This is a genomic window from Amedibacterium intestinale, from assembly GCF_010537335.1.
GTDB classification, from domain to species: Bacteria; Bacillota_I; Bacilli_A; order Erysipelotrichales; family Erysipelotrichaceae; genus Amedibacterium; species Amedibacterium intestinale.
This window is the reverse complement of sequence record NZ_AP019711.1, coordinates 2,076,170-2,133,840: the sequence shown is the minus strand read 5'-3', so window position 1 is coordinate 2,133,840 and position 57,671 is coordinate 2,076,170. Positions and strand designations below refer to the sequence as shown.

The 57,671-nt window shown below is 32.5% G+C and carries 57 protein-coding genes (2 of these 57 running past the window's edge); 13 read left to right on the top strand and 44 right to left on the bottom strand.

From position 1 onward, the window contains the following. The 8 genes from A9CBEGH2_RS10585 to A9CBEGH2_RS10550 all read right to left on the bottom strand — a co-directional run. Positions 1-427, bottom strand: partial view of an ATP-binding protein gene (locus A9CBEGH2_RS10585; RefSeq protein ID WP_118277509.1) — the 5' end (the start) only. It extends 869 nt beyond the left edge of the window; 427 of the gene's 1,296 nt are visible here — the first part of the coding sequence; it begins with the start codon at positions 425-427; its stop codon lies off the left edge, out of view. 334 nt (positions 428-761) lie between these two features. Beyond that, the gene (locus A9CBEGH2_RS10580) at positions 762-1,532 is read right to left on the bottom strand and encodes a Cof-type HAD-IIB family hydrolase (protein WP_118361837.1); all 771 of its coding nucleotides are present in this window, start codon (positions 1,530-1,532) and stop codon (positions 762-764) included. A 2-nt stretch (positions 1,533-1,534) separates the two neighbouring features. Next, complete coding sequence (locus tag A9CBEGH2_RS10575; protein WP_163104749.1) at positions 1,535-3,007, bottom strand: glycoside hydrolase family 1 protein; 1,473 nt, start codon at positions 3,005-3,007, stop codon at positions 1,535-1,537. A gap of 15 nt (positions 3,008-3,022) precedes the next feature. Then, on the bottom strand, positions 3,023-3,514 hold the full coding sequence (locus tag A9CBEGH2_RS10570; protein ID WP_118361841.1) for a PTS sugar transporter subunit IIA: 492 nt from the start codon (positions 3,512-3,514) through the stop codon (positions 3,023-3,025). Between the two features lie 34 nt (positions 3,515-3,548). Then, positions 3,549-4,913 carry a PTS transporter subunit EIIC gene (locus A9CBEGH2_RS10565; protein ID WP_163104747.1) on the bottom strand — a complete coding sequence of 455 codons (1,365 nt, stop codon included), beginning with the start codon at positions 4,911-4,913 and terminating at the stop codon, positions 3,549-3,551. A gap of 76 nt (positions 4,914-4,989) precedes the next feature. Next, on the bottom strand, positions 4,990-5,805 hold the full coding sequence (locus tag A9CBEGH2_RS10560) for a PRD domain-containing protein (protein WP_163104745.1): 816 nt from the start codon (positions 5,803-5,805) through the stop codon (positions 4,990-4,992). A gap of 341 nt (positions 5,806-6,146) precedes the next feature. After that, entirely contained in the window at positions 6,147-6,419 is a 273-nt protein-coding gene (locus A9CBEGH2_RS10555) for an RNA-binding S4 domain-containing protein (protein ID WP_118277512.1), read from the bottom strand. Positions 6,420-6,448: 29 nt separating this feature from the next. Then, positions 6,449-6,943 (bottom strand): AbrB/MazE/SpoVT family DNA-binding domain-containing protein, encoded by a 495-nt coding sequence (locus A9CBEGH2_RS10550; RefSeq protein WP_118277513.1) that lies wholly within the window; start codon positions 6,941-6,943, stop codon positions 6,449-6,451. A gap of 200 nt (positions 6,944-7,143) precedes the next feature. On the opposite strand from A9CBEGH2_RS10550, the gene A9CBEGH2_RS10545 reads away from it, so the two are divergent. Next, complete coding sequence (locus tag A9CBEGH2_RS10545) at positions 7,144-7,386, top strand: helix-turn-helix domain-containing protein (RefSeq protein ID WP_115715985.1); 243 nt, start codon at positions 7,144-7,146, stop codon at positions 7,384-7,386. A gap of 49 nt (positions 7,387-7,435) precedes the next feature. Here A9CBEGH2_RS10545 and A9CBEGH2_RS10540 read toward each other — a convergent pair whose 3' ends face one another. The 16 genes from A9CBEGH2_RS10540 to A9CBEGH2_RS10465 form a co-directional block, all read right to left on the bottom strand. Continuing rightward, on the bottom strand, positions 7,436-7,681 hold the full coding sequence (locus tag A9CBEGH2_RS10540; RefSeq protein WP_163104743.1) for a hypothetical protein: 246 nt from the start codon (positions 7,679-7,681) through the stop codon (positions 7,436-7,438). Positions 7,682-7,693: 12 nt separating this feature from the next. Further along, positions 7,694-7,891 (bottom strand): hypothetical protein, encoded by a 198-nt coding sequence (locus A9CBEGH2_RS10535; RefSeq protein WP_118277515.1) that lies wholly within the window; start codon positions 7,889-7,891, stop codon positions 7,694-7,696. A gap of 202 nt (positions 7,892-8,093) precedes the next feature. Beyond that, positions 8,094-9,416: a HAMP domain-containing sensor histidine kinase gene (locus tag A9CBEGH2_RS10530; protein WP_118277516.1), complete on the bottom strand. Its 1,323-nt coding sequence runs from the start codon at positions 9,414-9,416 to the stop codon at positions 8,094-8,096. Then, positions 9,406-10,125, bottom strand: a complete 720-nt coding sequence (locus tag A9CBEGH2_RS10525) for a response regulator transcription factor (protein ID WP_232057279.1) — start codon at positions 10,123-10,125, stop codon at positions 9,406-9,408. Before A9CBEGH2_RS10525 ends, A9CBEGH2_RS10530 begins: the two co-directional genes overlap by 11 nt. 84 nt (positions 10,126-10,209) lie before the next feature. Beyond that, positions 10,210-10,950 carry a sugar isomerase domain-containing protein gene (locus A9CBEGH2_RS10520; protein ID WP_115715990.1) on the bottom strand — a complete coding sequence of 247 codons (741 nt, stop codon included), beginning with the start codon at positions 10,948-10,950 and terminating at the stop codon, positions 10,210-10,212. A 71-nt stretch (positions 10,951-11,021) separates the two neighbouring features. After that, the gene (locus A9CBEGH2_RS10515; protein ID WP_118277518.1) at positions 11,022-11,888 is read right to left on the bottom strand and encodes a ketose-bisphosphate aldolase; all 867 of its coding nucleotides are present in this window, start codon (positions 11,886-11,888) and stop codon (positions 11,022-11,024) included. 19 nt (positions 11,889-11,907) lie between these two features. Further along, complete coding sequence (locus A9CBEGH2_RS10510; RefSeq protein ID WP_118277519.1) at positions 11,908-12,759, bottom strand: class II fructose-bisphosphate aldolase; 852 nt, start codon at positions 12,757-12,759, stop codon at positions 11,908-11,910. A 27-nt stretch (positions 12,760-12,786) separates the two neighbouring features. Further along, a complete protein-coding gene (locus A9CBEGH2_RS10505) occupies positions 12,787-13,878 on the bottom strand; it encodes a PTS fructose transporter subunit IIC (protein WP_118277520.1) in 1,092 nt (363 codons plus the stop codon). A gap of 17 nt (positions 13,879-13,895) precedes the next feature. Next, the gene (locus tag A9CBEGH2_RS10500) at positions 13,896-14,207 is read right to left on the bottom strand and encodes a PTS fructose transporter subunit IIB (protein WP_118277521.1); all 312 of its coding nucleotides are present in this window, start codon (positions 14,205-14,207) and stop codon (positions 13,896-13,898) included. 136 nt (positions 14,208-14,343) lie between these two features. Next, positions 14,344-14,793, bottom strand: coding sequence for a PTS sugar transporter subunit IIA (locus A9CBEGH2_RS10495; RefSeq protein ID WP_118277522.1), 450 nt, complete (start codon positions 14,791-14,793; stop codon positions 14,344-14,346). A 14-nt stretch (positions 14,794-14,807) separates the two neighbouring features. Continuing rightward, a complete protein-coding gene (locus A9CBEGH2_RS10490) occupies positions 14,808-16,775 on the bottom strand; it encodes a BglG family transcription antiterminator (protein ID WP_163104741.1) in 1,968 nt (655 codons plus the stop codon). A gap of 15 nt (positions 16,776-16,790) precedes the next feature. Continuing rightward, entirely contained in the window at positions 16,791-17,690 is a 900-nt protein-coding gene (locus A9CBEGH2_RS10485) for an ROK family protein (RefSeq protein ID WP_163052296.1), read from the bottom strand. Between the two features lie 267 nt (positions 17,691-17,957). Beyond that, the gene (dusB, locus tag A9CBEGH2_RS10480; RefSeq protein ID WP_118362092.1) at positions 17,958-18,947 is read right to left on the bottom strand and encodes a tRNA dihydrouridine synthase DusB; all 990 of its coding nucleotides are present in this window, start codon (positions 18,945-18,947) and stop codon (positions 17,958-17,960) included. Continuing rightward, a complete protein-coding gene (gene hslO, locus A9CBEGH2_RS10475) occupies positions 18,937-19,824 on the bottom strand; it encodes an Hsp33 family molecular chaperone HslO (RefSeq protein ID WP_115715992.1) in 888 nt (295 codons plus the stop codon). Before hslO ends, dusB begins: the two co-directional genes overlap by 11 nt. Positions 19,825-19,915: 91 nt before the next feature. Further along, a complete protein-coding gene (locus A9CBEGH2_RS10470; RefSeq protein ID WP_118277566.1) occupies positions 19,916-20,587 on the bottom strand; it encodes a tetratricopeptide repeat protein in 672 nt (223 codons plus the stop codon). Positions 20,588-20,647: 60 nt separating this feature from the next. Beyond that, on the bottom strand, positions 20,648-21,457 hold the full coding sequence (locus A9CBEGH2_RS10465; protein ID WP_115715994.1) for a GntR family transcriptional regulator: 810 nt from the start codon (positions 21,455-21,457) through the stop codon (positions 20,648-20,650). 230 nt (positions 21,458-21,687) lie between these two features. On the opposite strand from A9CBEGH2_RS10465, the gene A9CBEGH2_RS10460 reads away from it, so the two are divergent. Together A9CBEGH2_RS10460 and A9CBEGH2_RS10455 are read left to right on the top strand one after the other, a co-directional pair. Further along, positions 21,688-24,114 (top strand): glycyl radical protein, encoded by a 2,427-nt coding sequence (locus A9CBEGH2_RS10460; protein ID WP_163104738.1) that lies wholly within the window; start codon positions 21,688-21,690, stop codon positions 24,112-24,114. A gap of 4 nt (positions 24,115-24,118) precedes the next feature. Next, a complete protein-coding gene (locus A9CBEGH2_RS10455; protein WP_164503370.1) occupies positions 24,119-25,024 on the top strand; it encodes a glycyl-radical enzyme activating protein in 906 nt (301 codons plus the stop codon). Positions 25,025-25,275: 251 nt separating this feature from the next. On the opposite strand, the gene deoC is transcribed toward A9CBEGH2_RS10455, so the two are convergent. The 13 genes from deoC to A9CBEGH2_RS10390 all read right to left on the bottom strand — a co-directional run bounded on the left by deoC (position 25,276) and on the right by A9CBEGH2_RS10390 (position 38,986). After that, positions 25,276-25,989: a deoxyribose-phosphate aldolase gene (gene deoC / locus A9CBEGH2_RS10450; RefSeq protein ID WP_118277568.1), complete on the bottom strand. Its 714-nt coding sequence runs from the start codon at positions 25,987-25,989 to the stop codon at positions 25,276-25,278. Between the two features lie 379 nt (positions 25,990-26,368). Then, positions 26,369-27,244 carry a DUF4097 family beta strand repeat-containing protein gene (locus tag A9CBEGH2_RS10445; protein WP_158572267.1) on the bottom strand — a complete coding sequence of 292 codons (876 nt, stop codon included), beginning with the start codon at positions 27,242-27,244 and terminating at the stop codon, positions 26,369-26,371. After that, on the bottom strand, positions 27,231-27,830 hold the full coding sequence (locus A9CBEGH2_RS10440; RefSeq protein WP_163104736.1) for a DUF1700 domain-containing protein: 600 nt from the start codon (positions 27,828-27,830) through the stop codon (positions 27,231-27,233). Before A9CBEGH2_RS10440 ends, A9CBEGH2_RS10445 begins: the two co-directional genes overlap by 14 nt. Then, entirely contained in the window at positions 27,823-28,143 is a 321-nt protein-coding gene (locus tag A9CBEGH2_RS10435; protein ID WP_115715999.1) for a PadR family transcriptional regulator, read from the bottom strand. The genes A9CBEGH2_RS10440 and A9CBEGH2_RS10435 overlap by 8 nt, the downstream gene beginning before the upstream one ends. A gap of 213 nt (positions 28,144-28,356) precedes the next feature. Then, positions 28,357-29,700 carry an MATE family efflux transporter gene (locus tag A9CBEGH2_RS10430; protein ID WP_118362095.1) on the bottom strand — a complete coding sequence of 448 codons (1,344 nt, stop codon included), beginning with the start codon at positions 29,698-29,700 and terminating at the stop codon, positions 28,357-28,359. A gap of 218 nt (positions 29,701-29,918) precedes the next feature. Then, positions 29,919-30,845, bottom strand: coding sequence for a site-specific integrase (locus tag A9CBEGH2_RS10425; RefSeq protein WP_115716001.1), 927 nt, complete (start codon positions 30,843-30,845; stop codon positions 29,919-29,921). 62 nt (positions 30,846-30,907) lie between these two features. Further along, on the bottom strand, positions 30,908-33,880 hold the full coding sequence (locus A9CBEGH2_RS10420; RefSeq protein ID WP_163104734.1) for a type I restriction endonuclease subunit R: 2,973 nt from the start codon (positions 33,878-33,880) through the stop codon (positions 30,908-30,910). A 20-nt stretch (positions 33,881-33,900) separates the two neighbouring features. Then, positions 33,901-34,953 (bottom strand): restriction endonuclease subunit S, encoded by a 1,053-nt coding sequence (locus A9CBEGH2_RS10415; protein ID WP_232057339.1) that lies wholly within the window; start codon positions 34,951-34,953, stop codon positions 33,901-33,903. 99 nt (positions 34,954-35,052) lie between these two features. Beyond that, complete coding sequence (locus A9CBEGH2_RS10410; protein WP_118277573.1) at positions 35,053-35,556, bottom strand: riboflavin biosynthesis intermediates N-glycosidase; 504 nt, start codon at positions 35,554-35,556, stop codon at positions 35,053-35,055. Next, on the bottom strand, positions 35,549-35,968 hold the full coding sequence (locus A9CBEGH2_RS10405; protein ID WP_115716005.1) for a hypothetical protein: 420 nt from the start codon (positions 35,966-35,968) through the stop codon (positions 35,549-35,551). The genes A9CBEGH2_RS10410 and A9CBEGH2_RS10405 overlap by 8 nt, the downstream gene beginning before the upstream one ends. A 17-nt stretch (positions 35,969-35,985) precedes the next feature. Next, positions 35,986-36,624 carry a DUF3990 domain-containing protein gene (locus A9CBEGH2_RS10400; RefSeq protein ID WP_118277574.1) on the bottom strand — a complete coding sequence of 213 codons (639 nt, stop codon included), beginning with the start codon at positions 36,622-36,624 and terminating at the stop codon, positions 35,986-35,988. 134 nt (positions 36,625-36,758) lie between these two features. Beyond that, on the bottom strand, positions 36,759-37,382 hold the full coding sequence (locus A9CBEGH2_RS10395) for a restriction endonuclease subunit S (RefSeq protein WP_163104732.1): 624 nt from the start codon (positions 37,380-37,382) through the stop codon (positions 36,759-36,761). Then, the gene (locus tag A9CBEGH2_RS10390; protein WP_118277576.1) at positions 37,382-38,986 is read right to left on the bottom strand and encodes a type I restriction-modification system subunit M; all 1,605 of its coding nucleotides are present in this window, start codon (positions 38,984-38,986) and stop codon (positions 37,382-37,384) included. Before A9CBEGH2_RS10390 ends, A9CBEGH2_RS10395 begins: the two co-directional genes overlap by 1 nt. A 651-nt stretch (positions 38,987-39,637) precedes the next feature. On the opposite strand from A9CBEGH2_RS10390, the gene A9CBEGH2_RS10385 reads away from it, so the two are divergent. Continuing rightward, on the top strand, positions 39,638-40,273 hold the full coding sequence (locus tag A9CBEGH2_RS10385) for a hypothetical protein (RefSeq protein ID WP_118277577.1): 636 nt from the start codon (positions 39,638-39,640) through the stop codon (positions 40,271-40,273). Between the two features lie 98 nt (positions 40,274-40,371). Here A9CBEGH2_RS10385 and A9CBEGH2_RS10380 read toward each other — a convergent pair whose 3' ends face one another. Further along, positions 40,372-41,118 carry a polysaccharide deacetylase family protein gene (locus tag A9CBEGH2_RS10380; RefSeq protein ID WP_115716010.1) on the bottom strand — a complete coding sequence of 249 codons (747 nt, stop codon included), beginning with the start codon at positions 41,116-41,118 and terminating at the stop codon, positions 40,372-40,374. 98 nt (positions 41,119-41,216) lie between these two features. Here A9CBEGH2_RS10380 and A9CBEGH2_RS10375 point away from each other — a divergent pair, with 98 nt between their 5' ends. Continuing rightward, positions 41,217-41,978 carry a hypothetical protein gene (locus tag A9CBEGH2_RS10375; RefSeq protein WP_163104730.1) on the top strand — a complete coding sequence of 254 codons (762 nt, stop codon included), beginning with the start codon at positions 41,217-41,219 and terminating at the stop codon, positions 41,976-41,978. A 39-nt stretch (positions 41,979-42,017) separates the two neighbouring features. Further along, positions 42,018-43,178 (top strand): iron-containing alcohol dehydrogenase, encoded by a 1,161-nt coding sequence (locus A9CBEGH2_RS10370; protein ID WP_115716012.1) that lies wholly within the window; start codon positions 42,018-42,020, stop codon positions 43,176-43,178. Between the two features lie 187 nt (positions 43,179-43,365). On the opposite strand, the gene A9CBEGH2_RS10365 is transcribed toward A9CBEGH2_RS10370, so the two are convergent. Continuing rightward, positions 43,366-44,367, bottom strand: a complete 1,002-nt coding sequence (locus tag A9CBEGH2_RS10365; RefSeq protein WP_163052292.1) for an Rpn family recombination-promoting nuclease/putative transposase — start codon at positions 44,365-44,367, stop codon at positions 43,366-43,368. Positions 44,368-44,681: 314 nt separating this feature from the next. On the opposite strand from A9CBEGH2_RS10365, the gene A9CBEGH2_RS10360 reads away from it, so the two are divergent. From A9CBEGH2_RS10360 to A9CBEGH2_RS10335, 6 genes are all read left to right on the top strand, one after another. Beyond that, positions 44,682-45,527, top strand: a complete 846-nt coding sequence (locus tag A9CBEGH2_RS10360; RefSeq protein ID WP_115716014.1) for an HAD family hydrolase — start codon at positions 44,682-44,684, stop codon at positions 45,525-45,527. 160 nt (positions 45,528-45,687) lie between these two features. After that, on the top strand, positions 45,688-46,620 hold the full coding sequence (locus A9CBEGH2_RS10355) for an ABC transporter substrate-binding protein (RefSeq protein ID WP_115716015.1): 933 nt from the start codon (positions 45,688-45,690) through the stop codon (positions 46,618-46,620). A 1-nt stretch (position 46,621) separates the two neighbouring features. Beyond that, positions 46,622-47,605, top strand: a complete 984-nt coding sequence (locus A9CBEGH2_RS10350; RefSeq protein WP_115716016.1) for a FecCD family ABC transporter permease — start codon at positions 46,622-46,624, stop codon at positions 47,603-47,605. Beyond that, positions 47,605-48,606, top strand: a complete 1,002-nt coding sequence (locus tag A9CBEGH2_RS10345; protein ID WP_163104728.1) for a FecCD family ABC transporter permease — start codon at positions 47,605-47,607, stop codon at positions 48,604-48,606. The genes A9CBEGH2_RS10350 and A9CBEGH2_RS10345 overlap by 1 nt, the downstream gene beginning before the upstream one ends. 9 nt (positions 48,607-48,615) lie before the next feature. Further along, on the top strand, positions 48,616-49,404 hold the full coding sequence (locus A9CBEGH2_RS10340) for an ABC transporter ATP-binding protein (RefSeq protein WP_118278009.1): 789 nt from the start codon (positions 48,616-48,618) through the stop codon (positions 49,402-49,404). A 530-nt stretch (positions 49,405-49,934) separates the two neighbouring features. Beyond that, the gene (locus A9CBEGH2_RS10335; RefSeq protein ID WP_163104726.1) at positions 49,935-50,138 is read left to right on the top strand and encodes a hypothetical protein; all 204 of its coding nucleotides are present in this window, start codon (positions 49,935-49,937) and stop codon (positions 50,136-50,138) included. A gap of 441 nt (positions 50,139-50,579) precedes the next feature. On the opposite strand, the gene A9CBEGH2_RS10330 is transcribed toward A9CBEGH2_RS10335, so the two are convergent. From A9CBEGH2_RS10330 to A9CBEGH2_RS10310, 5 genes are all read right to left on the bottom strand, one after another. Then, the gene (locus tag A9CBEGH2_RS10330; protein ID WP_115716020.1) at positions 50,580-50,909 is read right to left on the bottom strand and encodes a hypothetical protein; all 330 of its coding nucleotides are present in this window, start codon (positions 50,907-50,909) and stop codon (positions 50,580-50,582) included. Between the two features lie 86 nt (positions 50,910-50,995). Next, positions 50,996-52,021: an Rpn family recombination-promoting nuclease/putative transposase gene (locus A9CBEGH2_RS10325; RefSeq protein WP_163052289.1), complete on the bottom strand. Its 1,026-nt coding sequence runs from the start codon at positions 52,019-52,021 to the stop codon at positions 50,996-50,998. Positions 52,022-52,323: 302 nt separating this feature from the next. Further along, positions 52,324-54,216, bottom strand: a complete 1,893-nt coding sequence (locus tag A9CBEGH2_RS10320) for an ABC transporter ATP-binding protein (RefSeq protein ID WP_163052288.1) — start codon at positions 54,214-54,216, stop codon at positions 52,324-52,326. Then, entirely contained in the window at positions 54,213-55,943 is a 1,731-nt protein-coding gene (locus tag A9CBEGH2_RS10315) for an ABC transporter ATP-binding protein (protein WP_163104724.1), read from the bottom strand. The genes A9CBEGH2_RS10320 and A9CBEGH2_RS10315 overlap by 4 nt, the downstream gene beginning before the upstream one ends. A 57-nt stretch (positions 55,944-56,000) precedes the next feature. Beyond that, positions 56,001-56,426, bottom strand: a complete 426-nt coding sequence (locus tag A9CBEGH2_RS10310) for a MarR family winged helix-turn-helix transcriptional regulator (protein ID WP_115716136.1) — start codon at positions 56,424-56,426, stop codon at positions 56,001-56,003. Between the two features lie 142 nt (positions 56,427-56,568). Between A9CBEGH2_RS10310 and A9CBEGH2_RS10305 the strand changes: the two genes are divergently transcribed. Further along, positions 56,569-57,671, top strand: the 5' portion of a protein-coding gene (locus A9CBEGH2_RS10305) for an ATP-dependent DNA helicase (protein WP_115716137.1). It continues 250 nt past the right edge of the window; 1,103 of the gene's 1,353 nt are visible here — the first part of the coding sequence; it begins with the start codon at positions 56,569-56,571; the stop codon falls past the right edge of the window.

Below are 57,671 nucleotides of genomic sequence, written 5' to 3'. Positions count from 1 at the left end.
TTTCTATTGATTCCACATAACCAACCGGATAAGAAGATGTATGTTTGATTGCGATTCCCAATAAACTTCCACTTACAATATAATCATATTTCGTTTCGCTTCCTAAAAACTTAATTGATGTAAGAGCCTGTGGACACGCCTGAACTTCATCGAATATGATCAGTGTTTTTCCTTCTTCAAAGTTGATTTGCGGATATGCAATTTCCAAATAAGAAATAATCTCTTTTGGATTTGCAGTTTTATCCATAAAGTTTTTTATATCCAAATCTCTTTCAAAATTAACATAAAGGTAAGACTTGTAATTTTCTTTCGCAAACTTTAAAATACTATACGTTTTCCCAACCTGACGTGCTCCTGATATAACAAGTGGTTTCTTCGTTACGCTTTTTTTCCATTTTTTTAGATTTTCTTCTACATTACGATACATTTAACCACCCCTAGCTTTATGTATATTATAGCACGCAAAATACACTTTATACATATTTTATGTACACAAAATATGTATTTTATATTTTTTTATGTACATAAAATATGCAGCTATATAAAAACAACTTTTTTAAACTAAAAACTCTATTACTACATTTATATGAAGTGAAGCCTAAGTTTGGAAACAACCAATGGGGTTTTCTTTATACAACAAAAGGATGTGAATTTAATTTCGTTCACATCCATATTTCACTCTTTGATTGATACTTGGAAATTTTATTTATTCAATAATAATTTAATTTGTTTAACTACTGAATCAGTAGAACATTCTCCAATTATATATTTAGCACTTTTTTTGCTTTTTCTGATGCATTAGATGGTGCAAATGAATGCTGGAAATAAGCTAACATATCGCTATCATTATCTCCATCTCCAAATGCGTAAATCTCATCTGCCTTCCAATTATTTATACTCATGAGTTTTAAAACAGCCTCTTTTTTAGTCACACCTTTTGCAGTGATTTCAAGCATACATGGTGAAAAAGAATTATTATGTAGTTGCTCAAACTGTGCAATATACTTATCTTTTTCATTATATTTTTCTTTATCTAATTCAAGAATATTCACCTTCACAATTTCATCTTTAATTTGATTAATATCCGCATTAAACACAAAGTGCGATAACATATACTCAAAATCTTCTTGGCTACGATTTACTATCATTTTTTTATACCAAAAATCCCACTTAGAATATCTTTTGATATATTCTTCTCTAGTAAAAGAAACGTAAGTTTTATCTTGTGTAATATATTCAACATTTTCATTTGAAAATTCATTGATAATACTGTTTAAGATTTCACTACCAATTGGCTGCTTAAAAATTACTTTCTTGTTTTTGTCTAGAATGATTGCACCATTCATAACAATCACATAGAAAGGTTGTTCGAAAAAATCCAAAACCTCTGTTCCATAAAGAGTTCTTCCAGTGGCAATAACGAATTCATTTCCTGAACTTTTTATCCTATGAACACAATCTAATACAGCATCATTATTCTTTAGTGCATTATCAATCAAAGTTCCATCTAAATCACTAACAAATATTTTCATGATTAAAGGTTTGTTCCATTTGATTCAATGACTTGTTTATAGTAATCAAAGCTGTCTTTTTTGATTCGGTTATATGTTCCATTTCCATAATCGTCTACATCAACATAAATGAAACCATAACGTTTGCTCATTTCTCGAGTTGATTCAGAGATGATATCAATACATCCCCACCAGGTATACCCCATCAGATCAACACCATCTAAGTTAATTGCATCACTCATTGCACAAACATGTTCTTTTAGGTAATCACATCTATAATCATCATGAACATGTCCATCTTCTGAAAGGACATCACGTTCTCCTAAACCATTTTCTACAATGAATAATGGTTTCCTATAACGGTCATATAGTTCAACTAAAGAGTAACGTAATCCTGAAGCATCCGTTTGCCAACCCCATGCACTACTTGGCAAATATGGATTCTTAACTCCATTGAATGTATTTCCTGGAGACAATTCCAATCCTTCAGTACTTGCTGCCCAACAAGAAGTCATGTAATAAGAGAAACTAACAAAATCAACAGTTCCTTGTTTTAAAATCATTTCATCATTTTCTTCAAAATGCACAGTAAATCCTTTATTATTTATTTCTTTTTGTAGGTATAGAGGATATTCACCAAATACCTGGATATCAACATAACGATAAACACTTCTCATTCTTTGTTGAGTTGCTAAATTATCTTCTGGCTTACATGTAAATGGATAGAAGCAAAGCTTTGTCATCATACATCCAATTTTTGCTTCTGGACAAATTTCATGTCCAATTTTAACTGCTAATGCACTTGCAACCATTTGATGATGCATAGCTTGATACATTGCTTGTTCAAATGGTATATCATCAAATTGATCTTCAATCAACCCTCCACTCGTTACAGGATGGCGTAACATTGCATCGACTTCATTGAATGTCAACCAGTACTTTACATATTGACCAAAATATTCAAAACAAGTTTTTGCATATTTTGCAAATAAATCCACACATTCTCTTCCATACCAACCACGATATTTATTAATTAAATGAACTGGTACATCATAATGAGAAAGTGTAACTAATGGTTCAATATTGTATTTTTTACATTCTTTAAATACATTGGTATAGAATTCTATTCCTTTTTGGTTAGGTTCATCATCTTCTGGATTTGGAAAAATCCTAGACCAACAGATTGACATACGATAAATTTTGAATCCCATTTCAGCAAATAAAGCAATATCTTCTTTATAGTGATGATAATGGTCAATTCCTCTACGTTTTGGATAATTAATATCTGTTTCAGTTTGAGCAATACGAAGATCTTCTGAAGTAAACGCAAATTGTTTGTGCATATCTTTGATATTACCAGCACGGAATTCTAAACAATCTTGGATCGTCATTCCTTTACCATCGTCGTTCCAAGCCCCTTCACATTGATTTGCCGCTGTCGCTCCTCCCCACAAAAAACCTTCTGGAAATTGTAATTTACTCTCATTTTTATACATTGATTTTCTCCTCCTCTATAAAATAATTTCTGATTTTTCTTTTTTCCCAAATGGGCAAAATAAATATTCTTTATCATTTACTGGCTCGGATATAACGACCATTGTCGTTATATCATAACCTGCAGATTTTACTGCATCAAAATCAACGTTAAGAATCTTTTGTCCAGCTTTAACTTGCGAACCCTGACTAACAAAAGTTTTAAACCCTTTACCATCTAAATCAACCGTATTGATTCCAACATGTACTAACACACCTGTTCCATCTTTCATACGAATTGCAAATGCATGACCTGTTGGAAACATAACTTCCAATGTTCCATTACAAGGCGCAACAATTTCATTTGAAGTCGGAATAAAACCTATGGTCTTTCCGAGCATCTCTTTTGAAAACATTTCATCCTTAATATTTTTGGCTTCAATCATTTCACCACTACATACCGCAACAAGATTATCATCTGATACGTTAGGTAATGTTTCTTTTTTCTTAAACAAGTCCATCAATCCCATAAGATTTCTCCTTTTTCAAAACAGTTACTTTACCTTATTCTTTATCTTCTTTTAATCCTAAAGTCATTACCATAGCAAATGCAACAGCAGCAGAAACAAGCATTCCTACAGCAACACACCAGAAATTATCAGTCATGAATACTGGTGTTGATAAGATACATGAGTTAACGAAAGCTAATGCACGTCCACCAAAAAGACCAACAATAGCGCCACCAACAGCACCGCCAACCACTGTTGCAAGCATAGCTGTTTTAAATTTCAAGAAAATACCATAGATACCTGGTTCTGTAATACCAATAAATGCTGAAATAGCAGTTGAAGCTCCAATTTGCTTGTTTTCTGATTTTTTAGCTTTAATCCAAACTGCTAAACAAGCACCAAATAAAGCTAATGTTCCCATTGTGTTCATTGGAAGCAACCAGTCATATCCCATTTCCGCAATATTTCCTAAAGCAATTGTACTTAATGATAAATGCATACCTGTCATAACAACAAATAAACGAGATCCACCGATAATTGCACCAGCAATAACTGGAGATAAGCCATATAAGAAGTTAAATAACCCAACTAATAATGTAGAAATATACATAGCAAGAGGTCCAATACAAATTAATGTCAATGGAGTCATTATCAATAAAACTAACATTGGAACAAATACGATTCTTAAACTCTTTGGAATCCATTTGTTAATGTATTTGTACACATAGCTTAAAATCCAAACAGTCATAATGATTGGAATTGTACTACCAAAATATCTAGGGAATGGAATAGGCAATCCAAATAAGCTCATTGCTGCTTCACCAGCTGCATTTCCTGCAGTCATTGTTGGGTAAAGCAATACTCCGGCAAGAGATAGTGCCATACCTGTATTTGTTTCAAAATGTTTTGCTGATGACCATGCTACCAAAAATGGCAAAAAGTAGAATGCACAATCCCCCGCCATAGTTAAAACAACGTTAAATGTAGAAGCTGGATCTACCCCACAATAAGAAGTAAGAATTGTTGAGATACCTTTGATCATACCAGCGCCAGCCAATGCAGGAATGACTGGCAACAATACAGCTGCTAGAGTTTGGAAAATCGTATTAATTCCAAATTTTTTCTTTGAATCATCTAAATTTTCTTCAATTTTAGTTTCTTCAGTAAGATTAGCTACTTTGCAAAAATCTTTATATACTTCATCAACATGCTGTCCAATAATAACTTGTAGTTGATTTGCATTCCATTGGAATCCAGTTACACCAGTTAATTTTCCAATATCTTCTGCTTTAACTAAACCTTTGTCTTTCACATTTAATCTTAAACGAGTAATACAGTGATAAGCTCGAGTGATGTTTTCTTTTCCACCGGCTAAATCAAGAATTTCTTTTGATAATTCTGTATAATCTTTCTTAACCATTTTCTCTTCCTCCTATTTGATTATATATTTTCAGATAACATTGCGCGCCTATTGTTATCGTAAAAATTAAAGTTAACTATTGCTTTTCTTCTCTACTACTTAATCTATTTATATGAAGAATCAAATACAGTAGCTCTTCATCATTTGGATTAATTTCGAGTGCTCTACATGCCTTTTTTGCACAATCATATGTCTTTGGATATTCTTTAACCAATTGATCAAAAATCTTTTTATTCTTTGTTTTTACTTCCGTATTATTCGCAATTCTATCTAACAAATAATACATATGAGAAACAAATCTTGAATAATTAAAACCTTCTCGATCAATTTTTAGACCATTATATTCTTCAATAATTTGAGTACATCTTTCTATTTTTTCTTGGTTCGATTCACCTGTACTTATGCAACTTTTTAATCCATAATCAACAACATGCAATGTAATTACAGCTGCTTCTTGTTTAGGTAATTCGACGTTTAATTTTTCTTTAATTAACTTTAAAGCGTATTCTCCAATTTGAATTTCCTTTGGATACATATGTTTAACTTCATGAATCAAAGGTAAATCCAAATGAATATTTTCTTGTAACCTTTTAATACTAAATGTAATGTGGTCAGCAAGTGTGAAAATCAAATTTTCATTAAAACTCCCTTTGAAATTTTTATTGGCATAATCAATAATTTGAGAACTAACATTGATTGCTTCTTCTGGAATTTGTGAGAGCATATCAATGTAAATAGGATTAATATTATAAAAGGTTCTTTCAACTTTTTGGATCGGAACTTCGTATGGAGGTTTCATAAAACCAATTCCTTTCCCAAAAGCCACAACTTCATTTCCCTTAGAATCTATACACAGCGATATATTATTATGAATATTTTTTACCACTTTCATAAATGCCCTCCTAAACAAAAAAACTCTTCAAACTCATCTACAACACAACAAAAAATGTGTTATAGGACAAGCCTCGAAGAGTAACTAACCTATTTACATTATAATTTATATCACAAAGATGTAACCGGTGTCAATATTTTTTTATTCCTTGTACTTTATTCTTATATGCTTGAAAATATCACTCTTAATTTAATACCTTGTATCCATTGTTTCTTTTTGCGAACTAATAAATCTTATTTCTCATTTTAACAATAAATTTATTGTATGTTGTAAAGTCTAATTTCTTTCTACTATTATAGTATGCCTAATGAAATAAAAAACTTATCATCACGACAAGCTTTTTATATGTCAATTTCTTTTTTAATAAAATTTTCTTCTATTACTTCAAACATCAATGCTGCATCATTTTTATTTACCTGTTTCTGCAGCATTAATACACGAACAGTAAGTTCACGATAACCAAATGCGACCTTAATTATATCTCCAACTTTTACTTCTGTAGAAGGCTTCGCAACCTTTCCATTTACAAAGACACGCTGATTATCCGCAAGTTCTTTTGATACTGTTCTTCTTTTTAAAATACGAGCTGTTTTCAAATACTTATCCAGACGCATAACTTCACCTCTACCACATAGTTTACCATTTATTGTAACTGTTGGCGAGATAAAAGTTGTGTAAATGCCTCAACTGCATATAATTCTTCTGTTGTTAATGTTTTCTTATCCAATAAAATCACAAATGCTCCATACCAGTCTCCACAGGAAGTAATTGGATAAATCAATCCTCCATATTTCTCTTGTGAGTCTTTATACACATGTTCATTTTCAAATGAAATCATACGATGTACATGACATTTCTGCATAAACATCTCTTTTAACTGAATTCCTTTTTGTTCCAGCAAACTATCCTGAATAAAGAAAACCGTATTCTGATACATAGCATGCAGCGTTTCACACATAATTTCAATTTCTTCTGCATGTGCTGATAAATGATCATGCTTTTGTATAATGATACGATCACTATCCGTATAAAATTCGATAGAATCTCCTTCCTTTAATCGATATTTTTTTCTTATTTCTTTTGGAATAACCAAACGTCCCAAATCATCTAGTCGTCTAACAATGCCTGTTGCTTTCACTTTACAAACACTCCTTTACTACCGTTAAGTATGAACAATAGAGGTGTTTTTTATACCATATCTTGACTATATTTCTATAAATTTCCTTTATGAAATGCACATAAATATACCTTATATAACCACTCTAACTATATATGATTAACCTTTAGAAGTCAAAATTTGTAGAATGAAAGCAAATTAGAAGTAGGAGTGGATGTATCATGACCATGGGCGAAGTATGCTGCCAAAGAATTCATGAACTTTGTGATGAAAGAAACATTTCTTTAAATAAACTAAGTATCATTTGCGGAATAACACAGTCAACTCTCAGCAATATCACTTCCGGAAGAAGCAAAAATCCAACTGTCGCAACCATAAAGAAAATATGCGATGGATTAGATATGACACTAGTAGAATTTTTTGATACAGATTTATTTAATACATTAGATCAGGAAATCAAATAAAAAAAGCAGGCATGAAAGTGGAAAAACTCCATAAAGCCTGCATTTTTATTTACTTTACAAACAACATATATATAAAGAACAAATATCCAAGAACTGCAATTCCCATAAACAAATAATATTCTGTTTGATTTCCTTTTCGTTTATATTCTATTGCGATAGCAAATACTTTTGTTATATCTGCAAATACAACAACAGGCAGCGCAATATGATCAGGTATGATATTACATAATCCTAATAAAGCAAATAGAAACAGAACCATTGTGGATATCATCGAAACACTGTATTTAAGCCTCATATTTTCTCCTCCTTATAAAAACCAGTTAATCGGATTTAAAATTTCATAAAAGAAATCTAAAAACAACTCTCTGAATTTATCTTTCCACTCTACTTTATGTCTATGAATATACAAAATGGTTTTGATAACAGAGATACCAACAATAAACAGAATATAAATGGTAATGGATACTGTTATAATTTCTATTATTTCCCCAATAATCTTTCCCATATACGCTCTCCTTGCATAATCAAAAATCTACTATATTTCAATGTTATCTTAACATAAAGCAGTTCATTGCAGAAAATTATGTTATATCCACGTTTATAACTTCCTGTTACTATCGTATACTATATCTCTAAAAAATGTATAAAGAAAGATAAAAGAAAAAAGACTTTCTATAAAATCCTATAGAAAATCTTTTCAAGTAGTATCATTCTAATTCCTGTATACACTTTAATCCTAATTCCAGTGTAAACATTTCTTTTTCATCCTCAACATGCAAATACCCATCATGAATTTTTACAATAGAACGACAGTTATTCATACCTATTTTAGATGAAGCTGCCTTTAAATTTCTTTTTTTCTTATAATTTGAAATTTTCACAATCAAAAAATTATCTTTCAAATAATATTCTACAAAGATTTCTTTTTGTAAATCTGCATATTTTTCAATATTAGAAAAAATATTATCAAACAATCTTTGAATCAATCCTGTATTTACCAAAAGCATAGAGGTAACATCCTGTATGTTTCTTACAACCTTTACACCATTTTCTTCAAAATCAATCAACTTATCTTCTACAAGCTGTGCAATCAATTCATTTCCTTCCACAGCTTCTTTTTGGATTTCATCTTTTTTTGATACAAGCAAAGAATGTTCAAAAAGCTGATTGGTAATCTCACGGATGCGTATAGATTTATCAAAAGAAGTTTTTATGTATTTTCTTGTTGTCTCATCTAATGTATTGTCTTTTAAAGCAAGTTCCAAATAGCCACTTAATGATGTTAAAGGTGTACGGATATCATGAGAAAGTGAAGTTATTAAATCGGTGTTTGTTTTATATACTTCTTTTTCTTTTTCCATTTTATCTACAAGCGATGCTTTCAGATGATTGATGGATTCCGCTACATATGTAATCTCATCATTTCCTTTTATACTAATAGCCTGTTCAAAAGCCCCGCTGCTAATTGTATCCAATTCCGTTTTTATTTTTTCTAAATATTTTATCTTTCGATTGATACTAAACATAACAATTATAAAAAATAGAAAGAAGGAAAGAAACAATAAGATATTAGATAAATATCCATATAGCTTGTATTCTGGAAAACATATCATAACTCCATCAAGAAGCTTATCTTGAAATTCCACCTGTACATAGTTTTCTTTTGAAACGCCTTCTATTTCCTCTATTAAATACCCCTCTTTTTCTACAACACCATACATGGAATCATAAATAAGCTTATCTTTTTCATATAGCTGCAGGATAATATTTGGATGTTTTACTGCCCACTCGTCCAGAGCTAAAAGCTGGTTAGATTTTAACGTATGTTCATTAACATACTCCTGTAATGATTTCATTTCAGTTTCTTTCAGTCTTTGTGTATAAGTATCGGATTCATAATACCTTTGTAAAGCTTCCAGCACTCCCATTGAAGCAAAATAGAAAAAAGCAAGGGATAACAGCATTGCGACGATTATCGTAATGGACAATTTATTTCGCAATCGAAATATTTTTCTATACTTAATTTGCAAGACAATATCCCCTTCCCCAAATATTCTTTATATATTTAGGGTGTTTTACATCATCCCCTAGTTTTTTACGAAGATTTTTTATATGTACCATTACTGTGCTGTTCATTAGATAATCGTATTCTTCATTCCAGACACTTTCATATATGTTTTGAATAGAAAATATCTTATTTGGGTGTTCAAGAAGCAATAACAAAATAGAGTATTCTATGTTTGTTAATATGATTTCTTCACCATCTTTAGAAACTCTGGAAGTTGCTTTATCTACAACAACATCTTTAAGAATTATTTTTTGATTTGACTGCATAACAGGTTCATGATATTCGGTATACCTTCGAACCAATGCTCCTACTCTGGCAAGCAGCTCCATACTGGAAAAAGGTTTTGCCAGATAATCATCTCCACCCATAGATAAGCCTATATATTTATCATATTCTGTTGCCTTTGCGGTTAAAAACAAGATAGGAATATGATATTGCTTACGTATATCTATACATGTGGCAATACCATCTTTTTTCGGCATCATAACATCCAAAATCATACATTGAAAACTACTGTCAATAAGTGAAATAGCATCTTCTCCATTTGATGCTTCCACTATTTCATATCCATCTTTTTCAAGCAGCAATCGTAAAACATCACGAATATCTGCATCATCATCTACAATTAATATTTTTCCTTTTGCCATATATTCATCGAGTATCTTCCTCAATGTACACCACCTTTCTATATTACATAATAAACGATATAAGTTTATCATATATAGGAATTAAGTTGCCAATCTTAAATCAAAAAATTATTCGTTACTTTTATTTACATATTGTCTTGTGTAAGTTTCAAAATATTCATCATTCACATGTTCGCTTCCCTCATTGTTCAAGCTTACAAATACAGGTGGATTCTTTCCTTTATCTATGATATATTTTGCACATTGTACACTGATTGCCTGAACAATAAAAGAATTGGCCATGGAAGAAGTAGGACACATTTTCATTTCAAGATTTTCCAGTTTTAAACAGGCATCTCCAATCTCTCCGCAATTATCAATTACAATGTCTGCCACTTCTTCTAAATGTTTTCCACTAGAATGTCTGGATGGCGTTGAACGAGAATGTTTAAGACTTGTAATACCAATCACTTTTGCGCCTTTTTCTTTTGCGCAAAGTGCCAGTTCTACAGGATATGCATTTCTTCCAGAATTAGACGCAATCAAAACAACATCATCTTTCCCAATCTTGTATAAATCACATAAAATGCTGGCATAGCCAGGTAAACGTTCTATATAAGAACTTTTGGTAGGATGTTCTGTTAATGTAAGCTCTGTTGTAAGAATTGGAATGACAAAAGCCAAACCTCCGGCTCTTCCATAAAATTCCTCTGCCACTGTATGAGAATGTCCACTTCCACTTACATAAAAATGATGATTTGATACAAAACATTCCGCAATCATTTCTGCGGACCGATCTAATGCCTCCTTCTGTGTTTCCTGAATTTTTTTAATTACAGAAAGGCCTTTTTCAAATACGCTATCAATCATAAGATTACCTCCTAGTAACTACTTTCATTGTATACCTTATAGATTAAAAAAAGAAGAGCAATTCTCTTCTTTTAATAATACAATTTTGCTTTATCACATGAATTAAACAAACGACATTTTTCTTCTACTACCTTCGCACATTCTTCCATACATTCTGGATAGATTTCCAATGGTTCTCTATATCCAGGATTTGCATTTAGAACTTCTCTGCATTTGTTATAGAATGCAATTTTAATATCGCTAGAAATATTTATTTTGCAAATTCCATTTTTAACTGCTGCTGCAATTTCTTCATCTTTATTAGATGAACCACCATGTAAAACAAGAGGTATAGAAACTTCATTTGTGATTTCATTTAATATATCAATACGCAATTCAGGTTTCATATCTTTCGGATAAATACCATGAGCTGTTCCGATTGCAACTGCAAAGGTATCAATTCCTGTATCTTCAATAAATTGTTTTGCTTCACTTGGGACAGTGTATATAACTCCTTCTGTTCCTCCTTCAATAGAATTTCCGGTAGTACCTATTGTACCTAGTTCAGATTCCACACTTACATTTGCCATGTGTGCTGTTTCTACTACTTTTTTTGTAATTGCTACATTTTCTTCATATGGCAACTTAGAAGCATCTATCATAACAGAAGTCATTCCAGCTTGAATTGCTCGTACTACAGTTTCATATTTATCCCCATGATCCAAATGAATTACTACAGGAACATCTGTTTTACTTGCCTCATAAATCATTGCCTGAATCTGTGCATTTCCAACAAAATCAAATTCATCTGGGCTCATTTCTAAAATCACTGGTGACTTCAACTCATTAACTTTTTTCATTACTGCTTTTAATAACTGATCGCTCCCAATATTGAAAGCAGGAACAGCAAATTGATTTTCTTGTGCTACCTTTAACAAATCTTTCATATTCATCAACATAATTTTCATCCTCCTATTTTTATATTGATTTACCTGCAGATCCAGATAACTGAATGTAATGTTTAATAATTTCTTGACTTTCTTTTTCAACTTGATGCATCATTACCCAATAATTAATATCTGGATTTTTCTCTAAATGTGTTTTTATCGCTTTTGTATTTGCATTCATAAAATCGCATCCTACATTTATTTTATTTATTCCATTCTCTACAGATTTTCTAATATTTTCATCACCTGATCCTGAACCGCCATGAAGAACTAAAGGCATATTTGTCAATCTCTTTATTTCTTTTAATCGTTCAAAATCAAAAGATGGCACATATCCTTTCGGATAATTTCCATGAGAAGAACCATAAGAAACTGCCAAACAGTCTACACCTGTTTCTTTTACAAAACGAAGTGCTTGTTCAGGATCGGTCTTCATTTGGTCATCAGTGAAATTTCCTTCTGTACCACCCATACAGCCAATTTCACCTTCAACACTAGCTCCATAAACTTTTGCAAAATCAACGATTTCTTTCGTTATCGCGATGTTGTTATCTAAATCATATCGACTTGCATCTATCATAACAGATGTATATCCATCATGTAACGCCTTTTTTACTAACCCAATATTTACACCATGATCAAAATTTAAAGCTACTTCAACACTAGCACGTTGGGCTAATAATCTTACAATTGGTGCAATCAACTCACTATCACAATGATTTTCCATATGTTCTTGTACAATATTAATAATAATTGGTGCACGAAGAGATTGCGCCGCCTCAATTACAGCACGAGTAGTTTCTATATTAAAGCAATTTATTGCCATTACAGCATAATTGCCTTTATTTGCTCTTTCCAGCATTCCTTTCATTGATACATACATAAACTATTACCTTCTAAATTCCTATAATTATCCTATTGTAATATTAGATAAATCAACTTCTTCTTCAACTTCTTCCTGAATACCTGCTGCCTGTTCCTCAGTTAATGGTTTTTTCAAAAGGACTAAGATAATTGCAGTTACACAAGAACCAATCAATAGCGCCAATACTGCAACAAGTGGTTCAGACATTGCTGGAATAACAAATACACCACCACTTGGTACAGGACTCCCATTTCCAAAATAGAAGCTAATAGCACCGCATACTCCACATCCAATAGATGTTGAAACTACTGTACGAATCAAATCATTCATTGCGATAGGAATTACACCTTCAGAAATCATACATAATCCCATTGGAAATGCAACTTTAACATTTTCTACTTCCTGATTCGTAAAAATACGTTTCTTCATTAACTTAGAGAATAGGTATGCAAACGTGATTCCAATTGGAGGTACCATAGCCGCTAGGACTTTAATTCCTTCTGGTTCAGTAATTCCTTCAAGTAGCAAACCATCACAAATTAGATTTGGAACTTTAGAAATTGCTCCACCATAATCAATACATCCAATTGCTCCTATAATAAATCCATACATTGCTTTAGAAGACTGATCCAATCCTGTAATAAAGTTTGTTAATCCATTTGTCATTAATGTAATAGGAGTACCTAATACAAAATACATCAACAACCCTCCAACAATTGCAGTAAGTGTTGGAATGATCATCATAGGCATTAAAGCTTCAGCCCATTTAGGAACTTTTACATATTTATGGATTGCCAGTGCGATATAACCTGCAACAAACCCACCAATTAAACCGCCTAAGAATCCAGCACCTAGAAAAGATGCAATCTGTCCCATTAAAAATCCGGGAGCAATACCTGGACGATCTGCAATTGAGTAAGCGATGTATCCAGAAATAAAGGATGGTAATAACCCCATACCTAATACTCCTAGTGAAGTAAGAGCACTAGGAACTGTCATTTTAGTCAAGTCTGTTACTACTTGTCCTCCCATTAAATTCCCTATTGCAATTAATAAACCTGATGCAACTACTAACGGCAACATATAAGAAATAGCCGTAAGCATATGTCTTTTTAATTCTTGTCCTAACCCTTTCATATTCTTTTCTCCTTATATTATTTTGTTAATTCTGATTCAATTTTCTGTAATAATTGTTTTGGAGCTTTTACAACGATGCTAGTAGGAACTTTTACTTGTTTTTTGCCTTCAAAACGTTCTGTTCCAGTAATTGCAATATCAACTGCCAAAATAACAACATCCGCCTCTTGAATCTGTTCAGGTTTCAATTCATCTTCTGTACCGATTGTCCCCTGTGTTTCAACATGAATTTCATGTCCTAGTGCTTCAGCAGCACGAATTAATTTTTCTTTTGCAATGTACGTATGAGCAATTCCTGATGTACATGCAGCAACAGCAACAATTTTCATAATGCTTTCTCCCTTCTTTTTTTATCTGCTTAAATATTATCAAAGATTAGGTTCTGTAAATTTCTACTATGGTCTTTTTAATATGGTACTTTTTTTCTCATTGAAAAATACAAGGGCAAATAAATATGGTACTTTTTTACGCAAATACACTTTTTAAATCTTCTATCGTTTCTGCTGAGAGCATTTTTTCAACTGCCTCATCATTTCCAAGTTTTCTTGCAATATCGGCTAATAATAACATATGATTTCTAGCATATTCATGATTATTGCTTACAGCAAATAGAAACACTAGTTTTACTCCTTTTCCATCTAAAGTTTCCCATTCAATTTCATGATCTAGTTTTGCAATAGCAATACCAACTTGCGTAACTGAATCACTTTTTCCATGAGGAATTGCAATATAATTACCAATTCCTGTTGTTCCTTCGCTTTCTCTTAAATAAATATCTTTTTTAAACCCTTCCACATCATCTATATAGCCTGCTTCCTTTAAACGATTAGCTAATAACGTTAATACTTCCTCTTTATTTTCTGCATGTGCATGCAAATCAATGATTCTTTCATCTAGTACATCTAATACCTGCATATTTTTCTCTCCTTTTATTGTATTAAATATTTATATAGTTCCAATGCATTTCTTGCATTTCGAATAACACTTATTTTTTCATTTGTTTCTATTAAAGAAATAAATTCTTGATAAAAAGACTGAACGCGTTTAATTTCATCATGTGTTGACAGCTTAAAAGCTAAAAGAAAAATCACATCTACCATTTCCTCTTTATCCCAACTAATTGGCTTTTTTAATGTAATAATAGCTACACGCGATTGGTTGACATATGCCTGCATTCCGTGTGGTAAAGCAACATAATTCCCAATCGCTGTAGATGTCGCCTGTTCCCTTTCATATACGGACTGTGCAAATAAAGGCATGACATATCCATGACTTTCTAAAGCCTTCGAAACATAAAATAAAATATCTTTTTTTTCAGTATAATCTAAATTCAAAAAGATAAGTTCCGGATCAAACAATGGATAGCAAATAGGGCTAAATGTTTTTTTATGAACATAAAACGATAAATTCAACTCATCCATAAATGTTCGCAATTTAATCATTCCATCATCACTTAATAAATTTGATATTACAATGACCCTATTGTCTTTTTCTAATAATTCTCTACTTGTAATAATCATATCGGCATCATCTCTATGTTCGTGAAGTTTAAAATCATGTCTCGATATGATTTGTATTTCTTTTATTTCTGGTATTGTACGAGAAATACGTTCACAAATTAGTTGTGCATGACCTCGAGTGAAGTCTTCAATCAAGATTGCACGATAGCGTTGCGTATGTCTTTCTAACGCGGACTGAATATATAATGTAATAAATCCTATTTCATCCTCTGTAATTTGAACATCATAATATTTCTCAAATAAAATTGACACAGACCATGTAGCGCGAAAAACCTTTTTATATTCCGATTTTATAAAACTTACCAAAGAATTATTTTGTGGTGATCCATATCGTAATCGAAAAATCGTTGAACGCAAATGAAATACAAGACTTTCTTTCAATTTAATATCATCACACAACTCTTTCTCTAATACTTTCCCAATCGTTTTAAGCATTTCATCTACAAAGTTTAAAAGCTTTAAATCATACATCTGAATCATTTTCCATGTTTCTTTTGGCTGGTCAATCCCCATGAATTTTGAACACATAATTTGTGTAGCCAGAAATAATATATCTTCATTAGAAAACATAATATGCATGCGATCATGAAGCTTTTGAAAAATTGCAACCGTAAATGGATATTCGTTATATCTCTCCAGAATTTCCATATCTTCTTGCTGAATATGAATAGGAATACTAAAATCTTTTCTCTGACAAGCTAAACAACAATATATTAAAATCTCATAGAAAGAATCATCTGTAAATTTATAATTCCATTCATTTTCTGTTTCCACTATACATTTATCAATTAAATTAACATCAATATTATGGAAAAAAAGCTGAATGTTGTTTCGTATTTCTTCTATTGATTTTTTAGAACATATAAAATCTTTCAAAGCTCTTCGATAATCATTCTCGTGATACGACAAATAGAACCCATGACTTCTTTCATTTACAATTCGAATATTATACTTCTCCAAAAAAGCTTGACACTCTTTTATGACTTTTAATACGGTTGGATTTGACAAATATAACTCTTGTGCCAGCTTTTGTGTAGTTACACTTTCTCTAGGTAACAATTTAAATAGTATTCGAAGTATTTCATCTTGACGATCCTTAACTTCTTTTACAACAATTGTTTGATTCGAAACAATCCACTCTTGAAGTTGTTTCTTCTGTTCCTCTCCTGTCTCTAACCATACCCCAACACGAGGCTTTTTTTCAATGGAACCCAATTCAAGTTCCTTTAGATAATATTCAACTTGCTCTAACTTATTTCTTGTAGCTTTTTCTGATAAATTGATTTCTTCTGCTATTTCTTTTGTAGAATGAATCTTCCCATCTAATAAACACCTTATTATTTCTCTAATATAAAAATTAGATTTTTCCACCTTCACTATATACCACCTACTTTAATGTGAGACTGATTGAAATACCAGACAAGCTGCCCCTAATAATCCGCTGTCTTCATTTAATGTGGATTTACGCACCTTTACATATGGTTTTACAACGTCATAGACTCTTTCCTTTACCATAGCCTCTATTTCTTCTACAAAACCTTCAATCTTCAAAGCAACCGATCCTCCCAAAATAATAATCTCTGGATCTGTATAGGCTTGAATATTAGCTATAAAATTTGCAAGATAGATTTTTGCATCTTGCATAATTTCTTTTGCCACTTTGTTCCCTTCTTTTGCTAAATCATTTACCTGTCCTGCATGTTCTACTTTCAATCCTCGTTTTTTAGCCTGCTCAATGATTCCTGTTCCACTGGATATAGCTTCAATTCCACCTGGATAAATCATCCCATGACTTGGACCTTCATGTTTCATACAACAATTAGCAACTTCATTTGCAAAGCCATGAGCACCAATAAAAATTTTTTTATTAATAACAAGACCTGCACCTAATCCTGTTGATACTGTTAAATACTGAACATAGTCATACGCTTTTCCTTCCCCAATGACACTTTCTGCAAGTGCTGCTAAATTTGCATCATTTTCCAAATATACAGGAATATGTATTTTTTCTTCTAACTTTTTACTTATTTCACAATCATGCCATTTCCCATGTAAATTTGGTGTAGTAAGAATTTTTCCTTTGATAAGATCTAATGGTCCTGGACAAGACATTCCTACTCCTACGATGTCTAGTTTAAATGAACTAATCGTTTCTACTATTTTGTCCATTGTCTTATCTGGATCATCCACATCTGTCAAGAATTGTATTCTTTCTATAATTTCATAACTTTCATTAATTAAGGCAACTCTAGTATTTGTACCTCCTATATCAATCCCTACTGCATATTTCATATATCTTTACCTCCACATCAAAAGAATATCATAGAGTAGTTAAAGAAAAATGAAAAGTATGGTCAAATAAATACGGTACTTTTTAACAATAAAAAAAAAGAAACTAAAGTAATTTTGAATATAACTTATCTGATATAGATTAAATTATATCAAACTTTGTTTTAAAACATAACTTATTACAATAAATATATATTTTTTAATAAAAAAAAACATCGTATCACAAACAAAACGATGTTTTAATATCAATTATTTATAATATAAATTAGTTTAAGAATTCTTATGATATTCTTCATACGCAGCTAAAATCTGCAGCATTTCTTCATAAGTTTCCATTTTGGTCAAAGCATCTTTCAACTTATGACTTCCAGGAAGTCCTTTTACATACCATGCAGCATGCCCTCTCATCTCACGCATTCCCACATGTTCGCCTTTTAAATCGCATAATCTTTGCGCATGCAGTTTCGCCATTGAAAATTTTTCCTCAATGCTTGGTGATGGAAGTTCTTCTCCTGTTTCCAGATATGCTGCGACTTCTTTGATTAGCCATGGATCACCCAAAACACCACGTCCAATCATCACCGCATCGCATCCTGTTTCTTCCAGCATACGCAAAGCATCTTCTTTGCTTCGAATATCACCATTACCAATAACAGGAATTGATACTGCTTCTTTTACCTGCTTGATGTAAGACCAGTCTGCCTTTCCTTCATACATTTGCTTTCTTGTTCTTCCATGTACTGCAATCGCACATACACCAACTTCTTCCAATCGTTTCGCAAGTTCTACACAGCATATCTGATCCATATCCCAGCCAATGCGCATTTTTACTGTTACCGGTTTTTTTACTGCTTCTACAACTGCCTTCGCAAGATTCACCGCATGATCTACATCTTTCATCAACGCACTTCCTGCATTTGATTTGATTATTTTATTAACTGGGCATCCCATATTGATATCAATAATATCACAGTCCGTTTTTTCATCAAGAAGTTTTGCTGCATATACCATTGTTTCGATGTCATGTCCAAAAATCTGCATAGTTAACGGATGTTCTTCTTTTTCCACATTTGTCATGCCAATTGTTTTTTCATTGTCATAATATAATGCCTTATCACTTACCATTTCTGTATAAATAAGTCCAGCTCCAAACTGCTTGCAGATAACACGAAAAGCAGGATTACTGATACCGGCCATAGGGGCAATGACTACCTGATTATCAATAACGATATCTCTGATTTTCCAGCTTTTATTTGGCATATTGTTCTATAAACCTTTCCAAATCTTTTAATTCTTCTTCACTAAACTGATATTTTTCTCCACAGAAATTGCAGGTAATTTCACATCCATGATCTTCTTCAATCATTTTCTGACGTTCTTCTTTAGAAAGTGTTGTTAGAACACGTTTCATGGTTGCTCGATCACAATGGCAGCGAAATTCAATGTCCTGTGTCGCCAGCACTTTTACATCATCGAACATACCTTCTAAAATAGCTTCCAGACTATCATGTTCTCTTAACAAAGTAGAGATATGTTTCATATTTGCGACAATTCCCTCTACTTTTACAATGTCTTCTTCTGTTGCATCTGGCATCATTTGAATAATCAATGCCCCCGCAGATAAAATAGAATTATCAGTATCCACCAATACACCTACAGATACTGCAGATGGTGTCTGCTCACTTACTGTAAAGTAGTATGCAAAATCATCTCCGATTTCACCACTTTGCAGCGCAACAGTTCCACTCCAGTTTTCTTTCATATTCAAGTCTTTAATTACTTCCAGATACCCTTCTTTACCAACTGCAGTTCCTACTGCCAGTTTTCCAGTATCGTTATACTGTAACATAATATGAGGATCTGATACAAAACCTCGTACATGTCCATCACTGTAGGCATCTACCAAAACCGTACCAATTGGGCCTCCTCCATTGATGCGAATCGTAAGCTGTTCCTTATCACTTTTCAACATGCTTCCCATTAAAGATGCCACACTTAATGTTCTACCTAAGGCAGCCGCACTTGTTGGCCATAAATCAAAACGTTTACGAGCATTTTCAACCAATGCTGTTGAATTACATATATAAATTCTTACCCTTTCTTCACAAGCCAGGGCTTTTACTAAATAATCTTTCATAATCTCACTCCTTACAAGCACATGTAGTATATCATAATCATATATAAAAAAGAAGAAGAAACCATTTCTTCTTCCCGTTCACCAATTTTCATTAAAACAAGAAATCATCCAATTCTAAAAGTTCATTGTCTATTTTTTCTTCATAGTCATGAATCTTTTTTTCTATAAGTCTTTGCATAGTTTTATTTTTTTCTAACTTAAACACAAGCAAAGCTACTTGAAAGATCAATTCATTTTCTTCACAGCATTCCGTATTCTCATCTATATATTTATTAAGAATTTCTTTTGCGCCATCCATATCTTTCATTTCTATTTTAGAACGTATATATGCCTGTACAGCATTTTGATCATCTTTATCCTCATCATACCATTTCTTGGAAAAAGCAAGTGCTTCTTCTCCTTTTTTCTGAGCAATTAATGAGAATACGATACGTATCTTGAAGTCAGAAGAAGACACTTCTTTCCAGTCAAACATTTCTAGAATTTTTTCACAAATCTGCAGTATTTCTGCATGCTTTTCTTCCTCTTCCAGATTATCTAAATAATCTTCCAGCCAGCCTTCAACATCATGTTCATAATCTGTTTCATCATCAAGCATATAAAATTCCCATGACCCTTTTTGATGTTTCGAAGCTTCTTTTTCAATAATCTCTAATAAAAGTTCGTATGTTTCTTTCCATACCTTATCATCTAATTTCCCCTGCATTATTTCCTTATAACATTTATCACTTGCTTTATCAAATAAATCCCATAATTTTTTCATATTTCTCCTCTCTTTAAAAAATATATCGTTAATTATAATATACTAAATTATACCGTTTCTTTAAATAGATAAACTTCTTTTTACCTGTACAGCCGAGGAAGTAGAAGCTGTTTTATACAGTTCCATCATAAATACACATTTATCTGCCCTTGTAATAGACGTTGTATATTCAAATATATTTCCATCTTCACTGCAGGTAGTTCTGGAAATTTTAAATCCTGGAACATCATAATCACAGTTTAATAACTTCTTATCCTCTGCACTTAAAAATACTGCCTCTATACTCTCTGTAGCATGATATGGCGTTAAGAAATAGTCTTCCTCTAATATTGTATAAAGAGAAAATTTAGAAAAATCCTTTTGTTCAATTCCCGGACATAAATGATAAGGGATATATGTATTTTCATAAAGCACTGCTTCTTTATCAGCACATCTTATACGCTTCAAAAAAAATACACTTTCATTATTTTTAGGAAGTTTCATACATTCTTTTATATTTTCTGGAATTTCTTTTAAAACTTTACATTCCAAAACAATAGAAGAAGGTTTCGCCCCCACACTTAACATATTCTCAGAAAAATTGTATAAATAATTGATATTTCTTTTTAATTTAGGATTTGTTACATGTGATCCTTTTCCTCTTCTACGTATTAAAAGTCCATCTTCAATAAGCATATCCATTGTTTTTCGAACTGTTGAGCGACTTACATGTAAAGTATCGCATATAACAATTTCTGGAAGCATCTGATCTCCTTCTTTTAAGATACCAGTTAATATAATTCTTTTGAAGTAATCATATAACTGCTGATAAAGCGGTTTTGTACTATCGATATCCAAGTGAAATGTTTCTTTAAAGTAATCTATATCCATATATGACCCTCACTTTTCGTTCTAATTGTATCATCTGTATCTATTGAATTCAATTAAAAGGGATTCCTGAATGCTGTTATAAATTATATAAAATGCACATTAATTGTATTGTTTGTACCATACATTTATGATATTATTTTCTTAACAAAGAGAAAGAAAAAAACTATATATATATGTATTTCTCAATTTTACTTTGCGCTTTTATTACAAATAAAAAGGGGATGAATATAATGAAAGATTTTCTAGAATTTACACCTCAAAACGAGGATATTGATCTAAAACGTATCGAACGCTTACAAAAAAGAATGGCGAATCGTGTCGCAAGCATATGCAGTGAACGTGCCATATTTTATACAGAAAGCTTTAAACAAACAGAGGGACTTCCTTATATTCTTAGAAAAGCAAAAGCTTTTGCACATACTTTACAGAATATGTCTATCTATATCGAAAAAGACAGCTTACTTTTTGGCAATCAGGCAAGTGTTAACTTTGCAGCACCTGTATTTCCTGAATACTCGATTGATTGGATCATTGAGGAGTTAGATGGAACGAATGGCGCAACTGCTTTCGATTCCAGAACCGGCGATGTGTTTCAATGTTCTCAAAAAGTAAAAGACGATCTTTATTCTATTGCAAATTATTGGCATGGACATACCCACGAAGATGAAGTTCAGAAAAATTTAAGTGAAGAAATTCGTTTGGCTGCAAAACAGGGAGTCCTTCATTTAGGCGGTATCTCTATGTCAGGAGATGGACATATTGTTCCAAATTATCCTTTTCTTTTAAAGAATGGCTTTCGTTATATTATCAATAAAGCTAAAACAAATCTGAAACTAAAAAATCTTTCTTCTCAGCAAATTGATTTTTATACCTCTGTTATAATCTCTTTAGAAGGTGCATTGACCTTCTTTAAAAGATATGCGTTGATTTTAAAACAAGAATCTATCAAAGAAAAAGATTTAAAGCGAAAGGATGAACTAAAAAAAATGTCTACTATGGCTTCTTCATTAATGGAACAACCTGTTTCCACTTTCTGGGAAGCCTGTGAAGCTGTTTATATGGTTCATATCTTACAGATGATTGAATCCAACGGACACTCTTTTTGTTATGGACGCTTTGATCAGTATATGCTGGAGTTTTATCAAAATGATATCTCCCGCCATAAAATTTCTAAAGAAAAAGCATTAGAAATCATCGTGCATATGTTTTTAATGAATAGTTCTAATAATAAAGTTCGCCCTTATGGTCATACAAAGTTTTCTCAGGGATATCCTTTGTATTCTAATCTTGTAGTCGGCGGATACAAACCAGATGGAAGTGATGGTACAAATGAACTTTCTTATTTATGTATTGAGGCAATGCACTTAACATCTATGGCAGAACCAAATTTTTCTATGCGGTATAACAAGAAAACACCAGATTCCTTAATTCGTTTAGCCGCAAAACTTATTCGAACAGGATGCGGAATGCCTTCTATGTTTAACGATGAGGTAGCAATACAAGGTCTGCTGGACTTAAAAATTCCAAAAGAGGATGCTTTTGACTATTGCCCTATTGGATGTGTAGAAACAGGGGTTCCCGGAAAATATGGACATCGTGCAACGGGAATGACGTATGTTAACTGGGGAAAAGTCTTAGAAATTGTCTTGTATCATGGACGTGATCCAAAAACAGGAATTAAACTACTTGATTTAGGAAACAAGGATTATCAAAACTATGAAGAGTTATGGAATGCCTGGAAAAAAGCTTTAAAATTTTATTCTGATATGGCAGTTTTATCCGATGAAATTTGTGACGCTTCTTTAACGGTATATGATGCAGATCCTTTTGCTTCCTGCTTAATCGACAACTGTATGAAACTTGGTAAAACATTAAAAGAAGGAGGCTGTAAATATGATGTAATTTCACAATCTAACATTGGTCCAAGTGTTGTAGGAAATAGCTTGGCAGCAATTAAAAAACTTATTTTTGAAGATAAACGCATCACATGGAAACAATTGATGGATGCTTTGGCTGCCAATTGGGAAACACCAGAAGCTTTACAAATTAGAAAACTTATTATGCGTGTACCAAAATTTGGCAATGATGAAGATTATGTTGATTTCATTGTAAAAGATGTATTTGATTCTTATTTAGAACTGCTTCCTCAATACAAAACATTGCGGACTGGCAAAGGACCAGAAATTTCCTGTTATACAATGTCTACCAGCAATATTACCTCCAATGTACCAAATGGTTTTGATGTCCTGGCAACTCCAGATGGCCGCTATGCCGGTTCACCTCTTAACGAAGGATGTTCCCCAACACAGGGAACTGACATAAATGGACCTACCGCTGTAATTAATTCTGTTTCAAAACTTCCAAATACCAAAGTAGCAGCCGGACAGTTATTGAATATGAGATTTTCTTCAGGTGCTTTGTCTGGTGAAGAAAACCTGAATAAGTTTGTCTTTTTCTTAAAGGCAAGTATAAAAAAAGGTATTTATCACAACCAGTTCAATGTATTATCTAGCGAAACTTTACGTAAAGCACAACAAGATCCTGAGAATTATCGAGATTTGATTGTACGAGTAGCCGGATATTGCGCACAATTTATTTCCTTAATGCCTGAAGCACAGGAAGCCATTATTGCCAGAACGGAAAACAAATGGAATTAAGAATATGAAAAAAGGATTTATTTCAAATTTACAATTTTATTCTACAAAAGACGGACCAGGTATTCGTACAACTGTGTTTTGTTCCGGCTGTAATTTAAAATGTGCGTGGTGTGCAAATCCTGAATTAATCTCAGGAAAAAGAAACTTCTTTCACTATAAACAAAGATGTATACATTGTGGATCTTGTGTAAATATCGCCTCACATGCTATCACTTTCGCAAATCAAGGATGTTTAATTGATAGAAGTCAAAGTTTTGATTGGAATGAAGTGGCTGATATTTGTCCTAAAGATGCATATGAAATTAAAGGAACTTTTATAGACCCGCAAACATTGACAGACAAGCTACTTAGAGATAAAGATTTTTATGATGAATCTATGGGTGGAGTAACTTTTTCAGGTGGAGAACCAGCCTTACAGCCAGATTTTATAATAGAATGTGCAAAACTCCTGCATCAAAACAATATCCATGTTGCGTTAGATACTGCAGGATGTATAGAATGGTCAACTTTAAAAAATATTATTGAAGAAATTGATTTAGTTTTATTTGATATAAAGGCTTTTGATTCTGTAATTCACAAAGAATGTACCCAAAGAGATAACAAATTAATTTTAAATAATATTAAAAATATTTCCAACATGAAAAAAGATATCTGGATACGTTTAGTTATTGTTCCTGGATGGAATGATGATTTAACTGATATCAGGAAACGTCTTCAATTTATTCGTTCTCTAGGTAGTTTTGTAAAACGTGTTGATGTTTTAAAATACCATAATCTAGGTGCATCTAAGTATGAACAATTAGGTCAAAATTATTCCATCCATCCAAACACAATATGTTCGAAACGTTTACTTTCCTCAATAAAGAAAATTGCAAAAGAAGAGAAGATAGAAATTTATATTGAAAATTAGCTGTAATATAATAAGCATCCTCCAATATAGCTGTCACTAATATAAAATTGTTTTAATTAATAAGGATTAATTTCTGTATTGTACAGGATTGATCCTTTTATTTTATTATAAATTTTCACTATATACAAAGTATTCAATTAATCAAATACATATTCATAAAACATCTTATCCTTCATTCTTTCAAAGAAGATTTCCATATAAAAAATGAACCTTTACTATTTAGGGATTCAAATAATAAGGTTCATTTCAATTTATTTTTTCAAATCAAGTACTACAGGAACTGATTTATATCCAACTCCCATACGGTCAATTCCCATATCAATAAGTTTTAAGAAATGTTCTCTTGTTCGGATACATCCACTTCCTTTTACTTTACAAACATCGCCAACTTCTTCCTGCATCATTTTAATAACTTCTGGTGTAGCCCCATGTGCTTCAAATCCAGTCAAGAACCCTGTACTTGTTTTTACAAAATCTCCACCTGCATCCATCACACAATGGCACCCTTTACGAATTTGTTCTTCATTTAACGCATCTGTTTCTAAAATAACTTTTACTTCTTTTCCATATTTATGACAAACATCAACAACTGCTTTTAAATCTTTTGTCACTTCGTCATATTTTCCACTGCGAAGCCATCCATAGTTGGCAACGATATCAATTTCTTTTACTGTTTCATATTTTGCAGCAATTTCTGCCTGTTTAACTTTAGACTCTGTTGAACTTGTCCCAAAAGGAAAATCACATACAGGGCAAAGCATTGTTTCACTTCCTTTTACAAGTGGTTCACATAAATCCAAATAGCCAGGATTTATACATATGGTAGCACACCCTAGTTCCACGCCATCTTTGGTAAGTGCAATAATTTCATCTTCGCTGAATTCTGGCTTTAATACAGAATAATCAATATAAGATGCCAATTCTTTTACTGTCATTTCCTCTGCTTTTTTTGTTAAATGCTTCATTTTAGTTTCCTCCTATTAGTTATCATTCAATTTGTATCAATTGTATGATACATTTTATATTTTTATTATAACCAATGATTTTATTATGTCAATAAAAAAGAAAGAGTTCCAGAAAAAGATAAATGAGAATCTTGCTACTGACTTTGGAAAGTAGTTAAAAAACAGAAAAGCAGCCTAGTAAAAGGAGGTTTTGGAATGCTTAAGCAAAATATGAAATTCACAGGTTTACAAGAAAGGGACTGAAAACGTAAAAATAGAATTTCTTTTAGTATGTCTTAGATATAATTTCAAGAAATATCATCAATAACGACAAGAAAAGAGCTGTAACTCTTTGAGCGGATTTAAACATCACTCAACTGTTTCAGCCCCTTTTATGGTATTATTTAAAATTAATTTCTACAGATCCTGTACTGCAATTAATTTGTATGTTTTGCTTAGTGTTTGCATTTAACGAAGTTTCTCCATAAGCATATTTTTCATCATCAATTTCTATATCCCCTAATGAAGATACAACTTTAAAACCATATTCCTCTTTCCCTCTCATTAAAGAAACATTAATATCTCCAACTTCTGTATTTATACTACTATTGCCTTTTATATCGCCATCATAATCAATATCCCCTACCTGGCTGCCTATTTCTACCATATCAAAAATTGTATTTACAGTTTCAATATCTCCTGTTTCACTTGTTATGCTTCCTGCTTTTGCCTGTACATTTTTTAATGTAACATCTCCTACATTGCTTTTCGCATATATTTCCTCTAATTCCATATTTGAAATATCTACATCCCCTGTTTCTACAGAGGCAGAAACAACTTTTACTTGCGTAGGATCTTTCAGCTGCAAGACCAATTTCTGATTCTTATTGTTTCCTATTGAAGATAGAACTTTTATAAAAAGCTTTCCATCTTCTTCTTTCATTTCAAATTTATCATCTGCAATATTATATAAAGTACAAATATTTTCATTTCCTTTTCGAATTTCTATATCTCCCACTGCTACATGTAATTCTATTATATTTTTAGGTGTGAACGATTTCTTGACAGAACCATGAAATATTTCCTTATTATCCCACTCACCATCACCAAATCCAACACTTGCAGAAAATGGCCACCAGGAAGCTGTTGATTCGTTTACAGAAAGAAACGTTTTACTTCCACCAGCAGAAATTCCAGCACCAATCATGCATGTACCTACGACAACAAGAAGCAAACCTGTGATACTAATGTAAAACAACTTATTATGCTTTTTCATGTCTCTTTCCTCCCTTTGCTTTTTCATATATAGATGAAAATAATTTTGTTCCCCATTCTAATAATTTTTTAACTAAACAATACGAAAGACTGCCAAGCAAAAGTGCCAGTCCTATGCAAAACAAACCTCCTCCTGCCGCAATCAAGGCATTACCTGGTGCATCTAAATGTAGAAATGCATTCATTAGCAGAGGAAAACCGGAAGTTATGATTGCAAAAGCGGAAACCACCAGTGCAAATAATAAACTTAACGCAATGATGAACACGGTAAATAAGATGATTGCGACAACTAACAGAATAGGAAAGGCAAGCGGCAAAGCACACAATCCAATGAGCACAATCCAAAAATTACGGAATGCACTATTTTTCTTTTTTGTACCTGTTTCTTCTTCTCGAATAATTGATTCGGCTTTTAACTGTGCCGCAAATTTGCCAGGTGTTCCCAAATCCTTTATTACTTGTTCTTCATTTCCTTCCCCTGCATCATCAAAATATTCTTCACAATATGTAATCGCATCTTCAATTTCCTTTTCATCCAGTCCCTTTAATTTCGCTTTAAGCTGATGAATATACTCCTGTTTACTCATTTTCTATTCCTCCCTTCAAAATATCTGATACTTTATCAGAAAACTCATCCCATTCTTTTACATATTCTCTATACTTTTCTTTTCCTGCCTCTGTTAGACGATAATATCTTCGATTTCTACCCATATGCTGCTGATCATATGTTTCTAAATATCCTTCTTTCATCAAGCGACGAAGAACTGGATATAAGGTAGATTCGCTAATATCCATCACCCGTTTTACTTCCTGTGTTAAACGATAGCCATACGTATCTTCTTTATGTAATGTCGCAAGTACGCAGGCATCCAACAAACTAGAACCTAACTGAAAAACCATCTGCATCACCTTTCTTCAACAATATTATACGTCGTATAATATATAAAAGGAATATAATATTCGAAGTATTTTATTTTATGATACTCCTCTTTGTATAAGATAGAGTTTATGAAGCCCATAAAATTTATGGTAAAACAACAGAAATAAACCATAAATTTTATGGTATAAGTAAAAAAAGGAACACAGCGTGTTCCCATAAAGTATATAATTTATTTATTCAGTTTTTAAATTCTGTACTTCCTTTTTCCTTAGATCATGATAAAAGAAATAACACAGAAATGGTCCCATGATCGTCCATGCGATTGGTTCTACAAAACAAATTCCATAATAGCCAGTAAATGGAATCAATAAGAATGTAGCTGCTACTTTCACTCCCATTTCAATACAACTGGAAAGAATGGGTATTCTTCCATTGCCAAGTCCCTGCAATCCATTTCGATAAATGAATAAAATAGCCAAGACAAAATAAAATAAACTGCTGATTCTTGAATAACGTTTCGCAAGTAGCATAACCTGTGTTTCCTTCGCATTGACCAATAGACTTAACAGCGCGTCAATACATGTAAAGGATATGACAATAACAAGCACAACCCATACAGTGCATAAGAGCACACATTTTCTTTGTCCAGTACGAATACGTGTGAACTGTTTCGCACCAAGATTTTGTGATACAAATGTTGTATTTGCAATCGCAATACTAATCATTGGCTGCATTAGCATTTCTACTATTTTTCTAGCTGCTGTATGGGCCGCAATCGTAATTTCTCCAAGCTGATTTACCGCACTTTGCAAAACAACAGAACCGATGGACACAATAGAATTCATAAGACCCATAGAAATTCCCATAGACAACTGATGAAGCAGCAGTTCTTTTTCTATATGGAAATCTTTCTTCTTTAAGACAAACATGGGATATTTTTTTCGCATGTAGAAAAAGCATAACACTACACTTAACCCTTGTGCCAATACGGTTGCATATGCAGCACCTAAGATTCCCATATGAAAATATACCAGAAAAATATAATCCAATGCGACATTTGATAAAGATGCGATAATCAGAAAATATAGAGGTGTTTTACTATCGCCAATAGACCTCATCATACTTGCCATCATATTATATGCCATCGTAATAAACAATCCTAAAAAAATGACACTTAAATAGTTATCTGCATCCATAAAAATACTTTGCGGTGTTTGTAACAGGGTTAATAAAGGCGATTTTAACACCATAGAAACCAATACGATCAATACTGTAGAACCTACACAAAGAAGAATACACCCAGCTGTAGAAGTTTTCATTCCTTCTTCATCTTTGGCTCCATAATATTGCGCAATCAATATGGTTACCCCCATCGCTATCCCGCTAATCAAACCAATCATTAAATTAGATAATGCGGAAGTGGCCCCCATTGCCGCTAAAGCCTGCACACCTAATATTTTTCCTACCATCATAGTATCCGCCATTGTATAAAACTGTTGAAATATATTTCCCAGTAAAACCGGTATCGCAAAATTGATGATTAATTTTGTAACATTTCCCTCTGTCATATTTTTCATTCTATCACCGCCATGAAAAATATTTTATCATACCTATATTGCCAATGCATTCTTTTACACGCAAATTATGCATATTTATCTATGATGTCTTCCTGTTTTATTGATACAAAGAAAAACCCAGATTGTAAAAACAAAACTGGATTTTGCGTATTTTGAGTATCGATATTAGTAAATATAGTATTTAGTATCAGTGTAAGCAATTTTTCTGTTTATTCTTATTATAGTCCAGACAAAGTTCTCATAACAAGATCTACATCTTTGTTTTCTAATTCTTGTATGATATGCAAATATGTCTTTTGCGTTGTTGTCATACTAGCATGCCCTAATCTTCTTGCCACACTCGCAATCGAAACTCCTGCAAACAATAACAATGAGGCATGTGTATGTCTTAAACCATGAATAGATATCAGTGAAGTTCCACAAGCTTTACAATGCCTTGCTAAAACATCATTAACTGTAGAATTATAAATTTTTTCTTCTCTAACAAAAATCGGTTTATCCTTTGGTAATGACTTAATCAGCTCAGAAAATTTCACTACAATTTGCCAGTCAATTTGTATTTTTCTTACAGATGACTTATTCTTAGTCGGTAAAAAACCTCCCTCACCTTTATAATCCCAGGTCTTGCTGATTGACAAAGTTTGTCTTGAAAAATCAAAATCATCGGGTGTAATTGCCAAAGCTTCTGAAAAACGCATTCCTGTTTTTGCTACAAGCAAAATGAACCAATCCCAGTTAACCGTTTCTTTTAAATCCAGGTTTGCAATCAAGGCATGCAGCTCAAATTGATTCAAATACTTGATTTTCTTTGCTTTTGGTGTTTTTCCTTTGATAATAGACTTTCTAGTAGGATCTCTAATAAGCAGACCTTCATCAACTGCATCCAAAATTGCTCCTTTTAACTGATGATGAAAATCCAATGTTGTTTGTCTTTCATGCTCTTTCGCATAATCATTTAGAATCTGTTGATAAACCGTTCTATTTAGTTCTCCTATCTTTAAATTTGGGACAAGTTTTTCAACCCACTTTTGTGTCATTAGATATTTTGCCATAGTGGCATCTCTAATCGCTCCTTTTTTATACACTTCAATCCATTGTTTATAATATTCACAAAATAAGGTTTCCTTGTTTATATTGTTTACCATAAGCTACCTCCACTTATAAAATTGCTTACACTGATTTAAACAAAGAAACCTTTCCCGTCTATTTACCTTGACAACAGTGGTTTTATTTCTTCTTCCATTATGTTTCTAAGTTCACTCATCATTTTGTTATAATATTTAAACTTTGGAAGTGGATTTTCTTGAGTTTGCTTATAGGTTGCATAATCAATCGTTGCTTTGATTGCACTTTCATTTGGAATTTCTTTATTTCTGTAATGGGTAGCTGCATACAAAACTTCTTCTTTTGATGCGTACCAGGTTTGACAAAATTCGCTAACTACATTATCAATACATTCTTGTTTCATATTTTCTATAATATTCAAAATAGATTGCCCTCGATATTTACTCTTATCTACTTCAATTTGATAAACAATGTTTGACATAATATCGGCAACTTTATAATTTTCTTTTCCCAGTTCTTCAATATACTGCTTAACTTCGTCAATTTTCTTTTGTCTTTCCTCTGGTGTAATTTCTTCATTTATATATTCCGAAGTAACAATATTTTGAATTAAGTTGATAATATATTCATAATCTATTTTCGTATGACTATACGCCACAAGTTCGTAATCATAATCAATTTGTGGACTTACTGGTTCTATCTCTTCAGAGGTTATTCGCTCACTTTTTAGCCATTCCAGTATATTTTTATAATGTCCTGCATAGTTATCATATTCTTCCTGTGTAATATCATAATTTTCTAACATAGAATCATCATAGTTAGTAAACGACTTGAGCTGAGCGAACAATCTATCAAAATTTTGAAACATCTTTACAAACACTTCTTTTTCTTTTTTAGACATAGAAGGAATTTCTTCTGGTGTCTTTGCAGATATTCTTAAAGACGCCAATGCCTTTCTAAATGCAGATTCAACTTCATTCCATTCTGCCGCAATAGCATCTTTGGTTCCACCGGCTGAATATAATTTTACAGCATTATCCACAGCTTCCTTAAAAAGTATAGGTGCTTGAAAAGTAACAATTTGTCCATATTTTTTATCACTATCAAAGATACGATTTGTTCTTGAGAATGCTTGAATCAAATCATGAGGTCCCATAGGCTGCCGATCAATAAACATGGTAGACATACAAGGAGCATCAAATTCTGTCAGAAGACGATCCACCACAATAACTAAATCAAGCTGTTCCCTTCTGCTCTTATATTTAGCATCTTTTCTAGCTAAACGCTTATTTAAGTTATCATTATAAATCTGAATCTGTGATAAATCATATGTAGTTGAAAACATCTGATTATAGTCATCCAGAGATTCTTTCATTTTATTTTGATTTACAAATGATCCCTCTTCATTTTCTGTCACAGAATATGTAATCGCAAATTTTGGAAAATCTGGAAGAACCTGTTTCATTTTTTCATTAACAATAATATCGGTTTCCCCATTTTTTACTTTCTTTAAAAGATCATAGTATTTCTGTGCCATTTGAATAGAACTTGTTGTTAAGATTGCTTCATATGTCATTCCTTTCCCATTTTGAAATCCTAGCTTATGATAGGACTTGTTTAATATAACATCTAAAACATTCATCATATGAACTTCATTTTCGTAGATTTCCGAATCCGTTTCATCAACTAAATTTTTTGGCCCTATATGTTCTACTTGAAAGCCAAGCACTGCATTATCATGAATGGCGTTTTGAATTGTGTATCGATGCAATATTTGTCCATATAATTCTTCTGTTGTTCTAGGTAAATCCCCTAATTGCGGATAAGGATTTTCAGCAAATCTAGGTGTTCCAGTAAATCCATACCACATGGACTTACCGAAGAACTTTTCCAATTCTCTTTTCGTTGCTGGAGTTACTGCCCTATGACATTCATCCACAACAAATGCAATTTTTAAGTTTTTAATTTTAATATATTCAGGAGTTCCTTCCTGTAGACGTTTTGTAATCAGTCTTTGTAGTTTTTGTATGGTCGTAACAATTACTTGTCGATCGTTTGATTTTAACTTGTTTTTTAAATCGTTCACATTTCCTGTTTCATCTACATCAATTAAATCATTATTTGCATAAGATTGAAATGCTTGTGAAGTTTGTGTATCTAAATCTTTCCTATCAATTAAAAAGATTGTTTTATCAAGAGATGGAATATCCATTAAAAGATTTCTTGTAGCTTTATAAGACGTTAGAGTCTTGCCTGACCCTGTTGTATGCCATACAAAACCCGATTTTCCTATTTTTGATGCATCTCGTATAGATTCAATCGCATGAATTTGATATGGCCTTAATAAGATTAATCTTTTAGAATCTTCATCTAAAACAGTATATCTTGCAATCATTTCATGAGCTGTAGGAATACGAAGTACACTTTTCGTAAAATCAAGGTAATCGCTTACTGGATTATTGTCACGATCCAGCCAGCCACTCATAAATTTAGGATTTAACTCCGTATCACTTGCCGCCGAAAAATATTTTGTATCGACCCCATTACTAATAACAAACATTTGAACAGCAGAAAATATACCTGTAAATTTTCCTTCACCAATATATTTTTTAATTTGCCAAAACGCGTCCATATAAGAATGCTGTTTATTTTTAAGTTCAATATGAATCATAGGTAATCCATTTATCATAAGAGTAACATCAAAGCGACGATTTCGTGAATATGTATTTTTTTCATTTTCGTCAAATGCTCGATACTGATTGATAACTTCATACACACTGCTACCACCAGCAATATGTTCATGATTCATAACAACAAGATGTAACTTTTCTGTATCTCTCTGTACATGAACCATTACCTTACCGTTTTCACCAACCAACCATTCGCCAGCCTTAAAAAATGAAGAAAACTGCAATTGATTTTTCACCTGCTCAAATTCAGAATCTGAAAGCATTTCTCCATTTAATCTATCTTTATTATTCTGTTCAAGAATATACTTAAAATTTTTCCATAAATCTTCTTCCGTCTTCAAATCGCTTCTATATGTCCACTGTGAATCCCCATAAACTAATTGATCAATCAATTTTTGTTCTAGCAATGTTTCTAATTCAGACATAATTCCCATCTCCTTTGTGATTAAAATGTTATTTTTAGTAAAATTATTGGTTTTTTTGTATATTTTTTCTTTCGCTGGTGAAGGGTGATAAGGTTATCAATGCTCGATAAATACTTGCCAATTTTCTTTTGTTCATCTTTATGTGGTAATAAAACTTCAAAGTTTTCTACACTACCTCGTGATATATTCAATTGAGATGAACCAGCACCTTGTTTTTTGAAATATATCTGATGAGCGTTGATATAAGAAAATAAATATTTGATATCCACAGAACTATTATTTCTTAATAAAGCCACTCGCTGATTTAACACAAACCTATTATTTTCAGGGATTATAGCCACCCTTCCAAGCAAATCGCCGTGTCCCACATCACTAAGAACCATTACTAAATCATCTTTTAAAAGTGTTTCTGTTTCTTCATCAATAAACTTTCCAGAAGGCTTTAATCCACCATCAATAGAAATAGAATTTAAATTAATCAACTCATATTTTCCACTTTCAGATTGCTTTTCTTCATGCCCTGTTCCATTACGGTATATTGTAAGTTCACCTAACTTACGCTGTTCCCAAGCGTATACCTTAACTTTATTGCAAAGATTATACTTTCGCTGGTGAAGGGTGATAAGGTTATCAATGCTCGATAAATACTTGCCAATTTTCTTTTGTTCATCTTTATGTGGTAATAAAACTTCAAAGTTTTCTACACTACCTCGTGATATATTCAATTGAGATGAACCAGCACCTTGTTTTTTGAAATATATCTGATGAGCGTTGATATAAGAAAATAAATATTTGATATCCACAGAACTATTATTTCTTAATAAAGCCACTCGCTGATTTAACACAAACCTATTATTTTCAGGGATTATAGCCACCCTTCCAAGCAAATCGCCGTGTCCCACATCACTAAGAACCATTACTAAATCATCTTTTAAAAGTGTTTCTGTTTCTTCATCAATAAACTTTCCAGAAGGCTTTAATCCACCATCAATAGAAATAGAATTTAAATTAATCAACTCATATTTTCCACTTTCAGATTGCTTTTCTTCATGCCCTGTTCCATTACGGTATATTGTAAGTTCACCTAACTTACGCTGTTCCCAAGTAATAATACTAAATGTTCACTCAATAAAATACTTACGTTGTAATGATGTAATAAGGTGTTAGTAACACTATTTACTACTATCTTTTCCTTCTAAAAAGAAATGATTTCTTACTTGCATAGTTGTAAACCCTAATAAGTTTTGTCCAGTCCATTTATGCATATCAAATCTTTCAGGATCTTTCATTGATTTTCCAATACCCCAAATTTTATCGTTAACAGCACATTCAGCTAAAATTGCTGATTCTGTTTCTGCTAACTTTTTACCTAATTCTTCATTTTGTGTAAATTTTTCTAAAATTCCTCTATAAGCAATAATTTGGCGAATACCATTCCAAATTACTTCATCATAATTATTTATGTTTCTACCTAATTGCTTAATTACAGCTGGATTATGTTCTTCCAAGATTGTATTTGCAGTATTTATATCATTAAATACGATAGCTTTTTGGTACATTAAATATTGTTCCATAGAAGTAAAGCAAATATTTTGTACTCTAAAATTTGATAAATACCAATTACTTAACCATCCATTTTCTTCTTCAGGATTATGAAAACAAACAATATTATTCATATTTAGTAACCTTTTGAACAGCTAAATCCAGTTCTAAATCATGTAATCCAGGATAAGCTTTTTTCAAGTAATCTAAAGGAATTTTTTTAAGAAGATCTTTACTACTTATTTTATTTTTCCATTGATAATAGGCATAAAACTCTCCAATCCAATCTGGCAAAAAACCTTTAAGAGCTTTCCCCTTTTTTAATTCATAATGATCAATTAGTTTAAAGTACTGCCACAAATCCTTTACACTCATCGTGCAAACATAGGCTTGTCCCTCATCAATATACTCTCTAGTTTTACTTGTCATATAAGAAACTATAAAATCTTCTGTATCCATTTCTGGGTATGTACTAGCTATATAATCAAAAAGTTTGCCTTGCGTTTCTACAACTTCATCTAAATAGGCTTTTGAATAAACATGCATATAAATTTCCTCCAAATCTAAAAAAGTGTGCTAAATACTTTTGTGACTTGATTGCGATCAGAGTCAATCAATCGTTTCATCTTTTCTCTTGCGGCAATATCTCTCTCATTATATTTTTCATTATATTCTGAAAATTGTACTGGGATAATATCTTCTTTAATTTCTATTAAATTATCAAAAGCTTTTTGTGATTTAATACAGTATTGAATACCTAAACCACCAAGAGATAACAATTCCTCTAAAATATCAACATCAACTTCATCACGAACAAAAGCCTTAGCGATATAAAAGTAAGAGGCGTCCGCACGATATCCTTTTATAACATCATAGTCTTCTGTAGGAATACCATATTTATCAATAAACTTTTTTGCTAACATACGATATCTTTTTGAATCAGCAGCATCTCTATGCTTCATTAATTCCGCAAGCCAAGAAAGAATGTTTTCATTTTGAAAGTCTAAAACACGCAAACCATCCATATTCAGCATATATTTATGAACCCAGCCATTTGATTCATCAGGACGATAAACAGCCCATTCCTTAGCTAAATCAAGATTATCAGTGAGATAGAACCCTTTTCCGTAATCATGTTTTTCATTTCCTAAACCAAATTGCGGAATAACTTCACGATTTGAAGTTCCATGAAATAATATCATTATCAATTCCCCTCTCTTCAAAGATATATAATATTCTTACATTGTCTAACTTATACTGTATTACATCATAAGTTATCTTTAAATTTAATTAACCATATAATATTTTTGACTAAAATAATAAATTTATAAAAATCTTATTTTTCTGCTGGAAACATATTTTGAAGCATATATTTCTTTAAATTCTTCATTTGCTCCACCTTTCGCTGGTGAAGAGTGATGAGGTGATCTAACTCCAAAAAATAATTAGCAATTTGTTGTTGTTCTTCTATATCAGATACGTCAACAATAAAATTGTACATATCTGACGCAAGGATATGTTTGATTGTATTACCAGTAGTTATATTATTTATTTTCCTTTTGGATTTTATAGTTTGGTATTGATAATTTAAAAAATAAGGTTCTATTTCTATTTTTGGATTCCGAAACATAATCAATGCGTGGGCAGCAGAATTATCCAATTCTTCAGGTATTACAGCAGTATGACCTACATGACCTGACTGAACCATTACCATATCACCAGTATGTAGCCATTTATCCTTTTGTCTTTCATAAAATTCATCATTTATAAAAACTTCATTGTTCCTATTTATTTGTCCATCCTTAATATTATTCGATTCAAGATAAAAATGCCCTGTATCAACATAATATGGTGTAGCTGTTCCTACAAAAGCATTTCCTATATTTTGATAAATCTCTTCCAGCTTACGCTGTTCCCAATCATCGGTGAATCCATTAAATCTGATTTTAGGTTTCATCATTATAATTCCTCCTCCATCAATTTAATGCAATCATTTAATGAAGAAATTATGTTTTCATCAGAACTTGTTAATTCATGTAACATAGATACAAACTCATTTTGTGTTTTTTGAAGTTCTGCATCCGTTTGTTTCATATCCACTAAAAGTTCTTGAATATTAATCGGTTCTTCTTTTTCAAAATTATCTACATATCTAGGAATATTTAAATTAAAATCATTTTTTTCAATATCCTCAAAGCTTGCAAGATAAGATTCTTTATCAACTGTCTCTCTTCGTACATATAAATCCATTACAGAGTCAATATGTTTATCAGTCATTTCATTTTGTTTTTTCCCTTTATTGAATTTCTTCGAAGCATCAATAAATAATACATCTCTTCCATCTCTATGTTTTTTCAATACAACGATACAAGTTGGGATAGATGTATTGTAAAACAAATTTGCAGGCAGCCCAATAACAGCATATATATTCCCTGAACGAAGTAATTTCTCTCTGATTTTACCCTCTGCAGCTCCTCTAAATAAAACGCCATGAGGTAATACGATTGCCATAGTTCCGCTACTTTTCAAATGATAAAGTCCATGTAGCAAGAAAGCATAGTCTGCTTTTGACTTTGGAGCTAGCACGCCATAATCACTAAAACGTTCATCTTGTAAAAAACCTTGTGCAGCACTCCATTTAGCGGAATATGGAGGATTCATCAAAACCATATTGAAATCTGTTTCTTCATCTGTAGGCCAATCAGCATCTAATGTATCGCCATGTCTTAACTTTTGATTTTCTGGCGCAACGCCATGCAAAAACATATTCATTCTTGCAAGATTATATGTAGAAGGCATAAGTTCTTGACCATAGTATTTTATATTTCTTGGATCTTTCGCATACTTCTTTGCATTCAACAGAAGCGAACCTGATCCCATACAAGGATCATATACAGATAATCCTTTTTTATCTTCCTGCCCTGCTATTGCAATTTTCGTTAATATCTTAGAAACAGCTTGAGGTGTATAAAATTCCCCAGCTTTCTTTCCTGTTTCTGATGCAAATTGTCCAATTAAGTATTCATAAGCATTTCCTAAAACATCATCATCCGTATTTAACAAATCAGCTTTATCAATTTCTTTGATTAAACTAGAAATCGTATCGCTTTGCTTTTGATCTCCAGTTCCTAAACGATTAGAATACAAATCAATATCTGTAAATAAATCTGTAAATAAAGGATCACTTTGCTCGATATTATTAAATGCTTTCTGTAAATATTCTCTGTTAAATGAATTATTTCTAGCTGCATCCGCAAAACAAGTATATGTAAGTTCTGGTTCGATAACATAATGACAAGTAGACTTGATTTCCTCCATTAACTCATCAGCACTCTCATCTTTCAACGCCTCTCTATATTCTTCTAATGCAGCTTTCAAAGATGAAGGCTTTTCATCATTAAGAAGATCATATACTTTAATCAAAAAGGAATCTGATAAATATTTATAAAAAACAATCCCTAATAAATAATCCTTATATTCATTTGCATCCATTTTTGATCGAAGTATATCTGCTCCACTCCATAAGACGCTTAAAAGATCTTTGCTGTTTTCTATTTCTGCCATTTTATAAATCTCCTCTCTTTTTAATAAAAAAATCTAATACTAAAACAATGCATATACATTTCTTAATGATATAACTTAAATAGTACCTACCATGCAATTTTGGCAAATACTTTTCCTGATATAATCATTACTAGATCATTGAAATATAGTATTTATATTGTTATCTACTTTCTTGGTAAAGTCCATTTCCTATCAATTTGTAGCTTGAACATCATCGTAGAAAAACATAATACAATAAATTATAAACCTAATATAATCATTATATCTTTATTTCGAGAGCATTGGTATATATTTATATTTGAATTCGTAAATTATCTACTAATTTTCTATCCTTTTCTAAATTCAAAAAATTTTAATCTAACATCTGCATATACCTTTTATATTGTTTTATGCATATATAAAATTATTAAAAGTCCCTTATACCTATATTCTAAGCTAAATTTAGATAATTACTTTTAAAGCTTTTAAAAACAATAACATCCAGTATACTCCAAAAAGTGCTTTACCATATAAAAGCTAAAACCATCACCCAATTTTATACAATCTTCAAATTTCTTTATTTTTCTTTCATTGACGTTCTACAATCACACTTTTTATAATCGAAGCATAGATAACTTCATTACAATAGTTAAAACTATGGAGGTAAATTTTATGAAAAAGCTAAATTTACAGGGAATAACGTATATAGAACTTTTAGAAGGAAGTCATGAGTGGTATTGGGGAAGTGATTATACAGAAGGAGATTTATATGAAGCAGAAGAATTGTACCGTAGTAATCATTCCATAAAATCAAATAGACTTGTTTTTATTCATTACCCTGATGGAACTGTTATTGAACCAATGAAAAGTAAGGTAGGACAATACTTTGGAAAACCTATTTTCTTTGATGATAAAATACAGATATTACTTGTAGACTTTCCAAAATCTCTTATTCACATTTTACAATACGATCATGAAATAAAGAAAACTGAGTTGATTACTACCCTGTCTTTATCAGCGACAAAAGATTGTTATAACTTGCTTCTTTATCGTACTCCATTGATGCTGACAAGATCTGCACATGATAACGTTTTTCAAATTTTATATCCACAAAAAGTTGACATTAACATTAGTGAAACAGAATCTTTTTGTTATAGAGAAAATGATAGATTGTATTTTGAAAGATGGATAGAAGACCCTTCTTATCGAAATGAAATTGTTGTACGAAAATATCCTAGTGGAGAAATTTTAGAAGTCATCCCCGGTTCCTTGTTAATTATGCCAGATGGACAAAAATGGATTTTATAGGTATATGAAAGATTATGTTTTAGTGAAATCATGATTTTATACGAATATAGAAACACAATCTATGAAAAATGACACCTTTATCAGTGTCACTTTCTAATTTAATTATTTACATGATGATGAAACTCTGGAGTACTGTCATCAATAATTCGAAATTCATAGCCCTGTTTTTGATAATATTCCAATAAGGAAGGAAGTGCTTTTACAGTTTCCTCACTTCCAGCTCCATCATGCATCAATACCATGACAACTTCCTGCTCTCCAACTTCTTTTTGTCCTGTATCAACCAGCGTACTTACACTAAGATTGCTATTGCCATCTCCATTCGATGCATTCCAGTCATAATACTGGTATCCTTTATCCAAGACATCTTTTGTTAACTGTGTCATAATTCCATCACAGTATTTTCTTGATACCGTATTACTGGAGCCTCCTGGAAATCGTAATATTTTTACTTTATGTCCTATTTGTTTTTCAATCACATCATTCATTTTTTCTATATCTTTAAAATATGCTTCAGGACTAGAATATATTTTCCCATAGTCATGAGAAAATGTATGAATTCCTATCGCATGTCCCTGCTTATACTCTTCTTTGATTAAATATTCATATTCTTTTTTTTCACCTGTCACAAAAAAGGTGGCCTTTGCATTATATTTCTTTAAAATATCTAATACTTCCTGTGTATGTTGACTTGGTCCATCATCAAATGTCAAATACATAATTTTATGTGTAGACTGTTTTGATACAGGATGATCTTGTTTATGCACAAAATATGAAGATATCGCAACAAGTCCCAGAAAACAAAAGCAGCTAAGCAAAATTTTGTTCCATGTTTTTTTATCCATTCTACTACACCTCAAAAACAGTATGGACTACTTTCTCAAAAATCATACAATTGTTTCTTTCGGTGGTATAATACTTTTAAGATACAGGAGGAAGTATTATGCATATACAAGATTCGATCATTCAGGCTTATCTTCAGGATATTTCCATTGAAGATGCCATAGATTTTTCTAAATTGAAAGGATTTAAAAAGCCAGTGTCTACAAGAAAAGAAATCGTAGAAGAACTTAATAGACAACTGCATCAAATTGTTCAACAATTTCCTGTTTTCAATGCATCTTTATGGAAGCAGATTTTTGACTCTAAAGAACTTGAAAATATCATCATTTTCCCTGTTGTTGGATCTTATCCAAGAGAAAACAGAGTATTTCTTTATGAAAATTCTACTGTAATTCAAATTGATCTGCTATTTATTGCAGATTATACTCCTATTGTTTCACAAATGTGTTATATTCTGAAAAATTATATAACATTAGAAGTTTCAAAACTATTATTGAAGAAAAAAGAACCAGTACCTCAAAACTTTCTAGAAACACTGGATCGTATGGTCTTTGTTGGGGGACTAGCTAATTTTCTAGCTTGGAATGAGGATTGTAATAACTATGTATTTGGAAAAGATACATATGATAAGAAAAAAGAAGAAGTCTTTGGTTTATTGTATCAAGCGAAAGAATTAAAAGACTCCCAGTTACAAAAGCAAATTCTGTCTTTTTTAGATACTTGTTCTTTTTGGGAGAACTTTCCTGCTGCAGCGGGCATGTTTTTCTTTGATGATATATATCGTGAGAAAGGCAGGGATGGAATCATAGAATATATTCAAAAAGGAAGTAAAAATTTTGTTAGACATATCTTTGAAGAATAAATCATTTTTTATATAATAGAGAAAAAGGAGAAATTCATCATGAATAATTTTACTTATGACATCAAAACAAAAGTTTATTTTGGAAAAGGACAAATATCTCACTTAGGGGAAGAAACAGCACTTTATGGAAAAAAAGCACTTCTTGTATATGGTGGAGGAAGCATCAAAAAAAATGGACTTTATGAAGAAGCCATGAAAGAATTTAAAAATCATCAGATAGAAGTCGTTGAATTAAGTGGTGTAGAGCCAAACCCAAGAATTGAAACGGTTCGCAAAGGTGTAGAACTATGCCGTAAACACAATATTGATGTAATTGTTGCGATTGGAGGAGGAAGTACGATTGATTGTGCGAAAGTTATTTCCGGAAGTGTCAGCTATGATAAAGATCCTTGGGACATCGTATTAGACGCATCAAAAGTAACATCCTGTCTTCCTATTTTAACTGTGTTAACACTTGCTGCTACGGGTTCAGAAATGGATGCAGTTGCAGTTATTTCCGATATGAGCAAGAATGAAAAATGGGGTTGTGGGCATCCTGGATTTCGTCCTGTCGTATCAATTTTAGATCCTACCTATACATTTAGCGTCAGCAAATATCAGACAGCTTGTGGAACTGCAGATATCATGAGTCATATCATGGAAAGTTATTTCACAAATACGGAAGGATTCATGCAAGATCGTATTGCGGAAGGATTGCTTCGCACATGTATTGCCTATGGACTTCGTGCAGTAAAACAGCCAGACGATTATGAAGCACGTGCTAATTTAATGTGGACAGGAAGCTGGGCAATTAATGACTTATTAAAACTTGGAAAGGGTTGTCCATGGAGTGTTCATCCTATGGAGCATGAACTTAGTGCATTTTATGATATTACCCATGGAGCAGGTCTTGCGATTTTAACACCATACTGGATGGAATATGTACTGGATGAGACAAGTGTAGATAAGTTTGTAGATTTCGCAAGGAATGTATGGCAGGTATCCCCACATTTAGAAGATGAATATGCAATCGCAAAAGAAGGTATTAAACGTTTAAGAGATTTCTTTGTGGCAATGGGACTTCCTACAACTCTGCATGAAGTTGGTATCAATGAAGAGCATTTTGATATCATGGCAGAAAAAGCAAGTAAAAAGCTACAGGGAGGTTATAGAAATCTTACAAAAGAAGATGTCATCAATATTTACAAAAAAGCTTTATAAAAATAAAAAACAGGAAGATTAAAAAGTATTCCATTCATCAACACACTTTAGTCTTCCCCTTTTATAATTGTACAAAAGAAATTCAAACTAAATTCTTCTTAACTAACTTTTTTAGATTACTGTTATAACATACTTAAAATGAAACCTCTTCGTATAAAAGCATACAAAGAGGTTTTCGTATGTAATTCTAATGTAGAAGGATTCCTGTTAGTTTTTCAATCAAAGCATTGTCAAATCCTTCTGCCTTCATTTTCTCTGCTATTTCTATTTTTTCTTCAGCCTTTCCTTTTGCTTCTCCTTCTATTTTTTCTTTTAGTTTTAATCTTTCAATTGCTTCTTCTGGTGCAAGGTTTTCTTCTCCTTCTTTTCTTACTCCCATCATGTTGATAACATCATTTCTTATTTTTTCTTCCCACTGTTTCGTTGCTTCACACATATTAAGTGCCTCCTCTTCTTTGTGTTCTTCCGCAAACTTTATGATTTCTTCATTTTCTGTTATAGCTCCTGCCAGTTTTATGACATCTTTTTTTACATACACATCTGCACATTCTTTTTTCATCTCTTCTATCTGTTTTCTGTAGATGTGCTGAATCATATAAACAAGCCTGCTTACATCCTCGTTTTGAAATGCATGTTCACTTGACCGTATTTCCAGCAGATTCATAGAATAGTCGCTGAAGCTTTTCTCCATCCATTTTGGCATATCCACCATCATATCCTTCAGTCTTCTTGGTCCATCCCATGGTTTTTCTCCATAGTATACCACCAGAGTAAATACAGGATGGATTCTCTCTTCTTTTCGCATTCCTGACAGGAATTCATCCCTGTTTGCATAAACTGCATTCTTTTTGTTTTCTCTTTTCTTCTTTGCACATTCTTCACGATACCCTAAGGCATCATACATCATGACCCGCAAAGGCATCCCATAGTGGATATGGCTTTGATTTTCCAGCAGGAAGATGGCATATTCACTGTCCCCTGCAAACTTTCTGATAAGATCTGCCCTTCTTTCAACAAAGACATCTTCCTTCTTTTTTGTCTGAATGCTTCCTGACAGATTGCTGTCTGCCTCCATCAGTTTTTCAGGAAGAATGACCTGTTTTCCTTCGTATAAGACCGTGTTGAATAAATCCGCAAAACGCTTGTTGTCCTTCCAGAAATCCCTGGATAAAATATCCAGATTTGACATACGCATCACCTATTTCCTTTCTTTTTTTACGGATATCGGAAGATGATACATATTCATCTTCATTATAAAAACATGAATATTGTTTGTCTATACCGATATCGTGATATACAAGGTATACATTACCCTGTTCACTAACTTATACGAAATCAATAGGTAAAAATACAAAAAAATTAGAAAAAATTTATTTCTATTAGGAAAATATATACTTTCTTGCTAACTTTATCGTTACTTTACTATTTTTTTTATCGATCTTCTGCATTGTACTTCTATGTAGATAATGATAAAATATCTTAGATTTTGAAAGGATATTATGTATGATTAAATTAATTATTTCTGATATGGATGGCTCTTTGCTGCATACAGATAAAACCATGCCGAAAGGTTTTTTTGAATTGATTCAAAAGTTAAAACAACAAGGTATTCTTTTTGCCGCAGGGAGTGGTCGCCAGCTGGCATCTTTACAAAACTCATTTCAACCTGTACAAAAAGATATGTATTTTATTGCAGAAAATGGATGTATTACGATAGATGGTTCTACTCAAAATGTTTTGGATGTACACTGTCTTGATAAAGGATATGTAAAAAAATTTATCGAGATATGTCGCAACATTCCGGATACATATGTTGTTGTATGTGGACGCAAATCTGCTTATTATGAATTTAAAAATGAAAAGATTTTACTTCAGCACGTAACACCTTACTACTTTCACCATCAACAAGTAGAAGATATTACAAAAGTTGAAGATGACATTTTAAAATTAGCTGTCTTAAATCTACAAGGCACAGCATCTCATGTATATCCTAACTTTGAAACTTACCTAAATAATTTTAATATTTCTGTTTCTGCATTCGAATGGATGGACATTATGGCAAAAGATATACATAAAGGATTAGGTGTACAAACGCTTTGTAAATACCTGGGCATTCAAAAACATGAAGTTATGATTTTTGGTGATTTCATGAATGACTATGAAATGTTACAAGAAGCCTATTTTAGCTTTGCTATGAAAAATGCATTACCAGAAATTAAAGAAATCTGCAATTTTGAAACTACATTTACCAACGATGAAGATGGTGTAAAATATGAAATTGAATACTGGTTATCAAATAACCAGGAAAAATTACGAGAATATATGGAAAACAATGAGGCCTTCTTTTAAGCTCTCATTGTTTTTTTCGATTATACAAATATTTCCTTAAAAGTTAGAATGATATAACTTGCATATTCCAATGATATTTGTTAAAATCCTTATTGTTAGTTAAATCTAACATATTTATTTAAATATGTTTATGTAGGATACATTGTTTTAGGAGGTATTTATGAAAAAGATTGCGATTATATTCTCAATGATAGTAACACTTGGCTTTATCAGCGGATGTCAAAGTCAGACATCTTCTACACCCGATAAAAAAGAAGTTATCACTGTACAGGATGCGAAAGGAAATGTGGATATTCCTGCTAATCCACAAAGAATTGTTGATTTAAGTGGAAATAGTGATATGCTTTCTATTCTTGGATATAAAGTGGTGGGAACTGCGAATTCTGATGCGTATGATTATACAAAATTTCCTTCGTATTTAGAAGATACTTTACAAGGTGCAAAAATCTTAGGCTACAGTATGCAGGATACAATGGATATTGAAGGAATATTAGAATTAAATCCAGATTTGATCATCATTTCCAATGTACAGGAAAAAATGTATAAACAGTTAAGTGAAATTGCCCCTACCATTATGCTGGAACTGGCACAAATTGACTGGACACAAGACCTTGCTTCTGTTGCGAAAATCTTCCATAAAGAAAAAGAAGCACAAGATTGGCTAAACACATATAAAACAGAGGCAAAAAAAGCTGGTGAAAAAATCAAAGCTTCTTATGGGGAAGACACAACGTATTTAGCACTGCTGGCAAGTGGTGGACAGCTATACATCTTTGATGCAGCTGGAATTGGTGGCGTTTTATATGATGATATGGGACTGAAAAAACCAGATAATATGCCAAAACAGGAAAATATCAGTCTGCCTGTGATTTCTTATGAAGGCTTGGCAGAGCTGGATGCTGACCATATCTTCCTTGTAGGCACAGAAGAAGACAGCGCTGCACTAAAAGCGAATGCAGTATATAAAAATCTTCGTGCCGTAAAAGAAGGAAATGTAACAGAACTTCCTTCAAGTCCTTACTTTAATATCGGATATAGCCCTATTGGAAAAAAAGTATTTGTAGAAGAAGTAGCTTCTTTTTTAGAGAAATAACGTGAAACGTCATATTTTACTAGCAACAGTGGTAGGAATGCTGCTGTTGCTGCTTGGTATTTTTATCTCTATTCAAAATGGGGCAAAACAAATTCCCCTATCCGATATCATATCTGTTTTCTTTTCTTCTGCAGATACTTTACACTCTCAATTAATTTTAGATGTACGATTGCCTCGTTTACTTGCCTCTATCCTATGTGGGGGCTTGCTGGCAATGAGTGGTGCAATGACACAGGGAATTTTAAAAAATCCTGTTGCAGAACCTTCCATTTTAGGAATTACTCAAGGAGCAACGATGTTTGTGGCATTGTCTTCTTTTCTTCCAGCATTTCCTATATTGACTTCTCCATTTCCTATGGCAATCTTCGGAGCGGCGATAAGTGGACTTCTGATTTTTTCTTTTTCTTTAAAAAAAGGAATACGTCAGGATATATCTATGCTTCTTCTTGCAGGAACGGCGTTAAGCATGCTGTTTTTATCGCTTGCTTCTATTTTTGCACTTCTTCAAAACCGTTCCCAGGAACTTGCTTTCTGGATTGCAGGAGGTTTTCGTAATATTTCCTGGTTTCATGTGCATGGATTCATCCTTATTACGATCATAGCTTTTCTTGCCATCTTTTTTCTGGCACAAAAAATCAATCTGCTATCTTTAGGTGATGAAGCAGCCATCGGTTTGGGCATTTCTCCAAATAAAATCCGTCGTTATGTTTTGTTTTTGATGATTCCTATCTGTGCCATTTGTGTGGCATCTGCTGGAAATATTGCCTTTGTAGGATTGTTCATTCCCCATATTCTTAGAAAAATAATTGGTAACGATTATCGAAGTCTTCTTCCTTTATCCTTCCTTTATGGTGGTGTTTTATTACTTTTTGCAGATGTTCTTGCCAGAACGATTTCTGCCCCTTATGAACTTCCTGTTGGTTTATTTACCGCATTCTTAGGTATTCCTGTCTTTTTACTGCAAGTACGAAAGGAGATACAATAATGAAACGAAAACATGCTTTTTTTCTTCTCCTTATTCTTCTTATCCTAGTTGCTGGTTTCTCTGTTTTATATGGAAGTTATCAACTGTCGATAACAGAATTATTTTCCACCCTTGCAGGAAATGGAACGAAAGCACAGGAGTTTGCGATTTTTCAAATACGACTTCCTAGAACCTTGCTTGCCTTGCTGGTAGGCTGTGCTCTAGGTGTATCTGGTGGTCTGTTACAGGGAGTCAGCAGAAATCCGCTTGCTGAACCTGGTATGATTGGTATCAATGCAGGAGCTGCCTTATTTGTTGTTTTATGGATTTCTTTACAAACAACACAATATTATTCTTCGCTTTCTCTTTCCTCAGCTTTCTTCATGCCTTTCATTGCGATACTTGGATCTTTATCAAGTGTTGCCCTAATCTATATTTTATCTTACCGAAAAGGGATTCAGCCTGTCCGATTTCTTCTTACCGGAATTGCGATAAATACCGCAATATCAGCGCTCATTACTTTCTTTCAGTTACAAATGAGCAAAGGGGATTTTAATCAGGTACTTACATGGACAAATGGAAGCTTATGGGGAAGCAGCTGGCAATACATTCTCTTTATCCTTCCTCTTCTTGTTGTCTTTATTGGCTATGCTTTGTATCGTTCTTCTACCTTAGATGTTCTTGCCTTTGGTGATGAACTTGCGACAGGACTTGGGGTATCTGTTCAAAAAGAAAGACGAATCTATTTATTATTAGCAACATGTCTTGCAGGAGTGGCAACTGCCGTGGCAGGAAATATTGCTTTTTTAGGACTTCTTGGTCCACAGATAGCTCGAAAACTATGTGGTGGCAAGCATCGCAACATGTTAATAAATGCAGCACTTATCAGTTCAATTATTCTTATTTTTTCCGATGCTTTGGCACGAAATTTATTTTCCCCTATTGAAATTCCAGTGGGTATCATTGTATCGATTGTGGGTATTCCATATTTTCTATATCTTATCTTCACATCAAGCAAATAGGAGGTCTTTATGATTGAAATTAAAAATTTACAGGCAGGTTATGATAAAACCATTATTCTACCAAATATCTCCCTAACGATTCCACGAAATAAAATAACGGCACTGATTGGGCAAAATGGCTGTGGAAAATCTACGCTTTTAAAAACAATTTCTCGTATCTTACCTGCACAAAAAGGAACCATTTCTCTTGATGGAAAAGATATGCAGAAAATGTCTCATAAAGAAATCGCCAAAAAAATGGCAGTACTTCCTCAATCTCCTACTGCTCCAGAATATTTAACGGTAAAAGAGTTAGTTAGTTATGGACGATTTCCCTATCAAAAGCCTCTTTCTTCCCTAACAAAAGAAGATCATGAAATTATTTCCTGGGCAATGGAAAAAACAGGAGTCTATGAATGGAAAGATCATAAAGTATCCGCATTATCTGGTGGTCAACGTCAACGTGCATGGATTGCGATGGTATTAGCACAAAAAAGTGATATTTTGATATTAGATGAACCAACAACATATTTAGATATTTCCTATCAGCTGGAAATATTAGAACTTCTAAAAGAACTGAATCTGGAACATCAACTAACTGTTGTAATGGTTTTGCACGAATTAAACCATGCGGCAAAATTTGCAGATCATATTATTGGATTAAAAAAAGGAACACTCATCTTTGAGGGCGCTCCCATGGAAGTCATCACAAAAGAAAACCTAAATAAACTATATGATATCAACGCACAATTGATGTATGATACAACACAAAGCTACCCTATCTGTTTTGATTATTCCTTACAAAATAAAACACATTAAGATAATAAGCTGTGAGAAATCGCAGTTTTTTTGTGCTATTATTCGATTTAAAAAATTCTTATATTCCTTTTTAAATGTAGCGAATATAAACTGCTTATCGATTTGACACAACATTTATTTAGTAACATCATAGAAATGTTATTAAAAGAAAACAATACATCTAGGGTTAGGTATTTTTAACTAGAAATCCTATCCTATATAAGAAAATCTTTTACCAGAAAGTGAATTACATTATATTATTTTATATATATTTCATAGTTTTTTAATATTTCTTATACTATAATCTAATTAGATTTCACAAAATGTAACAAAAATATAAAAGGAGATAAATATGACTAAAATCAATTGTAGCAAATTATACTATCATCATTTTCTGTAATCGAGTGACTATAATTCAAATAACAACTTCTGCGGAGAAGATTATAAGGTAAAAATACTGAAATATTAGCTAGTTACAAAGCAAGATTATCTAAAATAGATGAAACACGTCTAATCAAATCATAAACAATAATATTAAGGAGAAATAAATCATGAAAAAAATGATATTTTATATGATGCTAGCCCTAATTTCTGCCATTATTTTTTCTATCATATTGCCATTTACATTACTTTATCCTGTTAGATTTTTAACTTCTACTCAAAACTTATTAACAATGATTAGAGGATTGTCTGCTATTCTTCTGATAGTAAACATATGCCTGGGCTTTTATGAAGCAAGAAAGAAAGAAAATTAAAAACTTCGTTACACATTGTCAACAAGTTAATAATGTAATGACTCATATCAAAGGAAAAAGGAGCAATCACTCCTTTTTTGTCACCAATTTGTATCTTTTTGCTTGCGTAGAAAATTGGTAATCATCTCTGTAACGCCGATGACATCTAACGATTATATATACATAGGTATTATGGAACGAAAACCAATTGTACAAGAATACAAGCCACGATAACATTTTTAGTTTTATACATTACCATAAATTCTTTAAAATGGACATTAGCAACATGTTTTTCAATTGATAGAGAAGCTTTTTCATGATGAGCACATTTAAGAGTACTTGCTTGATTTTTTCAAAACTTGAATAAGAAAAACCATTATCCCTGTTTTTCTGTCTAGCTAGAAATCTGCTACAGTAATAAAGTGCTCGTATTACTATTGGATACACTAGGTTGTGATTGTTCTATGTCTCAATATTGATAATGAGAGCAATTTTATCATCTTTCGTTCCCGGCAATTTAGCTTCAAAAAGAACATCATATTTGTTAAGTGTTCCATCGATGGATAGGTCAACTGTTTTTAACCCGTTTATCGAAAAATCATCATTATTAGATGAAAGTGTAATACAATCAACTATCTCATCCAGACTCAAATCTGCATACTCAGGAATGCACCCTTTCATGATATTGGCCAAAATCTGCTTGTTACTCAAAATCTTTTTACAATAAGTATCATATGTTTTCGAAGCAATATGTTTATCTAAGAGCATTTCTATCTTATTATTGTCTTCCATAAATTCATCCCTTTCTTTTGTTCATCCTGCATTCATATTTATGTAAAGTCTCTATACTCACATGTAGAAACTTTTTGTATACTATCTTAATGTAAAAGAATTCCTGTTAGTTTTTCAATCAGAGCATTGTCAAATCCTTCTGCCTTCATTTTCTCTGCTATTTCTATTTTTTCATTTTCCCTTCCTTCAAGAATACCTTTAGCTTTTCCTTTTGCTTCTCCTTCTGTTTTTAATCTTTCAATTGCTTCTTCAGGTGCAAGGCTTTCTTCTCCTTCTTTCCTTACTCCCATCATGTTGATGATATTGTTTGTGTTTCTTCTTCCAATTTCCTCTTCCCACTGTTTCGTTGCTTCACACATATTTAGTACCTCCTCTTCTTTATGTTCTTCCGCATACCTTATGATTTCTTCATTTTCTGTTATGACTCCTGCCAACTTTATGACATCTTTTTTTACATACACATCTGCACATTCTTTTTTCATCTCTTCTATCTGCTTTCTGTAGATGTGCTGGATCATATAGACAAGCCTGCTTACATCCTCGTTTTGAAATGTATGTTCACTTGACCGTATTTCCAGCAGGTTCATCGGATAGTCATTGAAGCTTTTCTCCATCCATTTTGGCATATCCACCATCATATCCTTCAGTCTTCTTGGTCCATCCCATGGCTTTTCTCCATAGTATACCACCAGAGTAAATACAGGATGGATTCTCTCTTCTTTTCGCATTCCTGACAGGAATTCATCCCTGTTTGCATAAACTGCATTCTTTTTGTTTTCTCTTTTCTTCTTTGCACATTCTTCACGATACCCTAAGGCATCATACATCATTACCCGCAAAGGCATCCCATAGTGGATATGGCTTTGATTTTCCAGCAGGAAGATCGCATATTCACTGTCCCCTGCAAACTTTCTAATTAGATCTGCCCTTCTTTCAACAAAGACATCTTCCTTCTTTTTTGTCTGAATGCTTCCTGACAGATTGCTGTCTGCCTCCATCAGTTTTTCAGGAAGAATGACCTGTTTTCCATCGTATAAGACCGTGTTGAATAAATCCGCAAAACGCCTGTTGTCCTTCCAGAAATCCCTGGATAAAATATCCAGATTTGACATACGCATCACCTATTTCCTTTCTTTTTTTACGGATATCGGAAGATGATACATATTCATCTTCATTATAAAAATATGAATATTGTTTGTCTATACCGATATCGTGATATACAGGGCATACTTTACCCTGTTCACTAACTTATACGAAACAAATAGGTAAAAATACAAAAATTTCATAAAATATTTTTATATTTTTAGAAACAAATATCAAAAAGGATATGAAATATGTAATTTATACTTACATAACTCATATCCTTATTTTTAAGAATGTTGCTTTATTTAAGATTTCCTATATAAAAATATAATTAATCCAATTCTAATCCACCTGTATACAGCTGATAATATGTACCTTTTTCCTTCATCAGTTTTTCATGATTTCCACGTTCAATAATATGTCCCTGATCCATAACCATGATAACATCTGAATTTCGAATCGTTGATAAACGGTGTGCAATAACAAATACGGTACGTCCTTTCATCAATTTATCCATTCCATCCTGTACTATTTTTTCAGTATGAGAATCAATAGAAGAAGTTGCTTCATCTAAAATCAGTACAGGTGAGTTGGCGAGTGCAGCTCTGGCAATTGATAACAGCTGTCTTTGTCCCTGTGATAAAGAAGCCCCATCTCCACTAATGATCGTATCATAACCATTTTCTAAGTGACGAATAAAACCATGGGCATTTGCTAGTTTAGCGGCCGCAATAACTTCCTCATCACTGGCATCCGCCTTTCCATAACGAATATTATCACGAATTGTTCCTGTAAATAAATGTGTATCCTGTAAAACAATACCCAAAGAGCGACGCAGATCATCTTTTTTTATCAGCTTAATATCTATGCCATCATACGTAATTGTTCCGCTTTGAATATCATAGAAGCGATTAATCAGATTCGTAATCGTTGTTTTCCCAGCACCAGTTGCCCCAACAAACGCAACTTTCTGTCCCTGATCAGCAAATAGATTAATATCATATAATATCTGTTTCTTATCTGTATACCCAAAGTTAACATTATCAAAGATAACATTTCCAACTAATGGTACATAAACTGCTTTCCCATCTTGACGAGGATGCTTCCATGCCCATCTTGCATCATCTGTTTCACTTTCTACAAACGTTCCATTTTCTTCTTTTATTTTGACTAAGGTAACAATTCCTTCATCTACTTCACACTCTTCGTCCATTAACGCAAAAATACGTTTTGCCCCTGCTGCTGCCATGATAACGAAGTTTAACTGCTGAGATATCTGTGTAATTGGCATCGTAAAGGAACGATTTAACTGCAAGAAACTAGCTAGTCCTCCAAGCGTTAATCCACCTATACCATGAATTGCGACAAGTCCTCCAACCAAAGCGGTAAGTACATAGGATATATTTCCTAAATTCCCCATAACCGGCATTAAGATATTGGCATACTTATTTGCCTGATATGCACTTTCAAACAATTCTTCATTTACTTTATCAAACCCTTGCTTTGTTTCTTCTTCATGTGTAAATACTTTAATTACTTTTTGTCCATTCATCATTTCTTCAATATAGCCATTTACTTTCCCAAGGTTTTGCTGCTGTTTGGTAAAATAAACACCACTTTGTCCAGCAATTTTACTCATAGCTACCTTCATAACGATAAGCATAATAACAACAATGAAAGTTAAATACAAACTTAATACGCACATGGAAATAAAGACACTGACAACCGTAATCAAAGATGCCAGAAACTGTGGAATACTTTGTGAAATAACTTGTCTTAAGGTATCGGTATCATTGGTATACACAGACATGATATCTCCATGCGGATTTGTATCAAAATAGCGAATTGGAAGTTTCTCCATGTGAGAAAACAAATCATCACGAATACGCTTCATTGTCCCCTGTGCCACATTGATAAGAATACGTGCATATAAATAGGTAGATAAAACGCCTACTCCATAAATAGCTGCCATTTTACATAGTGCAATAAATAAAGGAGTAAAATCTGCTGCACCCTCACTTACTAAGATAGGGGTAATATAGTCATCAATCAAACTTTTTAAAAACAAAGAACTGGTAACAGAAGCCAATGAACTAATAATAATAAACAGCAACACAAAGATACATGCGAAGCGATAATTTTTAAGAACATAACCAATCAATCGCCCAAGTACCTTCATCGTCTCCTGATCGGCTTTTACTCTGCGATTTTTTTGTACTCTCATTCTTCATCGCCCCCTTTTACCTGTGTTTCATATACTTCTTTATAAATCTGATTTGTTTTTAATAATTCCTCATGTGTTCCAATACCATCAATTTTTCCATCATCCATAACAATAATGCGATCAGCATCCTGAATAGAAGAAATACGCTGAGAAATAATTAATTTTGTGATTTCTGGAATATCTTCTCTAAACGCTTTACGAATTAAATAATCCGTTTTGGTATCAACTGCACTTGTAGAATCATCTAAGATCAAGATTTTTGGTTTTTTCAGTAAGGCACGGGCAATACATAATCTTTGACGCTGTCCACCAGAGACATTGCTTCCACCTTGTTCAATATATGTATCATATCCATCTGGAAATTTCCTAATAAATTCATCTGCCTGTGCCAATTTACAAGCTTTTATCATTTCTTCATCACTGGCATTTGGATTCCCCCAGCGAAGATTTTCCTTGATTGTTCCAGAGAATAAAATATTGGTTTGTAAAACCATAGATACCTGATTACGCAAAACATCTAAATCATATTCTTTTACATTTTTCCCGCCAACAAACAATTCTCCTTTAGTCACATCATATAGACGTGGAATTAAAGATACAAAAGAAGTCTTTCCACTTCCTGTCCCACCTAAAATACCAATGGTTTCTCCTGAAGCAATCGAAATATCGATATCCGTTAAAACAGGCTCTTTCTGTTTCGCACTATATGCAAAATCTACATGATGAAAACGAATAGAACCATCTTCTACACTGGTCAAAGCATTTTCAGGTGATACAATATCGCTTTTTTCATTTAATACTTCCCCAATACGATCTACAGAAGCTAAAGACATTGATAACATAACAATGATCATAGAAAGCATCATCAGTGACATTAAAATCGTTGTAGTATACGTAATCATGCTCATCATTTCACCGGTTGTCAATGAACCTCCAACAATCATCTTAGCTCCCAGCCAGGAAATCGCTAGAATACATCCATACATACTGATTTGCATTGATGGAGAGTTGAAAATCAAAATATTTTCTGCTTTTTTAAATAGTTTATAAATATTATAAGAAGCCTTGTTAAATTTTTCTATTTCATGCTTTTCCTTTACATATGCTTTCACAACACGTACATTGGTAATGTTTTCCTGTACACTTGCGTTTAATTCATCATATTTATTAAAAACATGTAAAAATATTGGATGTGCAAAGTGTATGATAATAAACAATACAATACTTAAAAAAACAATTGCATATAAAAATACAGTTGACAGTTCTGCATTAATAAAAAATGTCATTGCCATCGCACAAATCAAAGACAATGGTGCACGTACACACATACGAAGTACCATCTGATATGCATTTTGTACATTCGTAACATCTGTTGTCATACGTGTAACAAGTCCTGCAGTGGAATATTTATCAATATTATGAAAAGAGAAATCCTGTATATTGTAAAATATTGCTTTTCTTAGATTTTTTGCGAACCCTGCAGATGCATGAGCTGCATATTTTCCAGATAATGCTCCAAAAACCAAGGAACCAAAAGCAGCAGCAATCATAATACTTCCATATAAAAGTACTTGCTTCATATCTCCTTTTTCAACACCTTTATCAATGATAAAAGACATCAAAAAAGGCAAAGAAATTTCCAGCAAGACTTCTCCTACCATGCATAGCGGAGCAAGAAAGGAAGTTTTCTTATATTCTTTAACTTCTTTTAATATTCGTTTAATCATAGCTTTCCATCTCCTTTTCTAAATTAAATAGCCTGCTATATAAGTGCTTAAAAAATATCATGAAGAAGGGTGCAGCATGCGCATCAACATATCCTGGAGTTGTTTTTCTTCCTCTTCATTTAAGGATGCCACCATTTCTTTATCCGCTTCATTAAACTTTTGTCGAAGTAAACAATCCAGTTCCAATGCTTTTTCTGTTACAACAATATGTTTTACTCGAGCATCTTTTTCATCCGCAACACGCTGAATTAACCCTTTGTGCTCTAGACGATTTAAGATTCCTGTTACGGTTGGATTTGAAATTTCCATTTTATGCTCAATATCTTTCTGCTTTACACTGCGCCCAGCTTCTCTTGACTGAAATAAATAAATCAAAGTAAAGGTCTGTGTTGCAGTTAAATCAAATTCACAAAAAATTTTATTTAATCGCTGCTGATGAAGAAAATATAGCTGTTTGATTAACATACTTGTTCGTATTTCCATGTTCTCACCTTCTATTATATAGCACGCTATGTATTTTAAAGCATTTTCTTCTCTTTGTCAACGGAAATAAACTGCTTTTCCAAGTGCTGCTAACATGATATAATTGCTCCTGTTAATCCATAGTAGAAAGGAGCTTTAAGGTATGTATTATGCTTTAAAATGTAAAGAATATCAAAGCCTTTTTTTAGATAAACAAGCCTTTGAAAAAGTAAAAACACAATATCCTCATGCAAACTGTAAAACTTTTTCTAGCGCAAAAGAAGGTTTAGATTGGATTCATGACAAAAATGAAAACATACCTTCTATACAAAAACAAACAAAGAAAAAAACATCTTTAAACTATGAAGCTCTATCTCTTCAACAAAAAGAAACAATTGAAGGTACCTGTCGACTATTTCATAAAGGAAAAAACGTAATTACAATTTATGGTGCGGCAGGGACTGGAAAAACAACCATTGTTAAGTTTATTATGAAAAAATTAAAAATATCCAATAAACAATTATTATTTACAACCTTTACTGGCAGAGCCTCGTTAATGCTTCGAAAAAAAGGAATTGATGCCAAAACGATTCACTCTACATTTTATACCTGCTTTAAGAATAAAAATGGAAAGTTTCGTTTTCGATTAAAAGATGAATTGCATGGTTCTTTTAAATTAATTGTTATTGATGAAATTAGTATGGTTGGGAAACGCTTATTTGATGATATTTTATCTTTTGATATCCCAGTCTTATGTTTAGGAGATCCTTATCAGTTACAGCCAGTTATGGATGATCGTGTTGATTTAAAACCTGATTTTCTTCTTACAGACATATTTCGTCAAGGAAAAGATAGTAACATTATCTCTTTTGCGACACAAATTCGTGAAACGGGAAGCTGGAAAGGAAATTATCACGAATTAGATTTGCTTTGTATGCCTGCACGAAGAGCAAGCGTACAAGATTATTTACAAGCAGATCAAGTATTATGCGGTACAAATAAAATGCGTAAGAAAATCAATGCAGGTATGCGCAAGCATTTAGGCTTTACACATCCCATCCCGGAAAAAGGAGATAAACTTATTAGTTTAGATAATCATTGGGATGTCCTTGATGAAGATCTACAGGAGTTTGCCTTAGTCAATGGTATGATTTTTACTGTTGATGAAATTTATAAAATTCATTTAGACAAGAATGTATTTTATAATCAATATATGGATGTTCGCTTAAAAGCGGATGGATTTGATGAAATCTATTTCCAAACTAG

What these genes read in the sequence shown, in the direction of transcription:
- A9CBEGH2_RS10580 (WP_118361837.1), bottom strand. Translation starts at nt 1,532, where the DNA reads ATGAAAATATTTGTTAGTGATTTAGATGGAACTTTGATTGATAATGCA.
- A9CBEGH2_RS10575 (WP_163104749.1), bottom strand. Translation starts at nt 3,007, where the DNA reads ATGTATAAAAATGAGAGTAAATTACAATTTCCAGAAGGTTTTTTGTGG.
- A9CBEGH2_RS10570 (WP_118361841.1), bottom strand. Translation starts at nt 3,514, where the DNA reads ATGGGATTGATGGACTTGTTTAAGAAAAAAGAAACATTACCTAACGTA.
- A9CBEGH2_RS10565 (WP_163104747.1), bottom strand. Translation starts at nt 4,913, where the DNA reads ATGGTTAAGAAAGATTATACAGAATTATCAAAAGAAATTCTTGATTTA.
- A9CBEGH2_RS10560 (WP_163104745.1), bottom strand. Translation starts at nt 5,805, where the DNA reads ATGAAAGTGGTAAAAAATATTCATAATAATATATCGCTGTGTATAGAT.
- A9CBEGH2_RS10555 (WP_118277512.1), bottom strand. Translation starts at nt 6,419, where the DNA reads ATGCGTCTGGATAAGTATTTGAAAACAGCTCGTATTTTAAAAAGAAGA.
- A9CBEGH2_RS10545 (WP_115715985.1), top strand. Translation starts at nt 7,144, where the DNA reads ATGACCATGGGCGAAGTATGCTGCCAAAGAATTCATGAACTTTGTGAT.
- A9CBEGH2_RS10540 (WP_163104743.1), bottom strand. Translation starts at nt 7,681, where the DNA reads ATGAGGCTTAAATACAGTGTTTCGATGATATCCACAATGGTTCTGTTT.
- A9CBEGH2_RS10535 (WP_118277515.1), bottom strand. Translation starts at nt 7,891, where the DNA reads ATGGGAAAGATTATTGGGGAAATAATAGAAATTATAACAGTATCCATT.
- A9CBEGH2_RS10520 (WP_115715990.1), bottom strand. Translation starts at nt 10,950, where the DNA reads ATGATTGATAGCGTATTTGAAAAAGGCCTTTCTGTAATTAAAAAAATT.
- A9CBEGH2_RS10515 (WP_118277518.1), bottom strand. Translation starts at nt 11,888, where the DNA reads ATGTTGATGAATATGAAAGATTTGTTAAAGGTAGCACAAGAAAATCAA.
- A9CBEGH2_RS10510 (WP_118277519.1), bottom strand. Translation starts at nt 12,759, where the DNA reads ATGTATGTATCAATGAAAGGAATGCTGGAAAGAGCAAATAAAGGCAAT.
- A9CBEGH2_RS10505 (WP_118277520.1), bottom strand. Translation starts at nt 13,878, where the DNA reads ATGAAAGGGTTAGGACAAGAATTAAAAAGACATATGCTTACGGCTATT.
- A9CBEGH2_RS10500 (WP_118277521.1), bottom strand. Translation starts at nt 14,207, where the DNA reads ATGAAAATTGTTGCTGTTGCTGCATGTACATCAGGAATTGCTCATACG.
- A9CBEGH2_RS10495 (WP_118277522.1), bottom strand. Translation starts at nt 14,793, where the DNA reads ATGCAGGTATTAGATGTACTAGATGAAAGAATCATTGATTTGCATGCA.
- A9CBEGH2_RS10485 (WP_163052296.1), bottom strand. Translation starts at nt 17,690, where the DNA reads ATGAAATATGCAGTAGGGATTGATATAGGAGGTACAAATACTAGAGTT.
- dusB (WP_118362092.1), bottom strand. Translation starts at nt 18,947, where the DNA reads ATGCCAAATAAAAGCTGGAAAATCAGAGATATCGTTATTGATAATCAG.
- hslO (WP_115715992.1), bottom strand. Translation starts at nt 19,824, where the DNA reads ATGAAAGATTATTTAGTAAAAGCCCTGGCTTGTGAAGAAAGGGTAAGA.
- A9CBEGH2_RS10470 (WP_118277566.1), bottom strand. Translation starts at nt 20,587, where the DNA reads ATGAAAAAATTATGGGATTTATTTGATAAAGCAAGTGATAAATGTTAT.
- A9CBEGH2_RS10465 (WP_115715994.1), bottom strand. Translation starts at nt 21,457, where the DNA reads ATGGATATAGATTACTTTAAAGAAACATTTCACTTGGATATCGATAGT.
- A9CBEGH2_RS10460 (WP_163104738.1), top strand. Translation starts at nt 21,688, where the DNA reads ATGAAAGATTTTCTAGAATTTACACCTCAAAACGAGGATATTGATCTA.
- A9CBEGH2_RS10455 (WP_164503370.1), top strand. Translation starts at nt 24,119, where the DNA reads ATGAAAAAAGGATTTATTTCAAATTTACAATTTTATTCTACAAAAGAC.
- deoC (WP_118277568.1), bottom strand. Translation starts at nt 25,989, where the DNA reads ATGAAGCATTTAACAAAAAAAGCAGAGGAAATGACAGTAAAAGAATTG.
- A9CBEGH2_RS10445 (WP_158572267.1), bottom strand. Translation starts at nt 27,244, where the DNA reads ATGAAAAAGCATAATAAGTTGTTTTACATTAGTATCACAGGTTTGCTT.
- A9CBEGH2_RS10440 (WP_163104736.1), bottom strand. Translation starts at nt 27,830, where the DNA reads ATGAGTAAACAGGAGTATATTCATCAGCTTAAAGCGAAATTAAAGGGA.
- A9CBEGH2_RS10435 (WP_115715999.1), bottom strand. Translation starts at nt 28,143, where the DNA reads ATGGTTTTTCAGTTAGGTTCTAGTTTGTTGGATGCCTGCGTACTTGCG.
- A9CBEGH2_RS10430 (WP_118362095.1), bottom strand. Translation starts at nt 29,700, where the DNA reads ATGAAAAATATGACAGAGGGAAATGTTACAAAATTAATCATCAATTTT.
- A9CBEGH2_RS10425 (WP_115716001.1), bottom strand. Translation starts at nt 30,845, where the DNA reads ATGGTAAACAATATAAACAAGGAAACCTTATTTTGTGAATATTATAAA.
- A9CBEGH2_RS10420 (WP_163104734.1), bottom strand. Translation starts at nt 33,880, where the DNA reads ATGTCTGAATTAGAAACATTGCTAGAACAAAAATTGATTGATCAATTA.
- A9CBEGH2_RS10410 (WP_118277573.1), bottom strand. Translation starts at nt 35,556, where the DNA reads ATGAATAATATTGTTTGTTTTCATAATCCTGAAGAAGAAAATGGATGG.
- A9CBEGH2_RS10405 (WP_115716005.1), bottom strand. Translation starts at nt 35,968, where the DNA reads ATGCATGTTTATTCAAAAGCCTATTTAGATGAAGTTGTAGAAACGCAA.
- A9CBEGH2_RS10400 (WP_118277574.1), bottom strand. Translation starts at nt 36,624, where the DNA reads ATGATATTATTTCATGGAACTTCAAATCGTGAAGTTATTCCGCAATTT.
- A9CBEGH2_RS10395 (WP_163104732.1), bottom strand. Translation starts at nt 37,382, where the DNA reads ATGATGAAACCTAAAATCAGATTTAATGGATTCACCGATGATTGGGAA.
- A9CBEGH2_RS10390 (WP_118277576.1), bottom strand. Translation starts at nt 38,986, where the DNA reads ATGGCAGAAATAGAAAACAGCAAAGATCTTTTAAGCGTCTTATGGAGT.
- A9CBEGH2_RS10385 (WP_118277577.1), top strand. Translation starts at nt 39,638, where the DNA reads ATGAAAAAGCTAAATTTACAGGGAATAACGTATATAGAACTTTTAGAA.
- A9CBEGH2_RS10380 (WP_115716010.1), bottom strand. Translation starts at nt 41,118, where the DNA reads ATGGATAAAAAAACATGGAACAAAATTTTGCTTAGCTGCTTTTGTTTT.
- A9CBEGH2_RS10375 (WP_163104730.1), top strand. Translation starts at nt 41,217, where the DNA reads ATGCATATACAAGATTCGATCATTCAGGCTTATCTTCAGGATATTTCC.
- A9CBEGH2_RS10370 (WP_115716012.1), top strand. Translation starts at nt 42,018, where the DNA reads ATGAATAATTTTACTTATGACATCAAAACAAAAGTTTATTTTGGAAAA.
- A9CBEGH2_RS10365 (WP_163052292.1), bottom strand. Translation starts at nt 44,367, where the DNA reads ATGTCAAATCTGGATATTTTATCCAGGGATTTCTGGAAGGACAACAAG.
- A9CBEGH2_RS10360 (WP_115716014.1), top strand. Translation starts at nt 44,682, where the DNA reads ATGATTAAATTAATTATTTCTGATATGGATGGCTCTTTGCTGCATACA.
- A9CBEGH2_RS10355 (WP_115716015.1), top strand. Translation starts at nt 45,688, where the DNA reads ATGAAAAAGATTGCGATTATATTCTCAATGATAGTAACACTTGGCTTT.
- A9CBEGH2_RS10345 (WP_163104728.1), top strand. Translation starts at nt 47,605, where the DNA reads ATGAAACGAAAACATGCTTTTTTTCTTCTCCTTATTCTTCTTATCCTA.
- A9CBEGH2_RS10340 (WP_118278009.1), top strand. Translation starts at nt 48,616, where the DNA reads ATGATTGAAATTAAAAATTTACAGGCAGGTTATGATAAAACCATTATT.
- A9CBEGH2_RS10335 (WP_163104726.1), top strand. Translation starts at nt 49,935, where the DNA reads ATGAAAAAAATGATATTTTATATGATGCTAGCCCTAATTTCTGCCATT.
- A9CBEGH2_RS10330 (WP_115716020.1), bottom strand. Translation starts at nt 50,909, where the DNA reads ATGGAAGACAATAATAAGATAGAAATGCTCTTAGATAAACATATTGCT.
- A9CBEGH2_RS10325 (WP_163052289.1), bottom strand. Translation starts at nt 52,021, where the DNA reads ATGTCAAATCTGGATATTTTATCCAGGGATTTCTGGAAGGACAACAGG.
- A9CBEGH2_RS10320 (WP_163052288.1), bottom strand. Translation starts at nt 54,216, where the DNA reads ATGAGAGTACAAAAAAATCGCAGAGTAAAAGCCGATCAGGAGACGATG.
- A9CBEGH2_RS10315 (WP_163104724.1), bottom strand. Translation starts at nt 55,943, where the DNA reads ATGATTAAACGAATATTAAAAGAAGTTAAAGAATATAAGAAAACTTCC.
- A9CBEGH2_RS10310 (WP_115716136.1), bottom strand. Translation starts at nt 56,426, where the DNA reads ATGGAAATACGAACAAGTATGTTAATCAAACAGCTATATTTTCTTCAT.